The 56,218-nt window shown below is 66.4% G+C and carries 59 protein-coding genes and 1 pseudogene (2 of these 60 running past the window's edge); 31 read left to right on the forward strand and 29 right to left on the reverse strand.

Annotation, left to right across the window (positions count from 1 at the left end; translation table 11 throughout):
• The 5 genes from Aco04nite_RS25850 to Aco04nite_RS25865 form a co-directional block, all read left to right on the forward strand.
• Positions 1-210: the final stretch of an FAD-dependent oxidoreductase gene (locus Aco04nite_RS25850; protein ID WP_212999842.1), read on the forward strand. Its footprint begins 1,419 nt before the window's first position; 210 of the gene's 1,629 nt are visible here — the last part of the coding sequence; its start codon lies off the left edge, out of view; it ends in the stop codon at positions 208-210.
• A 553-nt stretch (positions 211-763) separates the two neighbouring features.
• Positions 764-895 carry a hypothetical protein gene (locus Aco04nite_RS49710; RefSeq protein ID WP_280519381.1) on the forward strand — a complete coding sequence of 44 codons (132 nt, stop codon included), beginning with the start codon at positions 764-766 and terminating at the stop codon, positions 893-895.
• An 88-nt stretch (positions 896-983) separates the two neighbouring features.
• On the forward strand, positions 984-1,373 hold the full coding sequence (locus Aco04nite_RS25855) for a hypothetical protein (protein WP_212999843.1): 390 nt from the start codon (positions 984-986) through the stop codon (positions 1,371-1,373).
• 688 nt (positions 1,374-2,061) lie between these two features.
• A complete protein-coding gene (locus Aco04nite_RS25860; protein WP_212999844.1) occupies positions 2,062-2,424 on the forward strand; it encodes an HPF/RaiA family ribosome-associated protein in 363 nt (120 codons plus the stop codon).
• Between the two features lie 198 nt (positions 2,425-2,622).
• On the forward strand, positions 2,623-3,462 hold the full coding sequence (locus Aco04nite_RS25865) for an MIP/aquaporin family protein (RefSeq protein WP_212999845.1): 840 nt from the start codon (positions 2,623-2,625) through the stop codon (positions 3,460-3,462).
• A 598-nt stretch (positions 3,463-4,060) separates the two neighbouring features.
• On the opposite strand, the gene Aco04nite_RS25870 is transcribed toward Aco04nite_RS25865, so the two are convergent.
• The gene (locus Aco04nite_RS25870) at positions 4,061-4,516 is read right to left on the reverse strand and encodes an integrase core domain-containing protein (protein ID WP_244876290.1); all 456 of its coding nucleotides are present in this window, start codon (positions 4,514-4,516) and stop codon (positions 4,061-4,063) included.
• A gap of 111 nt (positions 4,517-4,627) precedes the next feature.
• Positions 4,628-5,095, reverse strand: coding sequence for a helix-turn-helix domain-containing protein (locus tag Aco04nite_RS25875; RefSeq protein WP_212999847.1), 468 nt, complete (start codon positions 5,093-5,095; stop codon positions 4,628-4,630).
• Between the two features lie 122 nt (positions 5,096-5,217).
• Here Aco04nite_RS25875 and Aco04nite_RS25880 point away from each other — a divergent pair, with 122 nt between their 5' ends.
• Genes Aco04nite_RS25880 through Aco04nite_RS49715 form a run of 3 tightly spaced genes read left to right on the forward strand, consistent with a single transcriptional unit; the run spans position 5,218 to position 5,765 of the window.
• Positions 5,218-5,460, forward strand: a complete 243-nt coding sequence (locus Aco04nite_RS25880; protein WP_212999848.1) for a DUF2255 family protein — start codon at positions 5,218-5,220, stop codon at positions 5,458-5,460.
• Positions 5,369-5,587 carry a DUF2255 family protein gene (locus Aco04nite_RS50050; RefSeq protein WP_369076654.1) on the forward strand — a complete coding sequence of 73 codons (219 nt, stop codon included), beginning with the start codon at positions 5,369-5,371 and terminating at the stop codon, positions 5,585-5,587. Before Aco04nite_RS25880 ends, Aco04nite_RS50050 begins: the two co-directional genes overlap by 92 nt.
• Before the next feature lie 46 nt (positions 5,588-5,633).
• Entirely contained in the window at positions 5,634-5,765 is a 132-nt protein-coding gene (locus Aco04nite_RS49715) for a hypothetical protein (protein ID WP_280519382.1), read from the forward strand.
• Positions 5,766-5,882: 117 nt separating this feature from the next.
• Here the strand turns inward: Aco04nite_RS49715 and Aco04nite_RS25890 are convergent, their stop codons facing one another.
• From Aco04nite_RS25890 to Aco04nite_RS25900, 3 genes are all read right to left on the reverse strand, one after another.
• Positions 5,883-6,404 (reverse strand): carboxymuconolactone decarboxylase family protein, encoded by a 522-nt coding sequence (locus tag Aco04nite_RS25890; RefSeq protein WP_244876291.1) that lies wholly within the window; start codon positions 6,402-6,404, stop codon positions 5,883-5,885.
• 95 nt (positions 6,405-6,499) lie between these two features.
• Positions 6,500-7,750, reverse strand: coding sequence for a putative PEP-binding protein (locus Aco04nite_RS25895; RefSeq protein ID WP_212999851.1), 1,251 nt, complete (start codon positions 7,748-7,750; stop codon positions 6,500-6,502).
• On the reverse strand, positions 7,747-9,600 hold the full coding sequence (locus tag Aco04nite_RS25900; RefSeq protein ID WP_212999852.1) for an FAD/NAD(P)-binding protein: 1,854 nt from the start codon (positions 9,598-9,600) through the stop codon (positions 7,747-7,749). Before Aco04nite_RS25900 ends, Aco04nite_RS25895 begins: the two co-directional genes overlap by 4 nt.
• 264 nt (positions 9,601-9,864) lie before the next feature.
• Here Aco04nite_RS25900 and Aco04nite_RS25905 point away from each other — a divergent pair, with 264 nt between their 5' ends.
• Entirely contained in the window at positions 9,865-10,392 is a 528-nt protein-coding gene (locus tag Aco04nite_RS25905; RefSeq protein ID WP_212999853.1) for an OsmC family protein, read from the forward strand.
• Between the two features lie 537 nt (positions 10,393-10,929).
• Positions 10,930-11,841, forward strand: a complete 912-nt coding sequence (locus tag Aco04nite_RS25910) for a hypothetical protein (protein WP_212999854.1) — start codon at positions 10,930-10,932, stop codon at positions 11,839-11,841.
• Between the two features lie 67 nt (positions 11,842-11,908).
• On the opposite strand, the gene Aco04nite_RS25915 is transcribed toward Aco04nite_RS25910, so the two are convergent.
• Together Aco04nite_RS25915 and Aco04nite_RS25920 are read right to left on the reverse strand one after the other, a co-directional pair.
• Entirely contained in the window at positions 11,909-12,982 is a 1,074-nt protein-coding gene (locus Aco04nite_RS25915) for an LCP family protein (RefSeq protein ID WP_212999855.1), read from the reverse strand.
• Between the two features lie 3 nt (positions 12,983-12,985).
• Complete coding sequence (locus Aco04nite_RS25920; protein ID WP_280519383.1) at positions 12,986-13,786, reverse strand: polysaccharide deacetylase family protein; 801 nt, start codon at positions 13,784-13,786, stop codon at positions 12,986-12,988.
• A 249-nt stretch (positions 13,787-14,035) separates the two neighbouring features.
• Between Aco04nite_RS25920 and Aco04nite_RS25925 the strand changes: the two genes are divergently transcribed.
• The gene (locus Aco04nite_RS25925) at positions 14,036-14,446 is read left to right on the forward strand and encodes a DUF4345 domain-containing protein (RefSeq protein ID WP_212999857.1); all 411 of its coding nucleotides are present in this window, start codon (positions 14,036-14,038) and stop codon (positions 14,444-14,446) included.
• A 15-nt stretch (positions 14,447-14,461) separates the two neighbouring features.
• Here Aco04nite_RS25925 and Aco04nite_RS25930 read toward each other — a convergent pair whose 3' ends face one another.
• A complete protein-coding gene (locus tag Aco04nite_RS25930) occupies positions 14,462-15,064 on the reverse strand; it encodes a TetR/AcrR family transcriptional regulator (RefSeq protein WP_212999858.1) in 603 nt (200 codons plus the stop codon).
• A gap of 93 nt (positions 15,065-15,157) precedes the next feature.
• Here Aco04nite_RS25930 and Aco04nite_RS25935 point away from each other — a divergent pair, with 93 nt between their 5' ends.
• The 3 genes and pseudogenes from Aco04nite_RS25935 (at position 15,158) to Aco04nite_RS25945 (ending at position 19,567) form a co-directional block, all read left to right on the forward strand.
• Entirely contained in the window at positions 15,158-16,186 is a 1,029-nt protein-coding gene (locus Aco04nite_RS25935; protein WP_212999859.1) for an MBL fold metallo-hydrolase, read from the forward strand.
• Positions 16,187-17,548: 1,362 nt separating this feature from the next.
• Positions 17,549-18,100, forward strand: a pseudogene (locus tag Aco04nite_RS50055) (Ig-like domain-containing protein); the annotation flags it as partial.
• 42 nt (positions 18,101-18,142) lie between these two features.
• The gene (locus tag Aco04nite_RS25945) at positions 18,143-19,567 is read left to right on the forward strand and encodes a fibronectin type III domain-containing protein (RefSeq protein WP_212999861.1); all 1,425 of its coding nucleotides are present in this window, start codon (positions 18,143-18,145) and stop codon (positions 19,565-19,567) included.
• A 126-nt stretch (positions 19,568-19,693) separates the two neighbouring features.
• On the opposite strand, the gene Aco04nite_RS25950 is transcribed toward Aco04nite_RS25945, so the two are convergent.
• Positions 19,694-20,575, reverse strand: coding sequence for a helix-turn-helix transcriptional regulator (locus tag Aco04nite_RS25950; RefSeq protein WP_212999862.1), 882 nt, complete (start codon positions 20,573-20,575; stop codon positions 19,694-19,696).
• A 145-nt stretch (positions 20,576-20,720) separates the two neighbouring features.
• On the opposite strand from Aco04nite_RS25950, the gene Aco04nite_RS25955 reads away from it, so the two are divergent.
• The 4 genes from Aco04nite_RS25955 to Aco04nite_RS49720 all read left to right on the forward strand — a co-directional run bounded on the left by Aco04nite_RS25955 (position 20,721) and on the right by Aco04nite_RS49720 (position 22,851).
• The gene (locus Aco04nite_RS25955; RefSeq protein WP_212999863.1) at positions 20,721-21,059 is read left to right on the forward strand and encodes a carboxymuconolactone decarboxylase family protein; all 339 of its coding nucleotides are present in this window, start codon (positions 20,721-20,723) and stop codon (positions 21,057-21,059) included.
• A 3-nt stretch (positions 21,060-21,062) separates the two neighbouring features.
• A complete protein-coding gene (locus Aco04nite_RS25960) occupies positions 21,063-22,085 on the forward strand; it encodes a zinc-dependent alcohol dehydrogenase family protein (RefSeq protein ID WP_212999864.1) in 1,023 nt (340 codons plus the stop codon).
• Between the two features lie 18 nt (positions 22,086-22,103).
• Entirely contained in the window at positions 22,104-22,514 is a 411-nt protein-coding gene (locus tag Aco04nite_RS25965) for a (R)-mandelonitrile lyase (protein ID WP_212999865.1), read from the forward strand.
• A 100-nt stretch (positions 22,515-22,614) separates the two neighbouring features.
• Positions 22,615-22,851, forward strand: a complete 237-nt coding sequence (locus Aco04nite_RS49720) for a response regulator transcription factor (RefSeq protein ID WP_280519384.1) — start codon at positions 22,615-22,617, stop codon at positions 22,849-22,851.
• 18 nt (positions 22,852-22,869) lie between these two features.
• On the opposite strand, the gene Aco04nite_RS25975 is transcribed toward Aco04nite_RS49720, so the two are convergent.
• The gene (locus Aco04nite_RS25975; RefSeq protein ID WP_212999866.1) at positions 22,870-23,193 is read right to left on the reverse strand and encodes a winged helix-turn-helix transcriptional regulator; all 324 of its coding nucleotides are present in this window, start codon (positions 23,191-23,193) and stop codon (positions 22,870-22,872) included.
• Between the two features lie 177 nt (positions 23,194-23,370).
• On the opposite strand from Aco04nite_RS25975, the gene Aco04nite_RS25980 reads away from it, so the two are divergent.
• Positions 23,371-24,225, forward strand: coding sequence for an SDR family oxidoreductase (locus tag Aco04nite_RS25980; RefSeq protein WP_212999867.1), 855 nt, complete (start codon positions 23,371-23,373; stop codon positions 24,223-24,225).
• 198 nt (positions 24,226-24,423) lie between these two features.
• Here the strand turns inward: Aco04nite_RS25980 and Aco04nite_RS25985 are convergent, their stop codons facing one another.
• From Aco04nite_RS25985 to Aco04nite_RS26010, 6 genes are all read right to left on the reverse strand, one after another.
• Positions 24,424-25,029, reverse strand: coding sequence for a WXG100 family type VII secretion target (locus tag Aco04nite_RS25985; RefSeq protein WP_244876292.1), 606 nt, complete (start codon positions 25,027-25,029; stop codon positions 24,424-24,426).
• A gap of 101 nt (positions 25,030-25,130) precedes the next feature.
• Positions 25,131-25,445: a hypothetical protein gene (locus Aco04nite_RS25990; protein WP_212999869.1), complete on the reverse strand. Its 315-nt coding sequence runs from the start codon at positions 25,443-25,445 to the stop codon at positions 25,131-25,133.
• Position 25,446: 1 nt separating this feature from the next.
• On the reverse strand, positions 25,447-25,887 hold the full coding sequence (locus tag Aco04nite_RS25995; protein ID WP_212999870.1) for a YbaB/EbfC family nucleoid-associated protein: 441 nt from the start codon (positions 25,885-25,887) through the stop codon (positions 25,447-25,449).
• Positions 25,888-25,919: 32 nt separating this feature from the next.
• The gene (locus tag Aco04nite_RS26000; protein ID WP_212999871.1) at positions 25,920-26,714 is read right to left on the reverse strand and encodes a metallophosphoesterase family protein; all 795 of its coding nucleotides are present in this window, start codon (positions 26,712-26,714) and stop codon (positions 25,920-25,922) included.
• Between the two features lie 7 nt (positions 26,715-26,721).
• Complete coding sequence (locus Aco04nite_RS26005) at positions 26,722-27,048, reverse strand: hypothetical protein (RefSeq protein ID WP_212999872.1); 327 nt, start codon at positions 27,046-27,048, stop codon at positions 26,722-26,724.
• Positions 27,049-27,062: 14 nt separating this feature from the next.
• Positions 27,063-27,404, reverse strand: coding sequence for a hypothetical protein (locus Aco04nite_RS26010; protein WP_212999873.1), 342 nt, complete (start codon positions 27,402-27,404; stop codon positions 27,063-27,065).
• A gap of 515 nt (positions 27,405-27,919) precedes the next feature.
• Between Aco04nite_RS26010 and Aco04nite_RS26015 the strand changes: the two genes are divergently transcribed.
• From Aco04nite_RS26015 to Aco04nite_RS26030, 4 genes are all read left to right on the forward strand, one after another.
• Positions 27,920-28,453, forward strand: a complete 534-nt coding sequence (locus tag Aco04nite_RS26015) for a transposase (RefSeq protein ID WP_212999920.1) — start codon at positions 27,920-27,922, stop codon at positions 28,451-28,453.
• Positions 28,429-28,755, forward strand: a complete 327-nt coding sequence (locus Aco04nite_RS26020; protein ID WP_212999874.1) for an immunity protein CdiI family protein — start codon at positions 28,429-28,431, stop codon at positions 28,753-28,755. The genes Aco04nite_RS26015 and Aco04nite_RS26020 overlap by 25 nt, the downstream gene beginning before the upstream one ends.
• 115 nt (positions 28,756-28,870) lie before the next feature.
• Positions 28,871-29,428 (forward strand): hypothetical protein, encoded by a 558-nt coding sequence (locus tag Aco04nite_RS26025; protein ID WP_212999875.1) that lies wholly within the window; start codon positions 28,871-28,873, stop codon positions 29,426-29,428.
• Between the two features lie 22 nt (positions 29,429-29,450).
• The gene (locus tag Aco04nite_RS26030; RefSeq protein ID WP_212999876.1) at positions 29,451-30,008 is read left to right on the forward strand and encodes a hypothetical protein; all 558 of its coding nucleotides are present in this window, start codon (positions 29,451-29,453) and stop codon (positions 30,006-30,008) included.
• 42 nt (positions 30,009-30,050) lie between these two features.
• Here the strand turns inward: Aco04nite_RS26030 and Aco04nite_RS26035 are convergent, their stop codons facing one another.
• From Aco04nite_RS26035 to Aco04nite_RS26050, 4 genes are read right to left on the reverse strand one after another with little or no spacing between them, the layout of a single operon-like run.
• A complete protein-coding gene (locus Aco04nite_RS26035) occupies positions 30,051-31,271 on the reverse strand; it encodes a TIGR02679 family protein (protein WP_212999877.1) in 1,221 nt (406 codons plus the stop codon).
• Positions 31,268-35,317 (reverse strand): TIGR02680 family protein, encoded by a 4,050-nt coding sequence (locus tag Aco04nite_RS26040; protein WP_212999878.1) that lies wholly within the window; start codon positions 35,315-35,317, stop codon positions 31,268-31,270. Before Aco04nite_RS26040 ends, Aco04nite_RS26035 begins: the two co-directional genes overlap by 4 nt.
• Positions 35,317-36,537, reverse strand: a complete 1,221-nt coding sequence (locus Aco04nite_RS26045; RefSeq protein ID WP_212999879.1) for a TIGR02678 family protein — start codon at positions 36,535-36,537, stop codon at positions 35,317-35,319. The genes Aco04nite_RS26040 and Aco04nite_RS26045 overlap by 1 nt, the downstream gene beginning before the upstream one ends.
• Positions 36,530-38,032: a TIGR02677 family protein gene (locus tag Aco04nite_RS26050; protein WP_212999880.1), complete on the reverse strand. Its 1,503-nt coding sequence runs from the start codon at positions 38,030-38,032 to the stop codon at positions 36,530-36,532. The genes Aco04nite_RS26045 and Aco04nite_RS26050 overlap by 8 nt, the downstream gene beginning before the upstream one ends.
• A 51-nt stretch (positions 38,033-38,083) precedes the next feature.
• Between Aco04nite_RS26050 and Aco04nite_RS26055 the strand changes: the two genes are divergently transcribed.
• The 6 genes from Aco04nite_RS26055 (at position 38,084) to Aco04nite_RS26080 (ending at position 44,868) form a co-directional block, all read left to right on the forward strand.
• Positions 38,084-38,260 (forward strand): hypothetical protein, encoded by a 177-nt coding sequence (locus tag Aco04nite_RS26055; protein WP_212999881.1) that lies wholly within the window; start codon positions 38,084-38,086, stop codon positions 38,258-38,260.
• A 52-nt stretch (positions 38,261-38,312) separates the two neighbouring features.
• A complete protein-coding gene (pth2, locus tag Aco04nite_RS26060; RefSeq protein ID WP_244876294.1) occupies positions 38,313-38,666 on the forward strand; it encodes a peptidyl-tRNA hydrolase Pth2 in 354 nt (117 codons plus the stop codon).
• Positions 38,667-38,777: 111 nt separating this feature from the next.
• Complete coding sequence (locus Aco04nite_RS26065) at positions 38,778-38,993, forward strand: hypothetical protein (protein WP_212999882.1); 216 nt, start codon at positions 38,778-38,780, stop codon at positions 38,991-38,993.
• Positions 38,994-39,403: 410 nt separating this feature from the next.
• A complete protein-coding gene (locus Aco04nite_RS26070) occupies positions 39,404-41,485 on the forward strand; it encodes a family 43 glycosylhydrolase (protein WP_212999883.1) in 2,082 nt (693 codons plus the stop codon).
• 101 nt (positions 41,486-41,586) lie between these two features.
• Positions 41,587-43,023, forward strand: a complete 1,437-nt coding sequence (locus tag Aco04nite_RS26075) for a non-reducing end alpha-L-arabinofuranosidase family hydrolase (protein WP_438874941.1) — start codon at positions 41,587-41,589, stop codon at positions 43,021-43,023.
• Between the two features lie 21 nt (positions 43,024-43,044).
• A complete protein-coding gene (locus tag Aco04nite_RS26080) occupies positions 43,045-44,868 on the forward strand; it encodes a family 43 glycosylhydrolase (protein WP_212999885.1) in 1,824 nt (607 codons plus the stop codon).
• Positions 44,869-44,975: 107 nt separating this feature from the next.
• On the opposite strand, the gene Aco04nite_RS26085 is transcribed toward Aco04nite_RS26080, so the two are convergent.
• The 9 genes from Aco04nite_RS26085 to Aco04nite_RS26125 all read right to left on the reverse strand — a co-directional run bounded on the left by Aco04nite_RS26085 (position 44,976) and on the right by Aco04nite_RS26125 (position 52,784).
• The gene (locus tag Aco04nite_RS26085; protein WP_212999886.1) at positions 44,976-45,836 is read right to left on the reverse strand and encodes a hypothetical protein; all 861 of its coding nucleotides are present in this window, start codon (positions 45,834-45,836) and stop codon (positions 44,976-44,978) included.
• A gap of 173 nt (positions 45,837-46,009) precedes the next feature.
• Positions 46,010-46,627 (reverse strand): hypothetical protein, encoded by a 618-nt coding sequence (locus tag Aco04nite_RS26090; protein ID WP_244876295.1) that lies wholly within the window; start codon positions 46,625-46,627, stop codon positions 46,010-46,012.
• Between the two features lie 225 nt (positions 46,628-46,852).
• Positions 46,853-47,983, reverse strand: coding sequence for a hypothetical protein (locus Aco04nite_RS26095; RefSeq protein WP_212999887.1), 1,131 nt, complete (start codon positions 47,981-47,983; stop codon positions 46,853-46,855).
• A gap of 475 nt (positions 47,984-48,458) precedes the next feature.
• Positions 48,459-49,238, reverse strand: coding sequence for a HEPN domain-containing protein (locus Aco04nite_RS26100; protein ID WP_344646511.1), 780 nt, complete (start codon positions 49,236-49,238; stop codon positions 48,459-48,461).
• Between the two features lie 411 nt (positions 49,239-49,649).
• Positions 49,650-50,345 (reverse strand): hypothetical protein, encoded by a 696-nt coding sequence (locus Aco04nite_RS26105; RefSeq protein ID WP_212999889.1) that lies wholly within the window; start codon positions 50,343-50,345, stop codon positions 49,650-49,652.
• Positions 50,346-50,489: 144 nt separating this feature from the next.
• Positions 50,490-50,891, reverse strand: a complete 402-nt coding sequence (locus tag Aco04nite_RS26110; RefSeq protein WP_212999890.1) for a hypothetical protein — start codon at positions 50,889-50,891, stop codon at positions 50,490-50,492.
• Positions 50,892-51,069: 178 nt separating this feature from the next.
• On the reverse strand, positions 51,070-51,633 hold the full coding sequence (locus tag Aco04nite_RS26115; RefSeq protein ID WP_212999891.1) for a nitroreductase family protein: 564 nt from the start codon (positions 51,631-51,633) through the stop codon (positions 51,070-51,072).
• Positions 51,634-51,775: 142 nt separating this feature from the next.
• Positions 51,776-52,093 (reverse strand): hypothetical protein, encoded by a 318-nt coding sequence (locus Aco04nite_RS26120; protein ID WP_212999892.1) that lies wholly within the window; start codon positions 52,091-52,093, stop codon positions 51,776-51,778.
• Positions 52,094-52,241: 148 nt separating this feature from the next.
• Entirely contained in the window at positions 52,242-52,784 is a 543-nt protein-coding gene (locus Aco04nite_RS26125; RefSeq protein ID WP_244876296.1) for an SMI1/KNR4 family protein, read from the reverse strand.
• Between the two features lie 209 nt (positions 52,785-52,993).
• Between Aco04nite_RS26125 and Aco04nite_RS26130 the strand changes: the two genes are divergently transcribed.
• Positions 52,994-53,911 carry a tyrosine-type recombinase/integrase gene (locus tag Aco04nite_RS26130; RefSeq protein WP_212999893.1) on the forward strand — a complete coding sequence of 306 codons (918 nt, stop codon included), beginning with the start codon at positions 52,994-52,996 and terminating at the stop codon, positions 53,909-53,911.
• 283 nt (positions 53,912-54,194) lie between these two features.
• Positions 54,195-56,218: the 5' portion of a DUF4062 domain-containing protein gene (locus Aco04nite_RS26135; RefSeq protein ID WP_212999894.1), read on the forward strand. The gene runs 367 nt beyond the window's last position; only the first 2,024 of its 2,391 coding nucleotides appear in the window; the start codon lies at positions 54,195-54,197; the stop codon falls past the right edge of the window.

Below are 56,218 nucleotides of genomic sequence, written 5' to 3' on the forward strand. Positions count from 1 at the left end.
GGTTCAATCCACATTCCGGTCGACGAGCTGCGCACCCGGCTCGGTGAACTCCCTGCAGTCGACCTGATCGTCTACTGCCAGGTCGGCGTGCGGGGCCACACCGCCGCTGCTCTCCTCAACGGGCTCGGCCGCAACGCGGTCAACCTTGACGGCGGATACCGCACCTGGATCGCCGGTACCCACAGCGGACTCGAGAGAGAACCGTGCTGATCCGCCACGTTGAGATGGGCCTGCTCTATCGCATCGTGTAGATGGTCTTCTCCGTCTGATGACACCGGCGGCACCTGTGGGCCTGCGGAGCGCTGAACTCCATGTTCGTGTAGAACCACGGTCCCCAATCGTGCTCGGGCCGAGACTCCGTAGCACTGCATCGTTCGCAGCGGCGAACCTGCTCGCATCCTCCGGCAGCAACGTACGCGAACTCGGTCCAGCTGTGGCGAACCTTCTCGCTCAACTTTCCACATACGGTGCAGACCCGCTGACTCTCGCATCGACTGCCGGGAAGGAACCACTGCCCCGCATGCAGGCCGATTGAGCACAACATCCTCCTGAGGACGTTCATCTCGGCTCCCAAGTTTGGAAAACTCCCGTAGCCCCCATAGTGACGCTAAGACGCTGGCCGGGGATGTGGTCAGGGCCCAAAGGCCCGCAACGGTGAGGTCTATCGAACGGATACGGGGTGCCCTCCGGCCCTGCACTTGGGAGGAGCGGACGCGGTCTCCTGGAGGTGTCAACAAAGCAGGCACTCACGAGGAGGGCCACCATGCTGAAGCGCAACTTGATCGCGGCGGGCTACGCCGTCCTGCTGCCGTTGTCCAGCACGATCATCGTCGTTCTGGTCGCGGCCGGCGTCGAAGGAACCGTCTCCGGCATTCGCCGTCTCGCCCGGCGCTGACCAGGGCTGTCAGCTCGGCAGGCAGGGGCTAGGGAGGTGAACGATGATGACGACGCGTCAGTCCGGTAGTCCAGGATCTACCAGATGGATGGTGCCGGTGCTGCAGTCACCGATCAGTCACGTCCTGCCTCGGTCTGTGGTGCTGCTCCGCTATGTCTCGACAACCGGTGCCACCATCACTCTGCCTGTCCAAGCAGCGCAGGACAGCGAACGGTTCGTTGTCCTCGTGGGAAATGCCGGACGCAAACGCTGGTGGCGACACTTCCGGCGGGCCGCCTCCGCTGAGGTCTGGCTGGACGGCGAATCGCACCACGTCGTCGGCGAGGTCGTTGATGGCACCGGCGAGGCCGCCTCGTTCTATCGTCGTCGATTTCCCAGAACGGCCGGAGCGGAGCCTGCCGTATTCGTCGAGCTGCGCTGCGATTCCCGGACGCCCTCCGAGCTTCGCCGAGTTCGTTGTCCCAGCGTTGGCTCCTGACCGTCACAGCGGGAGAGTTCATCGGCTTCGCCGTACCCGCCGTCACCGGCACGCTCACGGCTCACGCCTCCGCCATGACCGCACTCGCGGCCATCCTGCAGCCGAGGCCGCACGCGGCACGAAGCGTGGCTTCGCTCAAGCCGCCGCGCTACGGCACGCTGCTGCGATCGGCGGCACGCCGCTGGATCTCGACCCCGCGGCCGCCACAGTCCTGGCGTACGCGATCGGAATGTCGCCCTCGGCCCGGCAAGCTGGATCGTGACCACGGCGCTCGAATGACTCGTCGGCCTCGCCGTCTTCCTGGGCTTCGCCATCGTTGCGGCAACCCGAACAGCCAGTCGCCGTCGTAGCGGCTATCAGGGTCATCGGCGGCCTGATCACGGCGGCCGTTACATCGTCAATCATCGGGCTCGGCCTGCGCCGACTACTTTGCGGAGCAACCAGGGCGCCGTCAGACAGCCTCGCATTCACCAGCCGAGCAGCGTCCGAGTCGGCCGCCTGCAGGCAGCCAGTCGGATCTGGGCCCCGGCCGCTGCGCACGGCAAGGAGTGCCGTCAGGTCCTGGTCATCGGCAGGTCCCGAGGGGCCGTATGGGTGCCGAACGGCCCTACATGTACTACTTCGGTTCGGCTGATCATGTAAATACGTCCGGATCGACGTGGGCCGGGCGGGACTGTGAGGAGGCGTCGTGACGCGCATCGAACAAGTCATCAGCCCGCAGGTGCACCTCCGCGGTGAAGTAACCCCAGAGGTTTCCGCCTACGCCGTCGCCAAGGTCATGGCAGTGCTGCACCACGCTCCTGGCCCCGTGCTTCGCGCTTCGTTGACCCTGGACGCGGCTGCGCCCGGCGACCGCGTGGACGCCCACGTGAACATCAACGGAGTCGGCGTTCACGTTCACGGTGTCGGTTCGACGATGCAGGAAGCGGCCGACCTCATGCAGGAGCGGCTCCGCTCGCGGCTGCATCATCTGCGCCGCCGGCCTCAGCAGGGCCCGCGGATACCTCCGCCGGAACTCGGTGAGCCGATCGGCGTGACCGGCGCAAGCTGACCGTGAAGAGTTTGTCTTCCCTGGCTGATCCGCCCCGGAGTGAAGGTCGCACTTCACCGGGATGGCCCTGCCCCTGGCGTGACTGCCGATGAACGGCTTTGGTCACGGCGGAACTGCGGCACAGAGCGGACGGACGGCCGCCGAGGTCGGGACCATGAGCTCTGCTCGGCGGCTGATCTTTCGGCGAAGCTCGTGATCATGAAGTTCATAAGTGACGGCGTGACGCGGCCGAGCGACGACGATGCCCGAGCCGCTCTGGCCGAGTTTGGTCTAACTACGGCGTTCATGACGATCGTCTTCAGCGCTGTGCGCTGGGGTATCGGCACCGTGACGCCCGCTGCTACCGCCGTCGAGCTGCGTGTCCGGGTCGTGGTCGTTTCGGCGCTGGTCGGTCTGGTCATCGTGGGATTTGCCAACTCCCGGGCGGGTCGTTTCAGCGGCGCACACATGAATCCGGCCATCACCTTGGGACTATTTGCTTTCGGAGCGGTGCCGGCCCGGCGGGTCGTGCTGTATCTGCCAGCCCAAGCGGTCGGGTCGATTCTGGCCGCTGTGGTCACCAGACTCTTGTGGGGGCCGGCGGTGGCCGAAGAGCCGGTCAGGTGGGCAGTCGTTCAGCCGGGACATGGCTGGCACGGGCTGTCCGTCGCCGTTGCCGAGGCAGTAACCCTCGGGATCATCGTCACGGTTATGTGCCGGGTGAAGATCCGTCGGCCCAGGTGGCCGTTGGCCTGGATCGTCGGAGTCCTCTTCGGTTTGCAAGGTGCGGTCCTGGGGACGCTCACGGGTGGGTCGGCCAACCCTGCCCGCCAGCTAGGACCCGCGCTTCTCTCCGGCGAGGCCCGCCTGCTCGCGGTCTACTTGCTCGCTCCAATAATTGGCGGTCTCCTCGCCGGGTGGATCGCGGATCATTTCGAATACGGACGCTGGTCTCGCGACGGTTACCGTTTCGGAACTCACTCGACCATCCGGCCGAAAATGCGGCATTCTGTGGTCGATGCACACATACCATCGAACGGGGTCGACGCATGGCCGTGATCTCGCGATATCATTTTCTCGGGAACGCGGAGGCGAAGCATTCTGCGTTTCACCGTGGGGGAAGTCGTGTGCTCTCATAGGTTGTCAAGTGGTCACTCGGGCTGAGTCACGGTGACATCTCGTGTGGGCCGTCTGCTCATTCTGGATATAGGTGAACCGCCCACAGCTGAAGCAGTCTGGATCCATCGCAGTCTTTACTGCGCATGGGCCGGCACCCGCCGCACTTGATTGGCCGTGGTCACAAGCCTGGTCACAGCATTGATCAACTTCGGCTGGATTGGGTGAAACCGGACGGCATTGCGATGCCATTCTGTCCGTTCTAGTGTACATTTAGACACAGGCTGACAGTGCTTAACCGAATTGCAACCGGACTGGGGGTCAAGGGGTCGCAGGTTCAAATCCTGTCAGCCCGACGATGTGATGTCTCGGGACATCAGAATAGCCCGGACCTACGTTTTCGTAGGTCCGGGTTTTTTGTTTGTGGGTGTGGGGCCGGGTGGTCGGCCGGTGGGCTGGTAGTCGCGGTCGGGGTTGATGGTCAGGGCGCGGAGGAGTTCGCCGGTGGCGGCGTGGGTGATCCTGACGTTGAGGTCTTGGATCAGCAGCAGGACGTAGGTTCCGGCGTAGGTTTGCCGATGCCGATGTGGCGTAATCGTCCGGCGAGTCGCAGGGTGACGGTGCCGGCTTTGCTGATTTTGTCGTGCCGGACCCGGTCGTGGGTGTCGTGGCTGCGGTCGGTGCTGGGGGTCGCTTTCGGGCGGTGGTGGTAGGCCGTGGCGGGGGTGGCCCGGTGGGGTAGGGATCGGTGGGGTCGGCGGTGGTTGTACTCGTCGCAGAAAACGTCGATCAGTGTCTGTAGTTGGGTGATCGTGACGGGTTGCGGTGTCTGGGCGCGGAGCCATTTTTTGAGGGTTTGCTGGAATCGTTCGACTTTCCCGCAGGTGGTGGGATGGTTCGGGCGGGAGTTTTTCTGCACGATGTTGAGGCGGTGCAGGTCGGTTTCGAGTTTGCTTCTGCCGCCGCGGCCGCCGGCGAATCTGACGGTGTAGACCATGCCGTTGTCGGTCAGCGTTGATGCTGGGATCCCATAGGTGGCAACGGTTTGCTGGAACGTGTGGGCCACTATCGGGCCGGTGATCCCGTGGTGGGCGCTGAGGTGCAGGGCTTAGCGGGAGTGGTCGTCGAGCCAGGTGATGATCTCGGTGTCGGGGCCGGGTGTGCCGTCGGGTGTGGTGAGGCGGTAGTGGGTGAAGTCGGATTGCCAGGTTTCGTTGGGCTGGTCGGCTTCGAACCGGATGTAGGAACTTTTCGGTCGTTTCGCCGGTTCGGGCGTCACTCGGCCGTGGCGGGTCAGGATCCGGTTGATCGTGGCCCTGGACAACACGGTCTGGTGGTGATGCTCGAGGTGCCAGGCGATGGTGTCGGCGCCGGCGTCCAGGCCGCTGTCGGCGAGGTGTTTGCGTAGCTGCAGGACCAGTTCCACGGTCGGTGCCGGGGTGGTGGTGGGCCGGGTCTTCGGGGCGCGTGAGCGGGCCTCGAACGCTACCTCGCCCTCGAGGGCGTAGCGGGTCATGAGACGGCTGATCCAGCCCTGGGAGACACCGTAGGTGCGGGCGGTCTCGGACTGTGACATGCCGGTCTGATCTTCCCCGGGTTCCGTGGAGTCGGCTGGTGAAAGGCGGGTAGGTGCTTGTCAGAAGGCACTGGCCTGCAGCTGGGAGGAAACGCTGTGGCACCCGAATCAACGATGGCATCGTGGACGGCCGCGAGCTGGCCGCCATCGGCCGCACCGAGAAACTCGAGCTCGCCACCCTGCGCGACAACGGCATGCTGCGCCCGTACGTGACGATCTGGGTCGTCCGCACCGGTGACGAGCTGTGTGTCCCCTCCGCGCGCGGCGTGCACGGTGGCTGGTACGTACGTACGCGCCCTGCGCCCGGAACCCGGGCGCCTCCGCGCCGGTGGCCTGGAAGGCGACGTCGTCTTCGCCGCGGCTGACGATGCGCATGCCGGCATTGACGCCGCCTACCGCGCCAAATACGACCGGTACGGGCCCGCCGTTGTGGGCTGCGTCGTGGGGGAGAAGGCGCACGGAGTCACCCATCCGCCTGCTTCCCGGAACTGAAATGAACTTCTCATGTCCACCGTTCCGAACCTGACGCTGAACAACGGTGTCGAGATTCCGGCGATCGGCCTCGGCGTGTTCCAGACCCGCGGACGAGACCCGCGATGCCGTCCAAGCAGCCCTGTCGACCGGTTACCGGCACATCGACACCGCCGCCGCGTACGGCAAACGAGCGTGAGGTCGGCGAGGTGATCGCCAAGTCGGGCCTCGACCGGTCCGAGGTCTTCATCGAGACCAAGATCTGGATCAGCGACTACGGGTACGACTCAACGGCATCTCGCACGGTGCTGACTTGTCACACGCCGTAGCCCTGCTCGACGATGCGCGAAGCCATCGGCAGGTAGTCCTCAGGTCGCTGTGGGGCGAACGTGCCCAGCCCGTCGACGTAGCGGTTGAACATGCAGAACGCCGCGGCGATCAGAACGGTGTCGTGGATCTCGACGTCGTCGGCGCCTTCAGCGCGGGCGGCGTCGATGAGTTCGGTGGTCACCGCCCGGCCGCTCCGCTGAACCGCACCGGCGATATGCAGCAGCGCCCGCAGCTTCGGCGACACCGGCGCGGAGTCCAGGTCGGCGCGCACCTTATCCACAAGGGACATGCCGGCGTTGAGCTGGACGGCCGCGAACGCCGAATGCGACGAGCAGCAGAAGGTGCATTCGTTGAGCCCGGACACATAGGCCGCGATCAGCTCCCGCTCGCCCGGCGGCAGGGAGTGCGGGGCGCGGAGCAATATTTCGGCAAGCATGTTGAGCGGCTGTGCGGTCTCCGGGCGGAACCGCATCGGGCCGGTGATCCCAGGGAACTCGTGCTCGTCCAAACCGAGGTCGATATGAGCCATACGCCCACCGTGGCACAAAGTGATCGGGCCCACATCTTCAGCCATGCGCAGTTCTCACACCGACCGGCGCGGGTTCAGGCGGCCTTCCCGACAGTGAGTGCCGGCGGGCCGGGGGATCGGAGGACGTGCGTGAGTTCCGAGACGCACATCATGTATCCGGTCGGCGCAGGAAGCCGCTCGATGTAGTGCTGGAGGTCGGCGCCGAGCGCGAATACCCGGGTCGGGGTGCCGGTCACGCGCGCGTCCTCGATGACCCGCCGCAGCCCGTCGAGGACGGCCGGGTGCCGGGTGCGGTAGGACTCGGCGACCAGGTGATTGCTGCGGTCGGCGGCGAGGTAGAACTGCACCAGGTCCTTGGTACCGACGAACAGTTCATCGGCGCCGGCGGCGCAGATGTCCGAGGTGGCGTGGACCGCGGCCGGCGTCTCGATGAACGCGGACAGGGGCGTCTCGGGCGACAGCCCGAGGTGCGGTCGCAGCTTAGCGAACTCCTCGGCGTCGGTGAGGAACGGCGCCGAGAGATGGACACGGGCGGCCTGGGTGCCGAGTCGTCCGCGCAGGGTGTCCAGCATGACGTGCAGCGCCTGGGGGTACGCGGCCGAGCGGAGCAGCCACCGGGTGCCGTGCAGGCCCATGTCGGGGTTGGGTTCCCGCGGCACCGTGGCTTCGCCGGTGATGTGGACGGCATCGTTGGAACGCAGGTCGAGCATTCGCAGTATCAGCCGCTGGCCCGGCAGCAGCGCTTCCGCGCATACCGCCAGCTGTTCGGCGATCGCCCGCCCGTAGGCGTTGACAGCGGCCCCGCCGCGCAGATCGTCGATGGGTCTGAGACCTGTGGCGAAGCACAGGAACTCCTCCCGGACGAAGAAGGACTCGACGACTGACGGCCGCGGAACACCCGAGTTGAGGCCGCGGATGTCCCGGAGGTCGGCGATCACGGCACAGGCCGAGCCGAGAACCTCCGGCGGCGGACCGACCGGGCTGGTGATCGCCACACCGGTTCCGGCTGCGGCTGCGCCGACGGTGACCGACTCTCGTTCCAGGTCGAGCGTCACCACGCCGGCGAGCTTGTCGAGGTCGGCCGGGTCGACGCGCAGGACCGGAATGCCCTTGGCGCGGCAGATGGACTGCATATGGCCGGTGCGCCCGCCAGTACTGCAGACGACCGCGCGGGCGGTCATGAGCGCGCCGTACAGCTCGGGGGTGATCGCCTGCGCTACGAGGATCGAACCCTCCACCGGCAGTGCGGTGCGATTGCACGGCCCGTCCACTACGGATTCGGTGCCCCGGGTGAGCAGGACGCCACGGATCTGTCGTTCAATCACGAGTACTCCGCCTCTTCATCATTCGCGATGCCCAGCTGTCGTCGCAGCTGGCGCGGGGTTACCGAGATGTCCGTCATTCTCCGCACCGCCGCCTGGTTGACGGCGATGCGGATCAGCCTGATGTCCTGTTCAGCAGTGGTGGCCGGGAAGCGGCGATCGGAGCTAGGGTGGTCGGCCAGCTGTGCATCGAGGCGCTCGCGCGCGGCCCGCGACCGTGCGGCGAGGCGCTTGACCTCCACAGCGACGGCCTGCTCAAACTCGTCGTGGGTCGTCTCGTCGACGGTGAACGAGCGGTGCAGTGCCGCCCCGCCGTCGTAACCCAGCTCGAGGCGCTCGACGACATGGGCGGCGACCACAATGGAATGGTTCTTGATCGCGGCGAGATTGAACGCGAAGGCGCCGGTGCGGCCGTTGCGCACGATCTCGTCACCCTCGCGCATCACCCCGATGGCGGAGAGCATCTCGTTCGGCTCGCCACCGGGCCGCAGTGGCGTACCCCAGCTGTTGATCTCGATGCCGCGACCGGTGCGCTCGTGGGGGGTGATGAGCTTCTTCGCCAGCAGATCCATCCACAGCGGGGAGTCGACGTGGGTGTAGTCGAACTCTCGCCCGAAGTTGCACACCACGAGGTCGGCTCGGATGACGCGGGTGGCGTCCTCGGTCGCCACGACGACGTCGAGTCGTCCCGACGTGGCCGGTGCGACTTTGCCGATCCTGCCGACGACGAGCTCGACCGAGCCCTGGCCGGACTCCATGGCATGCTCGACGATCGACGTCGTGTAGAGCACCGCGCCGACTCGCAGCGAGGCGATCTGCGTACTGAACTCCTGGAGCAACTGCCGGAGCTCGCCGGTCGGGATCTGCTCGATGACCCGGGGAAGGTAGGGCTCCCACGCCTTGGCCACGCGTTCCGTGACGATCATCCGGTCGATGTCGGGGTGGTCGGTGGTGACCGCGTCGCAGGCAGCCTCCCATTCGGCCTGGACGCGCGCCAGGAATTCCGTCCGGTCCTGGTACGGCTCGAACAGTGTGGCAGGTGCGGGGAGCCGGACCACGCCGTGCTCGTGGTGTTCAGGGTATGTCCGCGGCGTCGTTCCCGACTTGGAGACCAGGTGGACGGTGCCGGTGTGGCCCTGGCGCAGCAGCAGAGCCACCGAGTCATACGCGCTCAGCACCGTTCCGACGATCACCACCCTCGCACCGGCCGGGGTCGCGAGGAGCCGCCCCACACCGTCGGTCGAGTACGGGTGCCGGATGAACGCATCGTGGTCGAGCACCTCGGTTGCGAACGCCGGCTCTTTGAGCTCCATGCCGGTCGCGAGGATCACGTGATCGGCCGTCAGCGTCCGCGTCGGCGTCACCCCATCGGCGTCACCGTCGCTGGGGGACTGCCGGATCGACACCTCGACATGGTCGCCGCTGATGGCCAGGCTGACTGCCTCGCCTTCGGTCTCGACGAGCTCGACATCGGGGTACGCTTCCAGGCGCGCCTCGGCGATGCGATCGGTCAGGTAGTCGTGGTAGATCCGGCGCGGCGCCGGCCCGCTGTCGACGAACGTGAAGTCCGACCACGGCGCGGACCATCCGCTGCGGTCGGCCTCATGATTGGCCCAGCGCACGAAGTCGTTGACGTCTTCGCGGAACGCGGACATCCGGCCGGCCTGGATGTTGAACACGTGATCCCACGGGTTGCCGTCCCGGTGATACGCCACGCCCGCGTACCGGTAGTCCTGGCGGCGCTCGAGCAGGACGATCTCGAGGGGCTCACGGGCGAACTGGAGAAGCCGGATGGCCGTTGCCGTGCCGGCCAGTCCGGCGCCGACGATGAGAACCCGAGGACGACGACGCAAACCCTGCCTCCATGTGAGTCAACGGCAGGACGGGTTGACCAGCCTATGTGGATGATTTCATCATCCGGAGCTACGCGTGTGATCACTCTGTGGATCCACCGATTCTGACGGCCGGGAACGCGGCGGCGCCACTTCGTCAATGCGGAAGCCGCCGGCACCGGCGGCTACAGTCGTCGTGCCGGGCGGATCGACGGAACGTCGGCAGGTCTGGCATCGGCCATGATCATCGCGCGAAGGGGGACGGCGGGTATGGATCAGATGACGGTGGCTCTCGTTCAGAGCGGGCAGACGGCATCGGTCGCGAGCATTCGCGATCACGCGGTCGTGATGGACCGCCCGTCCTCGCACGGCGGATCGGACGCCGGCCCGATGGGTGGCGAGACGCTGCTCGCCGCGGTCGGCGGCTGCTTTATGAGTACCTTCTACGCCGCCGCCCAGGCCCGGTCCGTCCCGGTCGAGGGTGCGACCTCACGTGTCACGGGCGTGTTCGTGGCGAACCCCCGGCGGTTCGGTTCGATCCACATCGAGGTGTCCTGCGACTCGTGTCCGCCCGCTGACCTCGAGCACCTCGTCGAGGTCGCTGAACGCGGTTGCCTGGTGGCGGCGACCCTCAGGCAGGGGATGGCCGTGACCGCGTCGGTCACCGCGTCCGGTTCGCCCGGACAGCCGCGCGCTGCCGTGCCGAGCCCGCTCACACGCGTCGACCGGCCGACGCCGCCGGGGCCTGAGCGCCAAACGGCACAACGCCTGGCCACGCCCACCTTCGGGGGAACCGGGGCGATTACTTCCTGACTGCGCACCATGGAAGATGCACGGAAAGTTGCCCGCCGCTATCCGGCTTCGCTTTCCGGGGTGGTGACGGAGCAGCTGCCCGGCTGGAATTCCCGGGCGTACGTCCTCGACGGCGGTGCCGCCAGGGGTGGCGGGGGAGCTCGGGCGGCGGGAGCACGGTTCGGAACCGTGGCGCCCGTGGGCAATGACGAGGATCGGATCTCCTATTTCGTACGCGTGTACTCCGGCCATTTAATCCGGGGCTCGACCCGGCGACTACCGCCATGCCCAGTTGAACAGGTGGCGTTGAGCCACTATCCGTCTTCAGCCGGATCCCTCCCGACGAGCCTAGGCCCCTGGGAATGGTCGCAGGAGTCGAGCGCCGCGCATCGTTGTGGGCTTCTGGCTTGGTCGCCTTGGTAGATCGGTGTAGGCCTATTTCCTCGCCGAGTTGTTCGCCAAGTCGGCGCCGGGTGGACGGACGGCCGATACGTCTGGCCAGGACGGGCTGACTTGGGTGGGCGTCCGGGCCGCCACGACAACCATTACAGTCGCATCGTGAGCGCAGACCAGGGTCTTGTTCGGGTGTCCGACTCGTTCGGCGTACGCCGCGCCCGAATTGGATCGATTCTCGCCGATGATGGGACGATCTATCTCGTCAAATGGGATGATACCGACGAGGAAGAGCGCGTCCCACGAGCCGCCGACGTGCACGTCGCGACGAGGGGTTCGCTGCGTTTCCTAGCCCTGTCCGACGCTCGGCTGTTCCATGCCGTCTTCGCCCAGGAGCCTCTCGCGGTAATTCTCCACCTGCTGGCCGAGTCGTCGGCGCCGCTGAACGTACGAGAGATCCGGGAGCATCTGGTTGGGCTCGGGCTCCGGAACGAGACCTGGGCCCGGCACTGGCCCCGCGTGCTAGCGGTTCTGCCCAAGTGGCCGGGTGTTGTCCGACGACACAAGGGCGACACCCTGGCCTACGCCTGGGTGGGCGACGACCTGCCCGATCTTCCGTCGGACGCCGAGCCCGAGCCGGAACCGGAGCGGGCCACCCCTACGCCCGCGTCGAAGCCCGCACCCGCACCTGCGCCCGCCAAGCCGGTTGCGGCCGCCGCGACACCGGCCGAACCGGCGGTGCCGTCCCCTGAGCGCCTCCGCCGCCAGATGGGCGCCGCGCGGAGCCTCAGCGAGGTCGCGCGTCTGCTCACGCTCCCGAGGGAATTCGTGGCTGAGCTGTCACCGGAGGTGGTCGCCTCCGCTCTCCGTAGGGTCGCCGCTGAGGATCGGCTGGTCATGGGTTTGCTCGAGGCCCTGACCGCCTCCGGGCCGATCGGCGCGCTGACCGAGGAACTAGCGATCGCTCGGGCGGCGAACGCCGCACTCCAGAGCCGGGTCGACGAACTGGAGGAGTGGTGGACGGCCCTCGAGCAGAGCACCGATCCGAGCTCCCCGATCCGTCAGCCGGGTAGCTGACGAGCTCGACCGAGGCTGGCCGCCTGAGGGGAGCTACCAGGTCGGTCGCCGACGCACACGGGGTGATTCAGCGGCCGTGGCGTACGTCGTTGGGTGGGTTGTCGCGGACGTATTTGTCGAGGTTGTCCTCGCGGAGCGCGGCGAACAGCTCGCGGGAGCGGTCGGCGTCGGGGACCATCACCGAGCCCACGCCGGGAACGTCCCGGTTCTCCGCGATCGGCAGTGTCATGAAGGTCATGTCGTTCGCCCGCAGGCCACGCAGTGTGAAAGCCAGGCGTTGCACAGGCATGCGCCGGTCTACGGTGAGGGTGCTGGCCGCGGTGCGGACCAGGCGGTCCAGGTCGCGTGGGCTGGTGAGCATGTTCTGGTCGGCTACTTTCTCGGCCAGGGCCCGCAGGTACTGCTGATGGCGCTTGGACCTGTCGATGTCGTCGTTGGGCAGGCCGCGGCGCTGACGCACGTAGTACTCGGCCAGTTGGCCGTCGAGGTGCTGCTTTCCGGCGGCGAAGGCTACGCAGCGACGCGAGCGGCCCTGCGGGTCGGTGCATGGTGCCGACGGGTACGGACTGTGGTCGGGCAGGAAGCGGTACGTGTCGACGGTTGCCTTGTCGATGGTGACGTCGACGCCGCCGACCAGGTCGGTGAGTTTGCGGATGCCGGCGAAGTCCACGATCAGCGGCCAGTCGATCGTGATGCCGCCGTACTGGTTCAGGGTCTGCACGAGGCGTGGGGCGCCACCCCATGCGTACGCCGAGTTGATTTTGTTTCGGGGCCCGCGGCCGCCGCCGGCGGTGGCGATCGGCAGGTACGTGTCGCGGGGGATCGAGATCACATACGCCTTGTTCGTCGACTTCGGGATGTGGATGAGGATGACGACGTCGCTGCGACCGTCGCCCGGCTCACCCTTCGTGCGGCTGTCCGAGCCGATGATCAGCAGGTTCATCGGCCCGCGTACCTTCGGCGGCTCGGTCGTGGCGCCGGGGGAGGCCGGAGGTGCGGCAGGCAGCAGGTCGGCGCGCTCGACGGCGCCCTCGTATCGGTGCGAGAGCAGCTGGGTGCCGGCGACCGCGGCCGTCGATCCGACGACGAGCAGGGCCAGCACGACGACGAGCACGATTCGCAGACGACGAGACTTGGCCATCGCTTACACCCCCACGAAACGGTAGCCGCGGTCGATCAGAACGGGAAGGAACTTCCGCAACGCGCGTACGGTCTGGGACCGGTCGCCGCCGCCGTCGTGAGTGAGCACTATGGACCGGTTGCCGACCTGGTGCAGGACCTTCGAACGAATCTGGTCCCATCCCGCGTTGTCCCAGTCGCGGGGGTCGACGTCCCAGGCGATCGAGGTCTGCCCGAGTTCCGCGCACACCTTGAACGCGGTGGGTGACCAACTTCCGTACGGGGCCCGGAAGAGGTGGGGTATGTGCCCGGTCGTTGCGGCAACGGTGTCGATGGCGCGACCGATCTCGGTTCGTGCGCGTGCGGCGGGCATTCGGCTGACGTCCTTGTGCGACCAGGTGTGCGTACCTATGGTGTGTCCTTCGTCGATGATGGACTTGATCAAAGCAGGGTGATCGTGTGCCTGCTGCCCGATCACGAAGAATGTGGCCTTGATGTGTTGCTGGCGCAGGATTTTGAGCACCTGCGGCGTGTACGCCGGGTCCGGCCCGTCGTCAAAGGTGAGCGCCACGGCCTTCGACCCTTTCGGCACAGCAGCGGCCGGTACGACGTAGAGCGGCTTGGTCTGAATCGCTATGGGCGGCAGTGCGGTCGGCGTGGGTGACGGCGGCGGCACTGACGGCGCCGGCGAGGATGGCACTGTTGCCGGTTTCGCTGCCGGTCCGCCCGGCTTTGGCGGCGGCGGCCCGGCACAGGCACTGAGCAGGGCGAGGCCACCCAGAGTGAGAAGCGCCCGCCGGCCGCCGGACCAACTTTGTTGCGTCATTCCCTCCACCACCTCCGGCTCCGCTGGTGCAGCTGGTGCCGCAGGGATCGACGGCGGAGTGTTGGGGAGTCTTGTTGGGAGATGTCAGGAACTGGTGAGGCGTTCGGTGATGCCGGCCGGTGGACCTCAACTTGTCGGAGCGTACGGTCGAGTCCATCGTGCATGGCTTGACGAATGGTCTGGACGTGCGCAATCGGCCGCACGCCGTCGCGTACGCAATGCGGTCAGGGTTGATCGGATGAGGAACAGATGAGATTCAGCTCGGCGAACACCCTCCGGGTGCTGCTGGCCCTTCTGGGGTTTGTGCCCGTCGGCACCGGCTTGCTGGGGGTGATCGGCGGCCTGACGCTTGACCCGAGCGGCGACGACTCGAGCCTCTACTTCAACAGCGAGTACCGTTTCCTGAACGGCGTGTGGATCTGTGCGGGCATCGCGCTCTGGTGGTCGATCCGCCTGCCGGTGTCCCGGGCGGCCACCACCCGGTTCCTGCTCGTCGCCATGATCGTGGGCGGAGTGGCCCGGGCGGTGTCCGTGGCGGCCGAGGGATGGCCCGGTCCCGTTTTCACCACCGCCCTCGGTGTCGAACTGCTGGCGATCCCGGCATTGACTCTGTGGCATGCCCGGGAGTACTCGTTGCCGTCGGGCGGGTCCGCCTCGTGAGGTGATGCCGGAGGGTCACGAGCCGCCGCCGGTCAGAGGGCCGAAGGCAGCGAGCGTGAGTGACTCCTGGAGCGCGGCGATCCAGTCGTCGATCGGTTTGGCCGCGTCCATCGGGACGAAGGCCAGGGCCATTGCGGCGAACAGCGCGAACAGGGCGCGGCGGCGGCGCTGATCGGGGTCTGCTCCGGCCGGTGTGATCAGCCGGGCGAGGTCGCCGACGCTGCGACCCATGGACTGCGCCCCGGCTCCGAGCAGGTCGGGCTCGGCGAGGATGAGCGCGCGCCGGCGGGCTTCCAGGCTGCGGTCCTGCTCCGTCATCTCGCGCGCTGCCGTCGCGGCGGCACGCGACACCGCCGCGAGCGGGTCGAGTGGGCCGTCACCAGGATCGATGTGCCGCACCAGCCTCTGCAGAAGGGGGTCATGCCACAGGATCTCCGCTTTGCTGCCGAAGGTGCGGAACACGGTGCGTTCGGGGACCCCGGAGCGCTCGGCGATGTCGGCCATGGAGACCGCGGCGAATCCGGCTTCTTCTGACAACTCCAGCAGGGCCAGGCGTACGGCGGCCTGCTTGCGGGCCGCGTTGGTGGCCCGGCGTCCGGGGGAAGAGGCCTGCTCCATCCCGGCAGCCTAGCAATGTGGCAGGCCCTGCCACATTGCGCTACCGTCGCCTCAGGTGATTATGGCAGTGACTGCCAATTTAGCGGAGGCGTCATGACATCGACCAAGAAGTTTTCCCGGCGGCAGGTCATCGCCGGTGCCGTGGGCGCCGGCGTCGTCGCGGCGGGTGGCGGCGCTTACTACAGCTTCCTGGCACCGTCCGGCGACGTGCACGAGTACGCCGGACACCTGGTGAACGATCAGCGGGCGCTGCGGTCCGGCGAGGTTCGGGTCACGTTCCTCGGCGCGACAACGCTGCTCGTCGACGACGGGACCACTCAGCTGCTGTTCGACGCCTTCATCACCGACATCTCGTTGCGCACGGCGGTCTTCGGCGAGCTCAGCACCGACGAGGCGAAGGTGGACGCCACTCTGGCCCGGGTGGGCGCCGATCGGATCGAGGCAATGTTCACCACACACTCGCACTACGACCACGCACTCGACGTCGCCCACATCGCCCGGCGCACGGGCGCGATCCTGCACGGCTCGCCCTCCACGCTCAATATCGGCCGCGGCGGCGACCTCCCCGAGGCGCAGCTGCAGGCGTACCAAGTCGATCAACCGGTGAAAGCCGGCGCCTTCACCGTCACAGCCCTGGCCTCGAAGCACTCACCCGGCACCAAAGGCGGGGACGGCACCCCGATCACCGGCCCGCTGCGCCAACCCGCCAGGGCGGGCGACTTCTACGAGGGCGGCTCCTACGACCTCCTGGTCGAACACGGCGGCCATTCGCTGCTGGTCAAAGGTTCGGCGGGATACCGGCCCGGCGCGCTCGACAACGTCCGGGCCGACGCCATGTTCTGCGCGACGGCCGGCAGCATGGGCAAGGACGCGTCGTTCCGGGAGCAGTTCTACGAGCAGACGATCGCCAAGGTGCAGCCGAAACTGTTCGTTCCGCTGCACTGGAACGACTTCTTCCACCCCGTCACCGGCGACCTCGCTGCCAACATGAAGGCGATCGACGACGTCACGGCCGGCTGGAACTACCTCATCGACAAGTTCGAGAGCAGCCACTGCGAGTTCGCCCCGATGGAGGGCTACAGCAGTGTGATCCTGTTCGGTTCGACCGGCCGGGCGGCGTGAGGATGCGGTCGGTGGGGTTCTTGAGGCAAAATGTCTGACCATTAGCGTTTTTGAGACAGAAGGTGTTCGACCCCGCAGCGTAGACCTATGAAGAGCACTCTCCCCGCCTTGCTTCGGACGACGCGTGCCGCCACCGCGATGGCGCTGGTCGTCGGGGCTGCCGTTGTGGTGCCGGCGTCGCTTGCTGTCGCCGTCGGCGGTTCAGCACCGCTGGTTATTTCTGAGTTTCGGGTTCGTGGCCCGAGCGGAGCCAACGACGAGTTCATTGAAATCGCCAACATCGACGGCTCGCCGCATACCGTCGCCTCGTCGGGTGGCACAGGGTATGGCGTGGCTGCCTCCGATGGCGTAACACGTTGCACCATCCCTGACGGAACCGTGATCCCCGGCCGCGGGCATTATCTGTGCGTCAACAGTGGTGCCTATTCGCTGGCCGGCTACCCCGGCGGCAGTGGAAATGCCACCTATACCACGGATATTCCGGACAATGCAGGTATTGCGCTGTTCAACAATAATACCGGCGGGGGGAGTTACATTCTCGCTAATCGGCTGGACGCGGTGGGTAGCGCGACTGAGGCGAACACCCTCTACAAAGAGGGTACCGGCTATCCGGCGCTCACTCCTTTCAGTATCGATTACAGCTTCTATCGCAGCCTCTCCACCGGCACGATATCCGGCCAGAACCAGATCGACACTCCCACACCGGGCATTCCGAAAGATACCGACAATAACGCGACGGATCTCATTTTCGTCGACACCAACGGCACCTCGGCCGGTGCCGGCCAACGGCTTGGCGCCCCGGGGCCGGAAAACCTGAGCTCGCCGGTGTCCGGTGGCGGGCTTGCCGTGAGCCTGCTCAACGATTGTGTTTCGGAAGATGCCGCGCCAAATGTGGCCCGTGACACGACTTCTGATCCAGCGAACAACTCGACCTTCGGTACGGTCACGTATCGACGTACGGTCACGAACAACACCGGCGCGCCGGTCACTCTGTTGCGTCTTCGGGTCGCTGACATCCGGACGTTCCCGGCTCCCAGCACCTACGCTGATCTGCGGCCGCGGACCGCCACGGGCGGCACTGTCACTGTTGATCGCACGTCATGTGGTGGATCCAGCTCGGACGTGCCGGTCGCCGCCACAACCCTGCAGCAGCCGCCGTCGCAGCCGAATGGTGGCGGATTCAACTCGAGCCTGTTGGTCACCCTCGGCTCGTCACTTGCTCCTGGCGCGAGTGTCAACGTCAACATTCTGGCCGGGGTTCAGCAGACGGGAAGGAACGGAGTCCGTTTCATCACCGAGGCGCTTCCGAGCGCCGGTACCGGGACACCGGCACTGACGTGTGCCGGCGCCACGATCGCGGGCATGGGGGACAACTACTGCAATTTGACCCCTCCGACGATCTCCGCTCCGTCCGCTGGCGCGGTGCTGACGAACGGCACGGTGACGGTCAGCGGCACCGGTGGCACTACCGGCGCCACGGTGACGGCAACGATTGTTGGACCGGCTCCGGCTGTCACGGAATCGACGTGTACGAGCAGTGTGGGGTCTAACGGGACGTGGTCTTGCAGTCCTTCGTCGCCGTTGGCTGACGGGTCGTACTCGGTCAGCGTCAAACAGACCGACGCGTTGAGCCACACATCGCCGAGCTCGGCGTCGAGGTCGTTCGCGATTGATTCCACGGCACCGGCTGCGCCTGCTGTTTCGGTGCCGTCGGACGGTGCGGCGTTGTCCAACGGTGCGGTGACGGTCAGCGGTGATGGCGGGGAAAATGGTGCCACGGTGACGGCGACGATTGTCGGGCCGGATCCGGCTGTTACGCAGACGACGTGTACGAGTCCTGTGGGGCCTGGTGGGTCGTGGTCGTGCAGTCCTTTGTTGCCGTTGGCTGACGGGTCGTATTCGGTAACGGTCAAACAGGCTGATGCGGCGAGCAACGTTTCTTTGGGCTCGGCGCCGGTGTCGTTCACGGTCGACTCCGCGGCACCCCCGGCCGCACCCACCGGGGTCAGCATCGTCGCCGGTGATCAGCGCCTGGCCATCACCTTCACCCCGCCCACGTCCACCGGTTCGGCACCGATCACCTCGTACGACGTCAGCGTCGACGGCGGTGGCACCTGGTCCGCCCTGGCTACGTTCGCGGGCACCGGAGACACCCGGGTCGCGAGCCTCACCGACCTGCAGAACGGGGTCTCCTACGCCGTGCAGATCCGGGCGGTCAACAGCTTCGGCGCCGGGGTGCCCTCCGTGCCCGCCGTCGGCACACCGGTCGCACCGGTGCAGCCGCCGGCCACCACCCCGCCGGTGATCACCCTGCCGCCGGTCATCAGCGCCGTCTCACCGGCAACCGGCACGATGGCGGGCGGCACCACGGTGACCGTCACCGGCACCGGGCTCGGCGCTGTCCGATCCGTACGCATCGGCGCGGTGACCCTGGCATCGAACGACTACACGGTCAACCAGGCCGGTACCACGCTGACGTTCACCACGCCCAAGGTCGACGCGGCCGGCGCGGTCTCCCTGGTAGTCAGCGGCGACACCGGCAACGCCACCGCCGTCTACACCTACACGTCGCCACCCGTGGACGAGGACGTCACCGCACCCGGCGTACCCACCGCAGTCAGCACGACCATCGGCAACCAGCGGATGTTGCTGTTCTTCACCCCGCCCACCTTCACCGGTGGGGCGCCCATCACCGGGTACCAGGTCAGCTTTGACGGCGGCCGCACGTGGCGCTCCGCAGCCACCTCCGAAGGCGCCGGAGAAACCCGCTTCGCCACCCTCGAGGGACTACAGAACGGTGTCACCTACCGCGTGCAGATCCGGGCCCTCAACGCCCGCTATCCCAGCGAGGCCTCGGCGGCAGCAACCGGCGTACCGAACTCGCCGACACTGCCGCCGATCGTCCCGCCGGCGCCCCTGGTACCCATTCCGGCCAACCCGGACGCCTATCGCGGAAAGGTGAGATACACCAAGGCCCTCTACACGACGTTCAGCGGCGCCCTGGCCCGCCCCATCACCGCCCTCGGCACCCATCAACTCACCGTCCGGGAGGCCGCGACGGTGTCCAAGAAGGGTCTGTTCGGCTTCGACAGCGCCAAACTGACCACCACGGGTCGTGCCCAGGTCAAGCTACTGGCCTCGCACCTTCGCATCGCGAAGGCCGTGCGCTGCGAGGGCTACACCGACTACGCCGGCCAGGACGCCCACGAGCTCACCCTCAGCCGGGGACGCGCGCTCGCCGTCTGCAAAGCCCTCATCCAGTACGGGGCCAAAGTACGCATCGCCACCGTCGGCCATAAAGACGCCCGGCCGGTCATCATCGGCGGCACCGCCAAATCCCGTACCGCCAACCGCCGCGTCGTCGTCCAGGTCACCTCCTGACAACGGGCCGCATCGGAAACCCCTGAACCTGCGACGCAGGTTCAGGGGTTTTCCTTTTGGGTGTGAGGCGCGCACCGACTACCTCACGTCCGAGCCGGAGCAGGCGTACACCCCTGCCTGCCCTGCTCAGGGCCGGTCGGTGACCGCCGGGTGCTCGGCTCGGTGGTCCGGGGCCGCCCAGCTGGCCAGCAGCCGCAGCGCATTCGAGGCGGGGCTGCCCGGCTCCGCGCTGTACGCCGTGAGGGTCAGGCCCGGGTCGGCCGGCATCGGCATGGCCTCGAATCCGAGCTCGAGGCTCCCGACGAGGGGGTGCTGGAAGTGTTTGGTGCCGGTGTGGTGCAGGCGTACGTCGTGGGCGGCCCACCGGATGCGGAAGTCGTCGCTGCGGGTGGCGAGCTCGCCCACCAGATCGGTCAGCGCCTTGTCGTACGGGTCGCGGCCGGCTTCGGTGCGCAGCAACGCCACCGTGGTGTTCGCGGCGTCGTTCCAGCCGGGGTAGAACTGTTCGGCCCGCGCGTCGAGGAAGCAGAACCGGGCGAGGTTGACCGGCCGGCCCGCGGTGTCGAACGCGGGGGAGTAGAGCGCCTCGGCGAGACGGTTGGCGGCGAGGATGTCCAGGCGGCCGTTGCGGACGAACGCGGGGGCGTCGGTCATCGCGTCGAGCAGGTGCTGGGTGCCGGGGCGTACGTGCGGCTTGGCGGGACGGCGGCGGGTGCGTGCCGTGGAGCCGGCGGCGCGGGCCAGGTCGTACAGATGGGACCGCTCGGCCTCGTCGAGGCGCAACGCCCGGCACAGCGCGTCGAGGACGCTGTCGGAGACGCCGGCGAGGTTGCCGCGCTCGAGGCGGGTGTAGTAGTCGGGGCTGACCCCGGCGATCATCGCGACCTCGGCCCTGCGTAGCCCGGCGACCCGGCGGCTGCCGCCGAAGTCCGGCAGCCCGGCCTGCTCGGGGGTGATCCTGGCTCGGCGGGAGGTCAGGAACTCGCGAATATCGTCCCGGTTGTCCACGCCATCCACGTTACGACGTGGCCTGACGGCGAAGGGGGCCCTGTCATTACCCGTTTCGTCAAGCACTCCCTTGCATCCGGTCCGGTCGCTTTCCTGGAAACCGTGATCGCTCACTGGAGATCAGACGTCGTTGAGGAGACGCACCATGGCTGCTGAGAAGGAACCGTCAGGCGCGCAGAAGATGTTCGGTGACTTCGCACCCGCCCTGGTCGCGTACACCGACGACGTGTTGTTCGGGCAGGTCTGGGAACGCCCGGAGCTGTCGAAGCGCGACCGCAGCCTGATCACCGTCGCCGCGCTGCTCACCGCGGGCAACACCGAGCAGCTCACCTTCCACCTCGCGTTCGCCAAGCAGAACGGCCTCACCGAGACCGAGCTCAAGGACGCGATCACCCACCTGGCCTTCTACGCCGGCTGGCCCAGGGCGATGTCCGCCATGGCCGTCGCCAAACAGGTATTCGGCACCACTTCTGAGGAGAACTGAAAAGTGCGTCAGGCAGTCATGTACGCCCCGGGCGACGTCCGCGTGGAACAGCGCGACAAGCCCACCCTGCAGCACCCGACCGACGCGATCATCAAGGTGTCCGCCGCCTGCGTGTGCGGCTCCGACCTGTGGCCGTACCGCGGCATTCAGAAGGTCGACGAACCCACCCCGATGGGCCACGAGTACGTCGGCATCGTCGAAGAAGTCGGAACCGAGGTCACCACGATCCGGCCCGGGCAGTTCGTGGTCGGCTCGTTCATGGCCTCCGACAACACGTGTGAGATCTGCCTGGACGGCTATCAGAGCCGGTGCATCCACGTCGAACCGGTCGGCGCAGGCGGCGCTCAGGCGGAGTATCTGCGCGTTCCCCTGGCCGACGGCACCCTGGTGGCGACCCCGTCGCTGCCCGACGAGGACCTGATCCCGTCGCTGCTGGCGGCCTCCGACGTGCTCGGCACCGGCTGGTTCGGGGCGGTCGCCGCCGAGGTGGGCCCGGGCAAGACCGTCGTGGTCGTCGGTGACGGTGCAGTCGGCCTGCTCGCCGTCCTCGCCGCCAAGCAGCTCGGCGCCGAGCGGATCATCGCGATGAGCCGCCACGCCGACCGGCAGAAGCTGGCCCTGGAGTACGGCGCGACCGACATCGTCACCGAACGCGGCGACGAGGGCGTCGCGAAGATCAAGGAGATGACCGGTGGGTACGGCGCGCACTCGGTGATCGAGGCGGTCGGCACGCAGGAGTCGATGATGCAGGCCATCCGGTGCACCCGGCCCGGCGGGCACGTCGGCTACGTCGGTGTCGCACACGAAGTCGAGCTGCCCGGTCTGGAACTCTTCTTCGCCGAGGTGCACCTGCTGGGCGGCCCCGCCCCCGTGCGCCGGTTCCTGCCCGAACTGATCGACCTGATCCTGCGGCGCGAGATCGACCCGGGCAAGGTCTTCGACCTCGAACTGTCACTGGACGACGCCGCGCAGGGATACACCGCGATGGACGAGCGGCGCGCCGTCAAAGCCCTGCTGCGTCCCTGACATCACCAGGAGATCCTGATGGAACTCAAGCACGTCAACGCCACCGTCAAGACGACCGCCACCGCATTCACCGGCGACGTCTACATGACCCCGATCGTGAACGGCACCGGCCCGTCACGGATGACCGTCGCCCTCGTGCGCTTCACGCCCGGCGCCCGCACCAACTGGCACTCCCATGCCGTGGGGCAGACCCTGCACGTCACCGAGGGCGTCGCCCTGGTCGGCACGCGCGACGGCACCGTCGTACGCGCTCGCGCCGGTGACACCGTCATCTGCCCGCCCGGCGAGGACCATTGGCACGGCGCCACCGAGGACACCTTCATGAGCCACCTCGCCATGCTCGAGGCCGAGCCCGCCGGCGGTGACCCCACCACCTGGCTCGAACCGGTCACCGATGAGCAGTACAAGACCCCCCACCAGGCCATCTGAGTCCGCGGAGCCGGGGTTCAGCGTGCCGGGGCGGGGCGGGCCAGGACTTCGTTGAGGATGAGGTCGACTGTGCCGACGACGGGTCGCCGCGGGGGAGCGGGTGATCGACCCGGAACTGATCGCGGTCGCACTGGAGACCGGCAGCAGCCCGCTGACACCGCGGGAGACCGACGTGCTGCGCGCCGCCGGGCTCGGTATCTCGACCGACGAGATCGCGGCAGTGCTGTCACTGTCGCGGGCGACGGTCCGTAACTACCTCTCCAACGCCATCACCAAGGTCAACGCCCGCAACCGCATCGACGCGATCCGCATCTGCCGCGACGCCGGCTGGCTCTGACCAATATCGTCGTGCCCGTCAGGCGGTTTCGGGGAAGGCGTCCGGATTGAGCTCGCGGATCTGCGCGACGTGCTCCTCGGCCCAGGAACGCAGCATCGCCAGCGGCTCGTTCAGGGAGAGCCCCAGCGGGCTCAACCGGTAGTGGACCCGCGGCGGCACGGAATCCTCGACCCGCCGCTCGACGAGCTGGTCACGGACCAGACCTTTGAGCGTCGTCGAGAGCATCTTGTGGGAGACACCCGGCATGCCCCGGTTCAGTTCCGCGAAGCCTCGCTCCCCGGGGTGGCTCTCCGCCAGCAGCGTGATGACCATGGAGACCCATTTACCGCCGACGCGGTCCATCAGTATCCGGGTCGGACAGCCGGCTGAGAACAGGTTGCCTCGCTCCGACCGGGCCGTGGAGGTGGTTACCACCCCGTACCCCCCTTCCGTAGAAGTGCGTTCTTACGCCCCGCTCCTGTCGATCCTACGGTTACCAGGTAACCAATGTTTACCGACCGCGGGACGAGAGGCACAACCATGAGCATCGCCATCATCGGCGCCACGGGACGGCTCGGTGGCCACGCCGTCAACGCACTGCTGGCCAGGGGAACGAGCGCACGCGACATCCTCGCCCTCGGGCGTAACGAAGAACGGCTTGCCGAGCTGGGCGACCTCGGCCTGCGCACGGCAACCGTCGACCTGGACGACGTGGAGGCGACCACCGCCGTGCTGGCCGGTGTCGAGCGCCTGGTCCTCATCTCGATCGGCGGCATGACCGGAGGCGTCACACCACGCACCAACGCGGTCGCCGCCGCCGAGGCCGCAGGGGTGCGTCACCTCGTGTACACGTCCGTCCTTCAGGCACCCACGACGCGCCTGGGCATCGCCGCCGACCACCGGGCGACGGAGAAGGTCATCACCGGCTCCGGCATCCCGGCCACATTCCTGCGCAACGGCTGGTACACCGAGAACCTGCGCCCGGACTTCGACAGCGCCCGCAAGCGGGGCGTCATCGCGAACAGCATCGGCGACGGACGCATCGCCTCCGCACCGTGCCGCGACTACGGCGAAGCCATCGCCGCGGTCCTGACTACCCCCGGGCACGAAGGCCGCGCGTACGAGCTGTCCGGCGACACCGCCTGGTCGTTCCCCGAATTCGCCGAAGCCGCCTCGGACGTCCTCGGCAGCCCCGTGCGTTACGACGTCCTCACCAGAGAACAGGAACTCGAACACCTCATCGCATCGGGCCTCGACGAGCCCACCGCCGACCTCTTCAACAGCTCCTACGCCGACATCCGCAACGGCGCCATGTCCCTCACCAACGGCGACCTGGCCACACTGATCGGGCATACAACCCAACCGCTGGCGGACACCATGCGGACCTGGCACTGACATCCGGGACTGTTGAACGAACGGCTCTGTCTCACTTGCGGTGTTGACGGAAAGTGATCGCCTTCGTTGTAATCGCATGAGCGATATCGATGTGCTGGTGAACCCCTAAAGCTCTGTGTAGGCGTAAGCACGCTTTCCGTCACCTTGAGGTGAACCCCTCGGCGGTATCCGTTCATTACAGCGGAAGGATGTAGCCGCTCAGCCTTGCATTAGCGCGGTCAGGTTTTGCAGGCTGCTGATCAGCGCGCCGGTGTAGCCGAAGATGCGTGCACACCACTTCGCGACCGCCGAGATGATTTGTGCGGTGACCACCGGAATGGTCACGATTGCGAGCGCCTCTGCGGCCCACACGATCACCCGCGCCACCAGGTCGCAGATCAGATCACGGACGATGTCGCGGGTGAACTGAACCAGGTTTCCCGCAGCCTGGGTGGCCGCTGACATGGTGTCGGCCAATACCGCCAGGGCGCCGAGACCATCTACGTTGTTGGTCATCATCGACTGGTACGAATCGGCGGCGCTCCCGCCCCAGTCGGGAAGGTCGGCAGCGAGGTGCGACTGGAGGTCCTCGGCCATAGCTTGGAGCGAACCGGCCATGTTGGCCCACGTCTGCGCATGCGCCGTGACCTTGTCGGGGATTCCTGCCAGCTTGTCGAGCAGCTCACGCAGCGGTTCGAAATGCTCCATCACCCAGCCCAGCCCGTTGGCGAGCAGAGCGCTGAACGGGTCGATGACGGTCGCGGCGGCATCACCGACCAGCGAGCCGCCTGCCAGGACGCCGTCTACCCAGCTCCCGCTCTCCACGGACTGGTGGAGGCCCTGAAAGCCGTCGGCGAGCGAGATACCGGTGTACGCGGTCCGGGTGGTCGTTGACGTGGCCACCAGGGAGGAATTCGACACCATAGTCAGCCCAGCCCGCCAGCGGCGCGGATCCCGCTCTGCGCATTGCCGTCGGCGGCGTCGTAGTCGCGGCCGGTTGCGTCGAGTGCCTCAGCCAGTAGCTCAAGGTTCTCTTCCACGTACGTGTAGAGCTGGTCCTGACCGTTGTGCCTGCGCTCCAGGATCGCCGAGATCCACCCGCACAACAGACCGTATGCCGCGTCGTCTTGGGAGATTGCGCTGCTGGCACCCTTGATCGCCGTGAGCTGATCGCGTACCGCGCGGACGTTGGCGGCATGCCGCAATAGCTGAGAGGAGTCAACTTGGAAGGCGTCCGACATGTCAGTGTCTCGGCCCATCAGGGTCGTCCTCATCAGCCCGTCGGTTGTCGTCCGGTTGCTCCAGCGCGTCGCGCATCCGGTCGGCGGTGGTACGCGCCGAGAGCGAATCGGGCCCCATTGTTTCGACCGCGATATCATGCGCCCGGTCGGCGGCCTCGGTCCGCGCCTCGCGCAGCGCGCTCATCACCGCTCTTGCCACAGTCGCCGGCTCGAAATGGTGGATGCGGTCAGTGAGCTCCAGGTCGACCAGCACTCCTGCAGAATCGATGGTGACCCCGGCCAGGCCGTTCCGGTCCCGTGCCGTGACGCGTAGCCGCCCCATCTGTTCGCTCATGATGGCCGCCTGTGTCGCTGTCCGGTCGACATTCTCCTGCCACGAGCGCAGGTACTCGCGGGAGGCGTCAGGATCCAAGAACGCCTGAGTGTCGGAAACATCGGGCATGAGCCGGAGTGTAACAACGACCGATACCATGTTCACGTCGTAAGAACGACCACTCGTGCGTCGACGTTGACGATGTGTCCGTCGCCGAGGGTAGCCACTGGCTCGTCCCAGTGCATGTGACCGCAGAGCGTCAGAGCTGGCGCTCGTCGTTCCAGCGTGGTGCGCAGGGAGGCTCGACCGAGTTGGCCCGCCCGATCTCCGGTTGGTCCCTCGTGCAGGAGCAGCACATCCGGGGGTGGTGTGGTGAGCTTCCCGAGGAGAGTCAGGAAATCTCGCTCTGTACGCCGCAGTGCACGACCGGGGTCGCCGACGATTCCTGAGATCCCCGCGACTGTGATGCCCCCGAAGCTGCGACGCGCACCGTCAAGCAGCGCTATGTCCGAGCCGAGCTCCGCCACTTGCTCCGCGTTCACCTCGTCGTGGTTTCCTGCTACCCCCGCCACCATGGAGCATCCCGCTGCGGCGAAGGCGAGCCACACGTCGAAGACCGTGCCGGAAGCGCCGCGCCGGTCGGCGCCGGGCGCCGAAAACAGGTCGCCGGTGATGAGGACGCCGACGCGGTCGGGTTCCGGTAACAGCCCGCTCTCTGCCCAGACTGCCAGGTAGTCAGCGATCGCGATGCCGAGGAGTCCCGCGTCTCCGCCCAGCGGCGGTGAGGCTATGCCTTGCAGGTCTCCCGTCGCGAGGACGGCATCGCATCCGGCCGGGAGCTTGTCGACCCTCAGGCGCTCAACGGTGAGGTGGACGTTCTGGGGGAAGCTGCCGGGGCCTGCCGCCCGGTAGGGAACCGTCGCCAGTCGCTCGGGTCGGGTGTCGACCAGTCGCATCGGTTCGCTACTCCACAACGCTGCGGTAAAGGAACCGCCAATGCGGGAGAGCCGCGAGTTTGGACCGTAACTCGTCGGGTCGGTCGAACTTGTCGAGGAACAGCAGATAGCGGTATTCCGGGAAGTCGGGCTCCTGGAAGTATTCGACGTCGCCGTCGCGCAGGTCGTTTGACTGGAGCCGGAGCTTGCCGGTGCCGGTTCGCGGGCGTGCCGCGAAGTAGCTGCCGCGATAGTCGCTCTCATGCTGAACCCACTGCACCCCGAGGGTCGCCGCGAGTTGGGCGGGCTGATCGCCGAGGCTGGGTTCGCCGTATCCGTACACGTCGTAGATCACTGTGTGCTTCCCGTTCAGAACCAGATCTTGATGGTCGGCTTTCGGCTGGCGGCCTCTTCAATACTACGAAAGATCATGACGTGAACCTCGCGACCGGTCTCTGCCGACGCATCGTCGGTTATGCCGTCAAGCCCGAGCCGGTCCAGGTCGCGCTCGCTCAGCGGACCGGTCGACACCCCGTCGCCGCGGAACTGTACGCCGTTCTCGTGCGCGGCCTGGTTGATCGAGTCGCCGCTGATCGCGATGTCGTAGTCGCTGACCCGGCCCTCGTCGAACGGTGCCCCACTGTCCGCGCTGCGACCGGTGACCGAACTACCCTGAAATCCCATGTCCAAGTCGGGATAGAGCTCGCGCATGCGGTCCCGGAATCGGCTCGAGAATTCTCGAAAATGCCCGAAGTCTCGGAACCCGTACGGCACGCCCTGAGGCTGTCCTGACGACGGCGAGCGTGACCCCGAAGGCGACGACGGGCCGCCGCCCGCGGCTGATGGCCGGCCCTGCTGAAACGCATCGCGGGCATGACCCTCACCCTGTTCTACACTGCTCGGTCGGCCACCGCGGTTCCGGCGGCCCCGGCCGCCGGAGGGCGGTCCGTCGCCATCGCCGCCACCGTGACCGCGAGATCTTGGAGCCAACGCTTGCCTCCGTCGAAGTCGGTAGGACATTACTGTTCCGCATCGCATTTGATGGAGGCGGTAGAGCTTGTCACGCATCTTCCAGAGCTGATGTCCTAAAGCTCCAGCGTGGTCAGGCGTTACGGTGCATCTCGCTACAGCTGAAGTTTGGCTGGATCTCTTGGGAGGCGTTCTGAGCAGCATAACCTCGCCGGACAGCCATCCCGTTGCCTCCCACGTTGCGTCGTGACCGGCTGATGTTCCCCGGTTTCGGTGGAGTTGGTTTGTTGGTCTTCTATGCTCGGCGTTCCTTGAGGAGACCTTTGCCGAGAAGTTATCCACCCGAGTTTCGAAGCAAGGTTCTCGATCTGCTGGAGGCCGGTAGGACGGTGGCTCAGCTGGGCAACGATCTGAATATCAGCGATCAGACGATCTACCCCTGGCGCCGCCAGGAGGCCATCGACACCGGCCAGCGGCCTGGTGTGACCTCTACCGACCATGCCGAGCTGACAGCTGCCCGGCGCCGGATCGCGGAGCTGGAGCCCGAACTGGAGATCCACCGCCGCGCCACCGGTCTGCTCGAGGCGGTGGTGCCCCCAAAAGCCCGGTCCACGGCCATCCAGACGATGACCGCTGAAGGTCTCACCATCGAGGCCTGCTGCCGCGTGCTCGAGGTCTCCGTCTCCGGCTACTTCGCTTGGCGCAGCCGGCCACCGTCACAGCGTTCACTGCGCCACGCCTGGCTGACCGAACGGAGCGAATCCAGTTGGACACTGACGTCATCCGAGTGATGCCCGGCTACCAGTCCTACCCGACCTGGCAGCCGGGTGCTGATGAGTACAACGTCGAACCCGGGAAGCTACCTATCTCCGCCGAGCTGGCCGAGGAGCTGAACACCTGGGGCGACGACTACGACGCAACCCTCGTTATCGATGACCCCGCCTCGTCCGGTTTTCCCGATGACGCGTCGGAGAACGCGTTCGCTGAGCGAGGGGCGCAGCTCGCGCGGCGTCTGGCGAGGGAGCTGGCCGGTCGCTACCGAGTCGAGTACCACGACATCCGCACGGGACAGCGTGACACGATCACTGGCTGAGGACGACCCGCGTCGGCTGGAGCGACGGAAGAATGAGGACTCGATCATGGATACGCTGAGTCGTCGCGTGGAACCTCGAGGAGGTCGTGGACCGCGTTCTGCTCGGATTGGGCCGATGACACCTGATGAATCCGTGCGCGCCACCGCGGCGCGCCTCGACGCCGTTGATTGGCAGCGTCACGGTCACCGCACCTGGTCGAAGGCGAAGTTGATGCTGGAGTATTTCCGGCGTGTCGCCCAGTGGTCGGACGCCTATGGTTGTGACGAACCTGTGCCCTTCTTCGACCTTGCGAACTACGTCGACCCGAACGTGCGGGCTGATCCCGAGGTGATCCAGGAGACGGTGCGTCGCGCGGCTGAAGGCGGCTGGAACGCTGAGCAGGTGGTGCCGTTCGTCTTGAACTGGGCGGCGGTGCGTGCCACGCTGGGCTTCGTTTTTCCGGAAGGCTTGGAAGACCCTTTCGAGCCGCTGCTGCTGCTTTTCGAACGGGACGGCGGATTTCATACCTCGAACGGGTACGCCGAGATGGAGTTCCTCTCCGTTCCCATAGCCAAGTGGCGTGAGCGGGCTTCGCGGCCGCCGCTGCCGAGTCTCGATCCGGCTGCGCTGGACGAGATCGACCGGGCGGGGTCGATGAGGCAGTTCGGCTACGTCATGGGCCCTGAAGGCTGAGCCCACGAACGATTTTGGGTCGATGACAACCGATGAATCTGTTCAGGCCGCTGCTGTCCGGCTGAGCTCTGTCGACTGGCAGCGCCACGGGTATCGCACCTGGTCGAAGGGTAAGTTGATGCTGGAGTACTTCCGGCGTGCAGCCCAGTGGGCAGAGGCTTATCAGTGTGATACCCGGGTGCCTTTCTTTGATATCGCCGCATGTGTGAATCCGGCCGTTCGGGCCGATCAGCAAGTGGTGGATCAGGTGCTGGCGGAGGTGGGTAAGGGCGGGTGGAACGTCAAGCAGGTCACGCCCTTCATCCTGCATTGGGCGGCGCTGCGGCCTACGCTCGGCGACGAGTTGCCGCAGGGTCTGGACGATCCGTTCGAGCCGTTGATGCTGCTTTTCGAGCGTGATGGCGGATTTCATACCGAGAACGGCTCGGTCGAGCTTGAGTACGCCTCCGTGCCGATGCGGGATTGGCGAGCCCGGGCCGCACGGCCACCGATGGCCAGTTTCGAGCCTGCGGACCTTGATGAGATCGACCGGGCCTCGTCCCTCAGATACTCCGGCAAGGTGATGGGGCCTGACGACTGAGCCTGTGGGGAAGCGGGGCGCGGTCGTCGAACAGCTGGTTTTTCAAGCCTGCAGGTCGGGGAGGAGGCTCTCGATGAGGGCTTCCTCGTGGATGGAGATGCCGAGGTCGGTCATTGCCTTGGTCAGGGCCGGGTCCCACGGGGAAGCGGCGGGACGGCCTGTGAGTGGCTGGCGGGGAATGCCGTTTGAGGCTGCCTGTTCGACGGCCGCGCGGTAACTGGCTGCCTTGAACTGCCAGGGGTGGGCGGGATAGCGGGTCAGGATGCGGTTGGCGATGGTGAGGCCGGGCCAGTCGAAGTCGCCGTGGTAGGCGAGTTGGACCCCCTCTGATGTGGTTATCGCGTCGAGGAGGGCCAGGGTGACCGTGGTCGGGTTGCCCATTGTGCAGATCATCGGGGCGTCGATTCTGTTGTCCAGGGCGGCTTCGACGATGCGCGGGTTCTCGCAGACGTAGATGGTCTGGGGTAGCAGGTGCAGCGGGGCGAGGCGGCGGATCTCTCGTAGGGTCAGGTGGGTTTCCGCGCCCAGGTCGGCGCGTTCGTGGAGCCAGGGGACGTTGTAGGGGCGTAGGCCATAGGTGAGGACGGTGGTGGCGATCGTGTCGCCGGCGACGCCTGCGGCATCCCATAAGGCGCGCCGTTCGGGTGCGCTGGGCGGGATGTCGGCGCTGCCGTTCAGGGCGAGGGCCAGGCCGCGCAGAACCAGGCGGTTCAAGAGTGTGTCGTCGTCGAGGCCGTGGGCGGTGCCGGTGACGGTCTGGGCGAGTTCTCCGCGGGACCAGGTGCGGGCGTGGGCGCCGATGGTCAGGCCGAGGGTAGTGGTGGCCTGGTTGACTGCGGTGATGCCGTGACGCCCGACCCGGGCGAGCCATTCCGGGACCCATTCGTGTCCGTCCAGGCCGGCGGCGAGTACGGCGGTGTTCGCGTCCTCCCGAAATGACGCTCGGCGTTCGCGTTCTGCCGAGGCTTCCGCGCGACGGTCCTGGACCGGGCCGATGACGGCTTCGACCACGTCGAGGAGGCCTGTTTCCGCTGCGCTGGCGCGAAGTTGCTGGTCCAGGTGGGCCAGGTCGACGGTGTGGGTGGTGCCGACCACGCGGTTGAGGAGCCGGCTGACGGCTTCGCGCTGGTCGGCGTCGAGGCCGGTCAGGGTGAGGCGGCCGCGGGCGGCACGGCCGTTGCGGGTCAGGCGGGTGCGGGCGGCGGCCCAGAGCGGGCGTAGGGCAGGGGATTTCAGGTAGGTGAGGGTGCTGTCCGGGATCATGTGGTCAGCACCGTGCGGCGGTGGCCGTCCCAGCGGAAGTGGAGGGTGGCGACGCCCGGCTGGGTGGGGTCGCGCAGGCATTCGTAGATGGCCAGGGCGGGGACTTCGGGGAAGCAGCCCCACAATCGTTCGCTGGTCAGTACGGCGTCCAGGTCGAGGTCGACGAGCAGGCCGAGGAGTCTGCCGTGGGTGGGTTCGTCGACTTTGGCGAAGGCGTCGTCGAGCAGGATGAGCCGCGGTGCCGGGGGATGGCTTTCGCCGACCGAGGTGAAGTGGGCGGCCGCGGCGGCGAACAGCACCAGGTAGGACACCACGCGCTGTTCGCCCTGCGACATGGCGGTGCGGGCGGACAGGGTGCGTTCGCGATCGGGGCGGGCGTGGTCGGTGACCCTGACGGTGAACGAGAACCAGCTTCGGTAGTCCAGCGCCGCTCGTAGGTGCACGGTGTAGCCGGCGGTCGGGTCGGAGCGGCGGGCGTCCTCGACGCGGCGGGCCAGGGCCTCGCGGAGGCGGTCGTTGTTGTCGCGGGTGCGCAGCTCGAGGGGTGTGCGGAGCAGGCTCACGGCGTTGCGGGTGTCGGCGTCGGAGTCGTCGCGCAGCGCCCAGACCAGGCGGGCGCCCAGGCCGTGGGAGGTGCGGACCTCGGCGAGGGTGGTGTTCATGGCGGCGACCAGGTTCTCCGCCGAGCGGATCTGGCGGGACAGAGCGTCGCCGAGTTCGCCGAGCAGGAAACGTTCGAAGGCGTGGTGTTCGCGTTCGGCGACGGCGGAGCGTTTCTGGTCGAGTTCCGCGCCGAGCCGGTGGGTGGCCGCAGCGAGGGGGTGCTGGCCGATGTCGTCGGTGATCTCGACGACCTTCACCCCGTCGCGGTCCTCCCAGACCAGGTCGAAGCCGCCGGGGAGCCGGCCACGGACGTCGGTGTAGCGCTGGTGCAGGCCGTTCTCCCCGAGGTCCTGCTGGGGGCGCCCGAGCGCGTCGCGGAGTCTGGCGGCGAGCTCGTCGAGGTGCCGGATCCGCTCGGGTGGCGTACCCGTCGCGACCTCGATGTTCAGGTCGGCCGGGAGGTCGAGTGCGGGGCGGACGCCGGGCAGGGTGAGGACCCGGGGCAGGGCGGAGCCGGCGTGCAGGGCTGCCTGCTCGTGTTCGGTGAGCCGGAGCCGGTCCTGGTCGCGGATCTCCGCGGTTCGGACCCGGTGGTCCCGGCTGTGCTCGTAGTCGCGGCGGGCGGCGGGAAGCTGCTGGTCCGCGGCGCGTACCCGTGCCTCGGTCTCGGTTTCCTGCCGCAGGATCTCGGCGGGTTCGGCGCCGAGGGAGCGTTCGAGGACCGCGAGTTCCTGCTCGGCGGAAAGATGATCTTCAGCGGCGACGGATGCGAGGTCGGCGGACTCGGCCGTCCGGGTGACGGCTGCGCGGTGCTCACCCAGCAGGTTTCGGTACGGGCTGAGCTGCGCGACGAACTGCCCGGTGGCACGACTCTGCCGGGGCAGGTCGGTGGCGAGCTGCCGCAGTTGCTGGTCCACGAGCGTGAGCTCGGCCCGGTCGGTCGGCAGCAGGTGCGCGGCCGCCGCGGACTCGGTGGCGGCTCGGCGCTGGTCAGCGAGCACGCGTAGCTCCCGTGCCCGGCGCCGGGCGTCCGCGACCTGTTTGACGAGTCGTTGCACCGCCTTGTCGGCCTCGTCACGGCGGGTCCAGCTCTGCCGCAGGTCGAGACCGTCGGGCACCGTACGCAGCGCCCCGGTCAGCTCCCGCCGCTGCTGCTCGACAGCGTCGATCTGTGTGCCGAACGCAGTGAGTTGTCCGGACAACTCGTCGATGCGGGCGTCCAGTTCGGCCAGCCGCCGCCGGCGCAGGGCCTCCCGGTTGGTGGCGCCCACATATTCGGCCTCCGGTTTGCTCCACGCGCCGTGGGCGACGCCGAGGCGCCACCGGCCGTCCGCGGCGATCCAGCTCGGGGCCGTGCTGTCCGCGCCCCAGCCGATTCCGGCCAGCAGGGCGGCGACCGGCTCGGCGCCGGGAACGACCACGAGCACGTCGCGCAGGGAGGCCCCGGACACGGCCGGCTCCGTACGCAGCACGATCTCGCCGGTCGCCGGGTCCAGCACCGAGCCGTCCGCGGCGACCACGGCGTCGAGTAGGCCGTTGGACTCCAGGGCGGCCTCCATCCCGGCCCGGCTGCGCTGGTCGAGGTGCTCGGCGAAGTCGACGTGCCGGAACAGCGGCGTTCCGGTGACGCCGCCTGGGACGTGGAACCTGGATCGGGGTGGTGACGGGTCGGTGAGGGAGTGCCAGTGACGGTGCTCCGCGCGTACTGAGTCAAGCTCTGCTCGGGTCTTGTTCTGTTCCTCGCGCAGGGCGTCCCGGCGAGCCTCGGCCTCGGATCGCAGGGGTTCCGCGGCAGCCTCGGCAGCCTGTCGCAGCGTCGCCGGGGTCTCCGCAGGCATCGGGTCCTCGACGGCCACGGCGTGCCGGGCGGCGGACAGGTCGGCGCCGGCCAGTACCGGCAGGGTGAACCAGTGATGGACGGCGGTGGCGAACCGGCTGCTGGTCGTGACGAGGCCGGCCGTAACCTCGCCGAGGCGGACCTGGGCCGCTGCCTGCTGACCGTCGAGCAGGTCGCGTTCGTCCTCGGTGCGTGCCGCCGTCGCTGCGGCCGCTGTCGCCTCGTCGATCATCGTGGCGACGTCGGCGACCGCTGACCGGCGGCTGCGGACCGCGTTCTCCGCGGCGGCCAGGTGCGTGCGATGGTCGTGGAACTCCTGCTCGGCCAGGGCGTGGTGGACGATCTCCAGGGAGGCGTCGTCGACGGCGCCCTGATAGCGCAGCTCCGGCACGGTGCCGACGTGAGCGATGTCGAGCCCGGCGCCGGTGGCGAGGTCCCGCAGCTGACGGTGACCGTCACGCAGCTGGGTGACGGCGGACGCGAGCCGGCCGGTCTCGGCCCGCAACCTCTCGACCAGCGCGTTCAGCGATCGCCGGTCCGCGGCCGCCGCAGCGGTGGCGGACCGGGCCGCGGCCTGCAACGCCTGCACCGCCAGGCGGCGCTGACCCAGTTCCTGAACGGCCCGATAGCCGGCGCTCTCCCGCAGTGCCCGAAGCTCGGCCGTGGCCTGCCGTTGAGCCTGGTCCCAGCGGCGTACCTCGGCGAGTGCCTGTTCCTCGGCGTCGAGCGCCCGCGTGACCTGCCGTTCGGCCTCGCCCGCCCGCCGCCGCTGACCCCGCAGCCGGGACAGGGCCTCGTCGACCGCGTGGACACGGCGGCGCAACTCGCCGCGCAGGTAACCCCGGTACGCCGTCATGAGCTCGGCGAGAGCGCCGTGGGTGGCCTCCAACCGGCCCAGGTCGGTACGCACCGTCTCCAGGTCGTCGAGGTTGTGCGCCACCGAATCGAGGACCTCATCGTCGACCGGGGGCAGCGCCTCACTGAGCTCGGTGGTGAGCTGACCGGCCTCGATCCGGTCACCGATGGTGGGGCGCCGCAGCCGGTAGAGCAGGTGGACGAGGTTGCGGTACCGGCCGGCGTCGGTGATGCCGAAGACCTCCCGGCCCACCCGTGCCCGATAGTCACGGGCACTGCCGACCAGCGCGTTCTCGCCCAGACTTTCCCGGAGCCGGTCGATCGGCACCGGCTGGCTGTTCTCGATCAGGTGAACGTCCACGCCGACCCGGGCCGCGGTGATGAAGTACGACAGCCGGGCCTCGGCCGTCGACGACGACCATTTGACGATCGCTCCCAGCGTCAGGAAATGCTCGGTGTCCTGCTCGTCGGTGCGGCGCAACTCCAGCCACAGGAAGCCCTGCCGGTTCACGCCGATCGCGCCCTCGCTCATCAACCAGCGGAACGTGGTCCGCCCGCCACCGGCGGCGTCCAGGCGCTTCGTGTCGCCGTCGAGCAGGAACGGCAACATCATTTCGAGGGCCTTCGACTTGCCCGCGCCGTTCTTGCCGCGCAGCAGCAACCGGCCGCCCTCGAAATGAAAGACCTGGTCGTCGTACTGCCAGACATTACTGATCCCGGCGCGATGCAGATGGAAACGGTACGGGTGCATCAGCGCACCTTCTCCGCCGGCGCATACCGGGCCGCGGCGGCCAGCAGCACGAGGTCGCCGTCCGGCGCTGTCCCCCGGACATGGCGGGCGTCCACGGCACGTTCCGCGGCTGCCAAGGACTCCTCGGGTTCGACGTCGGCGACCGTCGGCGCCGATCGGGCCATCAGGTCCATGCTGACCAGCAACGCGACGACCGCCTCCCGCAACAGCACCGGATCGGTGACGTACTGCCCTGCCCACCTCCGGGCGTGGCGTTCAGCGAGCCCGGCCAGGATGTCGTCCAGCAGATCCTTCGGGACCGGTACGCCGACCACGAGCGCACCGGGATCCGGGCGCAGCCGCTCGGTCAGGGCACCGATCGTGAGCAGCGCGGCCTGCGCGACGGTGCCGTTGCCGGGGAACGACACATCGCTCAGGGAGTCGTCCGGATCCAGCAGGGCAGCCCCCTCGGCCCGCAGCTCCGCCTGCAAACCCAGATAATCGAGGTACGAGCGTTCGTCGCGGCGCTGTTCGCGGCGCAGCCACACCCGATCGGCGCCGGTCAGATCGTCGACGTAGAGCACCGGCTCCTCGCACAACCGCCGCCGCACCCGATGCCGTGAACCGCCCTGACCCGGCCCGGCGGCGTGGGCGACGAACTCCGCGGGTGTGGCGGTGCGCCCGGGCGGCGTGGCCATCAGGTGCGCGACGATGTCCCTCTCGACCGTCAGCAGCGCCTCGGCCTGATCATCGTCGGCGTATCCGGTCACGCTGCCCTGCTCCTCACGCAGCGCTGACCACGCCACCATCTGGCGCAGCGCGGCACCGAGGGCCCGTCGCTCGGCGGGGCGCTGCGCGTCACCCAGTTCGATGCCGGCCTCGACGGCGGCTGCCCGGATGTCTGCGACGAGCTGGGACAGCAGCACCTGCTCGGGACAGGTGAGCAGCACTGCGGTGGTCAGGGCGAGGTATGCGTACATCCGTGGGGTGAACTGCCCGGTCGGACGTTGCAGGGGCCTGCCCCGACCCTGGCCGAGGCCTGGTTTGAAGAGTCGGGCGAAACCGGCCTCCACCACGAGCCGGTAGCCCAGGAACGTGCCGAACCAGGTCCGCAACCACTCGGCGTGCCGGCGGACCAGGGCGAACTCGTCGCTGTTGGGCAGCAGGAGCGGCTCGGCCAGCAGCGCCCGGATCGCCCGGCGGCGCTCCGCCTCCAGTGCGATGTCGTGGTCGTCAGTCAACGCTCGGCTCCCACCGGGTGATCGCAATGTCGATGTCCTGCGTGGTGAGGTCGCCGGTCGCCGACCGCAGCGTGAGCTCGTGGCGTGGCTTGCTGATCAGTTCACACCGCATCGAGAGGTCCAGATTGGCGGTGACCGCGTCGCCTCGTTCCGGATCGCCGGCGCCCAGGGCCTGGGCCATCAACTCCAGCAGCAGCCGGATCGCGGGCTCGGACAGCAGCACGTCACCCAGGTTCGCCGCCGCGGACAGCAGTTCGGCGGCCGCCGCTGAGCGTTGCCGCTGCTCCTGCGCGGCCCGGTCGATGAGCGCCTGCCGCTGGGTGCTGCGGTCGGCGATCCCCGACACCCGGCCGCGTGCCGCCCGGACACCTCGATCGCGCAACGACACCGGCACCTCGACCGCGGGGGCGGGCCACCAGCTCGTGGTCGCCGGCACCACGACCTGGGCGTCGGCGGCGATGCCGAGATGCCGCGCCGGGTACAGCCCGAACGCCGAGGTGAACAGGTCAGCGGCGGTGTCCTCGTCGGCTGCGTCGAGCCAGGACGCGAGCCGCAGCAGCTCCCGGCGCCGGGACGCGCCCTGACCCACCGAACGGATCATCCGTTTGGCGTTCGCCAGCAGCGACTGCAAGGCCCGCATCGTCGCGTCACGCAGCTGGGACACCTCACTGCGTCGGCCGTCGACGTCGCTGAACCAGGCCCGCAGCCCCATCCAGTCGGCCAGGTCGTGACCGCGGCTGTGCTGCACGGCGACACCGAGGTCAGCGGCTGCCCCGGCCAGGCCACCCTCCCGCAGCACTGTCATGAGCGCTGGAAGGTGTGGCCACAACCGCTCCAGGTGTCGCTCGATGCGGGGTGTGAGCAGCACGATCTCCTCGGTGATCGACTCGATGTAGTCCAGCAGGAGATCCTTGAACCCCGAGTACTCGGCGCTGTCCAGGTCATAACGGGCGAGCACCTGACCGAGGAACGCGTAGAAGTCGCGAACCGAGTCCCGGAACGTCCAGAACTGGGCGAACACCGTGGCGACCCGCTCCCTGGCGGTGCCCGCGTCGATGCCGCCCGGCTGTTCGAGACGGTCCGCGAGATCGGTCAGGCCCTGGCTGATCAGACCCAGCAGTTCCCGGCTGATCTCCCGCGCGGCGTCGGCGCTGGACTGCACCTCGTCGGCCTGCCGCTGCACCCGCTCACCCAGCGGCGTCAGCTGGTAACGCGACCTCGTGCGCTGATACTCCTCGATGCTCTTCACGCGGACCGTGTGGGAGCTGGGGAGCAGGTTGCCCCAGGTGACAAGCCTGTTGAGCCGGCTCACCGCGGTGTCGAGGGTGATCTCGAGGTTGCCGGCGGCGAGTTCCTCGACGACCTGCTGGGCGGAGAGATCGGTCATCAGAGAATGGGTGAACAGACGCATGATCACGAGATATGAAGCTCGCTCGGGCACGGTCAGGTAGGTGAAGGCGTCAAAGCGGCCCAGGTCCTCCTCCGCCTCGCCCACGCTCCGAGAATAGGCGACCACCACCGGCCACGGTAGAACAGGGAGTTCCTGATGCGGACCGCCGGAATGTTCATCGAACTCGGCCAGACCCGTCACCCGGAACCGGCGCCGCGCATCGCCGATCACATCGGCGCGGAACCGATCGACGACGCGGGCCTGGTGACGCGGTACCTCGACCACGGCTACGTGCTGATCGACATGATGGACGCCGAGTACCTCGCGTTCTGACTGGAGGCCTCTAACCGAACGGTCGCCAATGGGTTCCGGCTACGCTGCGGCGGTGGAACGTGGGACGAAGCTGGTGGTCGTGGTGCGGGCCGACCTGGCGATGGGTAAAGGGAAGATCGCGGCGCAGGTGGCGCATGCGGCGGTGACTGCGGCGCTGCTCGAGCAGGAGACGGCTGCTTTCGCTGCGTGGTGGCGGGCCGGGCAGCCGAAGGTGGTGCTGCGGATCGGCAGCGAGGCCGCCCTCACCGAGATCGGCGAGCGGGCGAAGGCTGCCGGTCTGCCGGTGCACGCCATCCGGGATGCGGGCCGCACTCAGGTTTCCGCCGGCACGATGACGTGCTGCGCGATCGGGCCCGGTGACACTGAGCAGATCGATCGGGTCACGGGGGCCTTGGCTCTGTTGTGAGGCCTGCAGGGCTTTCCCTCTGTGCGTGGATCCGAGCTTCCGTGCCGATCTGCGAGATGATCGACCCTGAAGACTGATCCTGCGGGGGAGCGGGGCGCGGTCGTCGAACAATTGGTGGTCCTGCTTCCTCTGTTGCGTGGTGAAGGATGGTTCCTTACCCCGTTCAACACGTCGGTGAGCGAGGCCGGGGAGGTCGTACTGCTTTTCCGGCCCGACGACAGGGATCTGGGTCAGGCGCTGGTGCAGCGTCTTTCGGAACTTGCTCCCGGCCTTGCCGTCGTGGTGAAGCTCAGCGCGGCCGCCCGGCACGTGATCTTCCGGCTGTGAGCTGCGAAGGAGCGGCCCTTGTCGCGACTTCCGTCAGGCAGCAGTGCTTTCCGAGGTTTCTGCAATTGCCCGGCCGTGAATTGAAATGATCACTGTTTCGAAACTTCCGGCGGATGATGGGCGAGCGCGTCCATCCCGGAAATGTGCCCTGAAAAAATCTTCGGCGTAAAAGTGTTACGCCGCGATCGGTTTCCGAGTCCGCGATAAACGTGCCGGACTGACTTCGTGAATTGCCGTGACGCCCCCTTGAGCTGCTCGAAACAATCTGGCAATATTGGCGAATCTGAATGGGTAGTACCCGTCTCTTTCGTCCCCCTTCCCTCGGCATGGAGTGGATCTAGACGTTTGCCGTGCGATGTGAACGCTCACATCACCGCGCCGGGGCCGCCGCCCGATGAATGGAGTGCACGATGAATGCCAACGATGAGGGTCCGCCGACAGCTCCGCGGCGACGAGGCCTGGTGCATGCCGTCCTTGCCCTGATGACCGTGCTGGCCGGGGGGATCGTCGTCGCGGGCACCGCGACGGAGGCCGGCGCGGCCACGATCGACACCGGTGCGTCGTACGTGCTGGTCAACCGCAACAGCGGCAAAGCCCTGGACGTCTACAACCTGGCCACCACCGACGGGGCGCGGATCACCCAGTGGGCCCGCAACGACGGCGCCCAGCAGCAGTGGCAGTTCGTCGACTCCGGCGGCGGTTTCTACCGGTTGAAGTCGAAGCTGTCCGGCAAGGTCCTCGACGTCGCGAACCGGTCGACCGCCGACGGCGCGGCGGTCGTGCAGTGGACCGACAACAACGGCACCAACCAGCAGTTCAGTGTGCAGGACGTCGACGGTTACATCCAGCTGATCAACCGCAACAGCGGCAAGGCCCTCGAGGTTCAGGGTGCCTCCACCGCCGACGGCGGCAACATCGTGCAGTACGCCGACTGGAACGGCACCAACCAGCAATGGCAACTGGTCCCGGTCGGTGGCACCACACCCACCACACCGCCCAGTGGCACGTTCACCAATCCGGTGATGTGGCAGGACTTCGCCGACGGCGACATCATCCGCGTCGGGGACGTCTACTACTACTCGGCGTCGACCATGCACTACTCCCCGGGCGCCCCGATCCTGCGCTCCTACGACCTGGTCAACTGGGAGTACGCAGGACACTCCGTACCCCGGCTCGACTTCGACTCCAACGCCTACGACCTCAACGGAGGCCGGGCGTACGTCAAGGGCATCTGGGCGTCCGCTTTCAACTACCGGCCCAGCACCAGCACCTACTACTGGCTGGGCTGCACCGAGTTCAACCGCACCTACGTCTACACCTCGGCCTCGGCGGGCAGCGGATGGGCCAAGAAGGCCCGGATCAACAAGTGCTACTACGACGCCGGGCTGCTGTTCGACAACGACACCCCCTACGTCGCGTACGGCAACGGCACCATCAGCGTGGCCCAGTTGTCCTCCGACCTCACCTCCGAGGTGCGCTCGCAGACCGTCTACCAGACCCCGTCGAACATCGGCACCCTCGAGGGCTCACGGATGTACAGGCGCGGCAACTACTACTACATCTGGCTCACCCGCCCGGCGAACGGTCAGTACGTGCTGCGCTCGACGAGCCCGTGGGGACCGTACGAACAGCGTCAGGTCCTGCTCGACCTGCCCGGACCGATCAGCGGTGGCGGGGTACCCCATCAGGGTGGTCTCGTCCAGACGCAGAACGGTGAGTGGTGGTACATGGCCTTCACCGACGCCTACCCCGGCGGCCGGATGCCGACGCTGGCCCCGATCACCTGGAGCGGCGACGGCTGGCCGGTCCTGCAGACCGTCAACGGCCGATGGAGCACCACCTACCCCCGCCCCAACCTGCCCTCGCACCCGCTGACCCCGATGACCGGCACCGACACCTTCACCGGATCCGCCCTGGGCCCGCAGTGGGAGTGGAACCACAACCCGGACAACAGCAAATGGACAGCCGGCAGCGGCCTGCACCTGTCGACCGCGACCGTCACCAACGACCTCTACACCGCCCGCAACACCCTCACCCACCGCATCCAGGGACCGACGTCGACCGCCACGGTCGAGCTCGACTACAGCAGCATGCGCGACGGCGACCGCACCGGCCTGGCCATGCTGCGCGACTCCTCGGCCTGGATCGGCGTCAAACGCGACAACGGCACCACCCGGGTGACCATGGTCAACGGCCTCACCATGGACGCCAGCTGGAACACCACCGGCACCGGGAACGAAACGGCCGGAGCCACCGTCTCCGGAGGCCGGATCTGGCTGCGGGCCGCCGCCGACATCCGGCCCGGGTCCGGCCGGCAGGCCACGTTCTCGTACAGCACCGACGGCGTCACCTTCACCACCCTCGGCCCGGCGTTCACCCTCACCAACGCCTGGCAGTTCTTCATGGGCTACCGCTTCGGGATCTTCGACTACGCCACCCAGGCCCTCGGCGGCGCCGTCACCGTCCGCAGCTTCGCCCTGACCACCCCCTGACCGCATCCACCCGTCCCCGACAAGGAGTCCCCGTGCATCCCGAGACCCTCAGCAGCCCCGCACCCCGGCGGCGCCGCTGGCACGCAGCCGCCGCCGCCGTGATCACCACCCTGGCGGGCGGACTGTTCGCCATCGCCCAGGCGCCCGCCGCCTCGGCCGCGACCATCGACACCAGCGCTTCGTACGTGCTGGTCAACCGCAACAGCGGCAAAGCCCTGGACGTCTACAACCTGGCCACCACCGACGGCGCGCGGATCACCCAGTGGGCCCGCAACGACGGCGCCCAGCAGCAGTGGCAGTTCGTCGACTCCGGCGGCGGCTACTACCGGTTGAAGTCGAAGCTGTCCGGCAAGGTCCTCGACGTCTACAACCTGTCCACCGCCGACGGTGCCGCCGTGGTGCAGTGGACCGACAACAACACCACCAACCAGCAGTTCAGCGTGCAGGACGTCGACGGCTACATCCAGCTGATCAACCGCAACAGCGGTAAGGCCCTCGAGGTCCAGGGTGCCTCCACCGCCGACGGCGGCAACATCGTGCAGTACGCCGACTGGAACGGCACCAACCAGCAATGGCAGCTCGCCCTGGTCGGCGGCACCAGCCCCACGACACCACCGCCGAGCGGCTCCTGCACCCTGCCGTCGAGCTACCGGTGGTCCTCGACCGGCGCCCTGGCGAACCCCAAGTCCGGGTGGGTGTCACTCAAGGACTTCACCACCGCTCCCTACAACGGCAAACAACTCGTGTACGCCACCACGCACGACTACGGGACGTCGTGGGGGTCGATGAACTTCAGCCTCGTCAACGGTTTCTCCGAGCTCGGCTCGGCAACCCAGACCGCGATGACCTCGGGTACGGTCGCGCCGTCGCTGTTCTACTTCGCGCCGAAGAACATCTGGGTGCTGACCTACCAGTGGGGCTCGTGGCCGTTCATCTACCGGACCTCCAGCGACCCCACCAACGCCAACGGATGGTCCGCACCGCAGGCGTTGTTCACCGGCAGCATCACCGGATCGGGCACCGGACCCATCGACCAGACCATCATCGGTGACAGCCAGAACATGTACCTGTTCTTCGCCGGCGACAACGGCAAGATCTACCGGGCCAGCATGCCGATCGGGAACTTCCCCGGCAACTTCGGCACCTCGTACACCACGATCATGAGTGACACGACCAACAACCTGTTCGAAGCACCCCAGGTCTACAAGGTCCAAGGGCAGAACCAATACCTCATGATCGTCGAGGCGATCGGCGCCAACGGGCGCTACTTCCGGTCCTTCACCGCCACCAGCCTCGGCGGTTCGTGGACGCCGCAGGCAGCCACCGAGAACAACCCGTTCGCCGGCAAGGCCAACAGCGGCGCCACCTGGACCAACGACATCAGCCACGGCGAACTGATCCGCACCAACGCCGACCAGACCATGACCGTCGACCCCTGCAACCTGCAACTGCTCTACCAGGGCCGCAACCCCAACTCCGACGGCGTCGACTACGGCCTGCTGCCGTACCGGCCCGGGCTGCTGACCAGGCAGCGCTGAGCCATGCCGACACTTCCTGCGATGCCCACCCGGCCACGGCGCGCGATCACCGTGATCGCCGCTCTGCTGCTCGCGATCACCATGGCCCCCGCCCTCGGCCAGCCCGCCAAGGCCGACAACCCCATCGTGCAGACCATCTACACCGCCGATCCGGCACCGCTGGTCTACAACGGCCGTGTCTACCTCTACACCGGGCACGACGAGGACAACTCCACCTACTTCACCATGAAGGAGTGGCGGGTCTGGTCGTCCGCGGACATGGTCAACTGGACCGATCACGGCTCCCCGCTGAACCTCGCCAGCTTCAGCTGGGCCAGCAGCAACGCCTGGGCCGGTCAGACCGTCCACCGCAACGGCAAGTTCTACTGGTACGTCCCGATGACCGTCCGCGCCACCGGTCAGATGGGCATCGGCGTGGCCGTCTCGAACAGCCCCACCGGGCCGTTCACCGACGCGATCGGCCGGCCCCTGGTCAGCAACGGCCAGATCGACCCCACCGTGTTCGTCGACGACGACGGCCAGGCCTACCTCTACTGGGGCAACCCCGACCTCTGGTACGTCAAACTCAACGCCGACATGACCTCGTACGCCGGCAGCCCCGCCAAGATCCCGCTGACCACCGCCGGCTTCGGCACCCGTACCGGCGACGCCAACCGGCCGACCCTGTTCGAAGAAGGCCCCTGGGTCTACCAGCGCAACGGCCTGTACTACCTCGTCTACGCCGCGAAATGCTGCTCGGAATTCATCGCCTACTCCACCGCACCCGGCCCGCTCGGCCCGTGGACCTACCGCGGCACGGTCATGTCGACGCAGGGGAGCAGCTTCACCAACCACCCCGGCATCATCGACTTCGCGGGGAACTCGTACTTCTTCTACCACAACGGCGCCCTGCCCGGCGGCGGCGGATACACCCGCTCGGTCGCCGTGGAAAGGTTCTCCTACAACGCCGACGGCACCATCCCCACGATGACGATGACCACCACCGGCGCGCCGCAGGTCGGCACCCTCGACCCGTTCGTACGCCAGGAGGCCGAGACGATCGCCTGGGAGAGCGGCGTCGAGACGGAGGTCTCGTCCGAGGGCGGGATGAACGTCGCCAACATCGAGAGCGGCGACTACGTCAAGGTCAAAGGCGTCGCCTTCGGCAGCGGGGCCACAGCGTTCACGGCCCGGGTCGCGTCGGCCACCAGCGGCGGGCGCATCGAGGTACGCACCGGCAGCCCGACCGGCGCACTGGCGGGCACCTGCACCGTTCCCGGCACCGGGGGCTGGCAGAGCTGGACCTCGGTCACCTGCCCGGTCAGCGGGCTCACCGGCACCCAGGACCTGTACCTGCGGTTCACCGGAGGCAGCGGCTTCCTGCTCAACGTGAACTGGTGGCAGTTCACCGGCGGAGCCACCAGCTTGAACCTGCTCACCAATCCCGGCGCGGAGGACGGCACCACCGGGTGGCTGGTGAACGGCAGCGGCACACTCACGGCCGCCACCGACGTCGTACGCGGCGGCACGCGCTCGCTCGCCATCACCGGGCGTACGGGCGCATGGAACGGCCCCGGCCAGGACGTGACGTCCCGCTTGACCAACGGCAAGACCTACACCACCAGCGTCTGGGTACGCACACCGAGCGGCACCCCCGCCGCGAAGGCCACCCTGGCCCTGACCGTCAACGGCACCACCAGTTATCTCCAGCTCACCCCGACCGCGACGGTCAGCGCGTCGGGCTGGACGCAGGTCTCCGGCACAGCGACCGTGTCGTGGAGCGGAACGTTGTCCAAGGCGGTCTTCTACGTCGAGACCGCCGCCGGAACCGACAACCTCTACCTCGACGACGCCACCCTCCAATAACCACCGGCCACTGCGGGGACGGGTACGCCCACGGGCAACCCGTCCCCGCAATGCTGCGATCCCTGCACCGGAGTCACATGTCCGTACGCGGTCTGTGTGATGGACCGTCAGAAGTCGCCGCTCCCGTTGAGCAGGGCCAGGAGATCTGGTGCCGGGTCCAGCGCGACGGTCACGTTGGCGACAACGAACACGGCCGTGAGCACCGCGGCCACCACCGCGACGGCGCCGAACCAGCCCAGGACCCCTCGCGTCCGGCGGTCGGCCCTCGCCGCCCGGGCGAAGCGCCGCCACAGAACGACCGCCAGGCCGGCGAAGGCGACCATCGTGCCGGCGGCGACCACGGCCAGCACGGTGTGATACCGGGCGAACTCGCCCACCATGTCGTCCAGCGCGGGCGGCGTGTAGCCACCCGTCAGGTGTGACCCGGTGAGCTGAGCCCTGGCCTGTTCCAGGACACCGGCCAGGACCGGATCGGGTGCGGCGCCGTCGACCAGGAACGGGAACAGCGCGGGGAACGGCACCGCCGTGGTGTTGATGTTGGCGTCCAACACCACCAGCGCGAACAACGCCGCAATCGGAAGGGCGACGCCAGCCGACACGAGCGCGGCCGTGCGTCCCGCGCCGCGCCGATCAGTGCGCAGGAACGCACGCCACAGCATGACGGTCAGCGCGACGAGCACGATCAGCATCAGCGCGGCGATCCCGATCTTGATCAGGTGCCACCGGAACCAGTAGTCGACCAGCCGCTGCACCGCCGGCGGCTGGCCCGGGTCCCGCGATCGCCAGTAGTCGACCAGCGCCGGGCGGAACGCCGCCTCCATCCCGCCCCGCTCGCCCAGCGCGCGGTCCCCGGCCAGCCGCGGCGGGCCGAGGACGAACGCGATCACGAGCGCCGGCACCATCGCGATGAGCGCGATCGGTGCTGCTGGTCGAGCGCGGGCTCGCGGCGGGGTCGTCATAGTCGTCATAACCTGCTCCTCATTCCGAACGGACGCGGTCACGCTATGCGGGACCGGCCGACGCGAGCCAGGTGTCCAGCACGACTCTTGAGGTATGGCCAGGTATACCCGTTACCACCGGTCCACGATGCCGGACTGGCGTTCTCATCCAGCCGCGATCCGGTCTGGCACCCGACGGCACGTCAGCCGGCCCTTCGCAGAAACGCCGCATCATCGAAGCCCAGGGAGCGCATTTTGTCGGGAGAGAAGACGGCCATGATCTCGTCGGCGGGAATGAAAGAGGTCGAACTGTCGGACAGCTGCGGCATCCCTGCGACGAACCAAACTGCTGCGGCGGGGAAGTCCAGGCGAACAGCGACAGGCACATCGATCGAGTACGCCGCGCCGGCGACGCTGTCATCCGCACGCCTGCCGGGCCCGATTCGAAACCGCTCCCACCAGCACTCGGCGCCCCGGACCGGCGATCCCAGACACGAGGACCAGGCACGTACACCCTCACCATCCGGACCGACCCGCTCCGGGCCCTCGTCGCCCGAGGCGGGGCGGTATCCGATCGGTTCGTCGAGCACCTCGACGCCGTACGGATAGAACGTGTCGGTCCAGGTCACGGTCACCGGCCCCCGATCGGTGCCGAGTTCGACGCCCATGACAGCGTGATGCCAATCGCCGAAGTCCCACGGGGCCGGTTCAGGGCCGAAGTTGTGGACGTCCCAGTAATCCACCCTCATCAACCGCCGACCCCGCAGGCCACGCAGCGTGCCCTCGAAACGGCCTCGTGCATGATTGATGTCCGTACTCACTCCGGCGATGATCCACCGGTCGCAGCACCTGCCGCATCTCGATTACGTCGGCCCAGAACGCTGGTCAGACGCACGGATTTGCCGCCGACCGCGCGGCGGTCTGCGGTGAGCCGTCACGCGGCGTGACGCACGTCGGAGGCGGCCACGCACGCTCATGCCGAGGAGAGGGCGCTTAATCAACTGAGCGAAAGCCATACTAAGACATCGTTTCGTCGAATGATCAGCCTAAGCCAACCACCATTTCTGCAGTGCCACGCGTGTCAAGTATTCAAACACATGTAGCAGCATTGGCGTATCTCTCGCGAGCCACGCAGATCCCCCAATCTGTGACGAGAGGCCCAGCGGGACCTCTAGCGGCACTCCTTCCTCAAGCACATGGGGCGGCTGGCACATCGGATATGGGAATGGCTTACCCGCATGCAAGGCAAGTGATCGGTATCGGTACACAAGCACTAGGTGATCATGCATCCTTACCCAGTCGACCTTGCCATATTCGCTTGGCCGAATTTCGGGTGGTCCCGGCATGAATTCGGCGAGAAACTGTAGAAATTTTGCTCCCACCTTGACTGTGGGGCCGAGGAGATCGGCAATAGCATCGCGTTGTTTTGGATCCACCGATTCCAGTACCGCACCCATCTCGGGCCAGGAAAGCCTTAGCCTTTCAATGTTCAGAGCAGGTATATTCGATCGATTTTCTGCAGCGACCTCTATCGCGCTGACCAACAGGATCCAAGCCATGCTTGGATCAGAGTCAGAGATCCACAGTGCCTGCTGATAGAGGCGTGCGGCGCGTACAACGGCCGTTGCCTTTCGGGCAGTCAATGCACGATATGCTGCCAAGTACGGCTGCGCCTCGGCGAGGTTGACATCGCCTGCCGCGTGCGGGAGCACCGAACCTTGCATGCTCGGCGGCGGCAGGTACGGCTTGGCATGATGCCATTCAAAGTGGCGACCCAACGGATCAGACGCGATGTCCCAGCGTCGAATTTCACCGCCAGACTGGCATCGAATGCCAAGAGCGAGACTCAGAAGGGCCGCCAGCTCGTCGTATATGTCGCCGCCGTGGTAAGCCTTGTCCCGAGTCTTCGATCCTAGGTCGTCGGCGTTCAACCCATGCGGATCATCGAGCGCCACTCCGTATGCCATTCGCAAAACTATTCCGAGTTGTGGAGCGTGCCCGAAGAAGTTAGAGAATGTGATTAGTGCCGAGTAGGGTCCAGCCTCCACATTCTCCCCTGTAGGATGCGCATCGGTATACATCGCAATCTCTACAAACCGGCCGACACTGACTTCCCGAGGCGTATCCCAGTTGCGCCAAGACAACGGGGCATTGACGTCAAGTGCGCGGTTCGTCATGAGCTTCAGCCTAGCGAGGCATGGAAGCTCGCGCCGCCGCCCTCGGGTGGACGACCCTGGACCCAGACCGTCACGTAGGCGCGGGCAATCGACCAAGGCGCAGACCAACGTGGCCACGGTAATGATCCAGCACAACGCTCACGGTACGCGAGGGGTTCGGCGGCCGGTGCCTACTGGCAATCAAGACCTCAGCCAACGAGGTGGGGAGTTGGGGCGTCGGATCTACCGCCCATAGGCTGCCCCATACCTTCATGACGACAGAACTCGCGACACTTGACGGGCCGCCGACATCGACTTGGCCCGTCGACCGTGCGACGTCAAAACGGTACTCTACAGCCGCCGTGGCGGCCGACCCCATGCGCCTCCGCTAATCACGAGCTTAACATGCATCCTTCAAGCAATCGCTAGAGAGATGTTCTCGGGAGCCGGGTCCGCTTTAGCGGCATGAACGCTTATCGACAGCAACCGTGGAGTCTCATAGCTCTGTTGGCTTGACGCCTAAAACGAGCCGCGGTGCGCCTGGAGTCCAACCCGGCTTTGGTGCGCCAATATGATCGGCGGCGGAATCAGCCGTAAGCCGAGCCAGGGCGCTCAAGAAGCGCACGCAAGCTTCAGCGTCGCGTAGCCTCAGCCCTGGCGGACCTAACGTATTCGTATCCCGAACTGCAGAAAGAACGACCATCTTTCGATGTCCTGATATGCCTTTACCTCTTCGGCTGAAATCGGCATGACCATGCGCTACAGCGTGACGAACCTCTAGCCATTGACTAAGTACGTCGCAGGCATGATCAGACGTAACCTGAAAGGGGGATGAACCGCGGCCCCCTGTCTGACTCCACCGCCAATCTGGTGTTGGATCGAATCCGAACCACTTCAGCAAGTCGCGCGTTTCACTTTTGCCGGGCGTGGAATAGCGATTAAGCGACAGTTCGAATTGGCGATCCCAGTGGTCAATTGCTTTGGTGGTCAGATGCAGGAAATTTGGAAGAGTCGAGGTCGTGTTGACAGCCGTGTTCGCGACCATCAATTCAGACTTCACCGCATCGCGCAGCGCCTTCGCGATGTCTTGCACAAATGCTTGCCACCCAGCGATTGCCATGACGACAATGCCTCGATTTACGGAAATCTCTCGCGTACGTAATCCTCGCTTTGGCGCCTGTCCGCCGGAGGCGCCAGCGGCACGATGAACCTCCGCAAGATTCAAGCAGTGAACTCTTGACTTTTCAAAATTAGCTACGGCAGCCTGTATGTCCATACGAGGTTAGCCTTTCAGTTCGACAACGCCGCGCCAGTCCCTCCAGGCTGACCTTAATGGATCGCGGTGCAACCCTCTCGCGTGTCAGAACTTTAAGTGCGCCGGATTCTGAACGTCGAAGCTTACTCATCTGCCGCCGACCGCGCGTCGGTCGGCGGCGAGCCGTCACGCGGCGTGACGCACGTCGGGAAACGGCCCGACGCACGCTCGTGCCGATGCGAGCGCGATTCTGGTCTTCCGCAGCCGACCCGACCACTCCGCCGATCGAACTCGACCTGCTTCGGGCGCGCGATCCTACTTGCGTACTTGCGGCGCCGGCACGGGCGATGTCAGACGGAGTGAAACACCATGGGCGTCGTGGCATGCAAACCCTAGGTTCCGGCAAGATCTCTGCCGTACCACAGTCAGCTGTCAGTCCGCCCCGTTTCCCTCAGGATCCGCGACGAATGCCAGGAAGTCAGCTGCCAGCGGTGTCGTGGCAGCAGCCCAGAGCCCAGCCTCAGACATCACTCCGCTGAGTGACTGCGCAATCAAGCCAGCGTTGCCCAGTGCTGCGGCGTACCGGTCGATGAGGTCCTTTCGACTGGCAAGCTCTGGCATTCCGGCTTCGATGATCACTGCCTTGCCGCCCATCATCACGTTCGGCCTGGTGATGTGGAACCGCGTGAACCATCCGGGAGGATCGGAGAGCAGCTTCAGCAGCCGCACGTGGGTTGGCGTGAACCGATCGAGCATGTCGAAGAACAGCTGCTGAGTGTCGTCGTCCGGCGCGTCCGGCAGAACGGAGTTCACCACCGCGTTGCGTAGAAGTTCCAGCTTCCCTGCGCGCGACGTTCGGTCGGCGATCTGCGATGCGGTAGTTACCGCGTCCATGAACGTGTCCTGGTCGAGGAGGTGATCGAAGTCCCCGATCTGGTCCTCGAGACGGTGCACTTTCTCGGCCAGATCATTCAGCCATCGTGTCCGCCGATCGGTCAGACGCCGGCCAGCCGCTTCCTGGAACGCGATCTGCAAAGGACCGCCGACGCCCGGCACGGCCGCGATTCCCATCTCGACGACCTTGGTGATGCCCTGCCGCCGGTCTGTGTCCTCCGGATAGTTGTCCATGGCCAGCCATCATGCCGGACAGGCACCGGCGGCGGCCATCGGCTTTCCGGCCCCAGCAGGATAACGTTGCCGTAAGTCACGATCATGCCGATGATAGTGCGTGTCCAAACAGGAGTATGCCTCGGTTCTGCACACCAGAAACGCTTAACCTAATTCGGGAAGATCTCTAGAGTAACCGCATTCATCATGCACCCAGAAATCGAGATATGCAGCGCGGTCACCTGGTGCGTCCTGGACGCTGAGCCATTCAAATGCTGCCTGCTTCATATGCCTGACGGCCTCGATATCTTGCTCCGAAGATCCCCTTCCGGGGGCGTCCATCTCATCGGTCAGCGCGCCCCAGATAAGGTTGAGGCCAACCGTTACCTCGGATAGCGGTCCGCTTTTGGGGGCCTTGACCATAGCTCGCACAGCCAAAGCCTGAAACTCGACACCCGCGTCATAGGTCGGCAAGCCTGCGCCGGCGTCGAGCACTAGGCGTGCCTGGTCTGCCGCCGCCGCCAAGAACTCCTCAAGGCTCTCCTGCAGCCGCCTTTGAGCTGTCACGGTAACCACCGTACGGCAAGTCGGATCCGGTAGAACGCCGATTCTTACCAGCGAGACGACGCCCTCATCTGCCGCGATCCGGTCGCTACGTCGCGTAGCGATGCGCTGCGGTGACCAGCTCACGGACATGCCGAGTTGCGTGCACGTGGTCTCGTCGTTGCCTACGGGTAGGCGGTCATTATTCTGTCCAGAGCAGCTCTCCGGCAGGACGTCGAATGCGGGCCGGATCGAGGGGCCGGCGCGCAGACGAGCCAGTGCCGTCCGGCACCCGGCCGAATGCCGACATGGTCGTGATCTCCCAGTGGTCCGGTACGCCGAACTCGTTCTCCAGGGCTTTGCGGTCGAAAGCGCGGAATTGACGGGCGAACAGTCCGAGGGCCTGCGCTTGGACTGTCATGTGGGCGACCGCTTGCCCTAGGTCGTACTGCGCGAATTCTGAATATTCCCAATCGGTGCCTTCGACATACCGATGGGACAGATTCGCTACAAGGACGCTGGCTGAGGGGGCCCAGCGGGCCGAACTGGCGGCGAGGTGGCGCACAAGCCGGGGGTGCGCGTCGTCGCCGCGACGACTCACGATGAACGCCCAAGGTTGAGAATTACCGGCGGATGGAGCCCACCGCGCTGCTTCCACGAGTAGCTCGGTGTGGTCCGCGTCCAACTCGAATATCGGGTCGAACATCGTGGGGCTCCACCGTGCGGCAAGCAGGGGATGTAACCCCGGCACGATCTCGTCTTTCATGCCGACAGCCTGCCACAGGGGCCGTGAGCGACGGAGATCGTCGGCAACACCTCGTCGGAGTTCGAGGTGATCGGCGATGCGGATGGGTACCGACCGTAGAAGGAATCCGGATCTGCCGCGGATAGGGCGGCGGCGCGGCGGACTAAATCGTGACTCTGTGGTTGATCGGTCGATGCGCTGGCCCGGTGTACTCCGTCAGAACGAACCGCCTGTTGTCGGCAGGCGGATGCACGGTCACGGTGATCGTGCTTTCATCGTCGAACCTCAGGATGAAGACGGGATCCATGTCGCACAGGAAGGCGAATCCATCGCGTTCTTCTTGGTCGTCGCTGATCAAGCAGCCCTCGGCGGCCCAGCCGGTATCGGCGGCGGCAATGACCACCGCGATCTCAACGCTGGCGAGCAAGGTTACAGAGTTCGCCCACCAGTCCAGGTGGCACCGGCTTTCGACGCGATCCATTGGCCTCATCATCTCGCAGCAACTAAGCATATCGTCGTTCAGGTGGCACTCGCGAGGCTTGATCACGTGCCCTCTTCTGCCGCAATCCGCGCACAGGTCGCCTGGAGTAGGTCACGCACCGTGGGTGACAACCCCGCCCGACTGCCGCTCAGTCGTAGTCGCTCTCCAGCCGCAACGCTTGGACGAAGCTGACGAAATCCGGCGCCAGTACGGTGATCCGGTAGCCAACCTCCTGATCGACGTGGACAACGCGCGGTTCGCCCTCCGGGCCGCAGTCCAGGTAGTCAAACGCGATCATGTCGTGGCCGGCCGAAGGACAATCAGCGAAGTACACGCCGATTTCCGGATAGCCCCACTCCTCGACAAGGAACCGGCTACCCGATCGCCCAGCCAGGGAGCATTCTTTCTCGCGGTCGATCCCCATGATCGCGGTGAGGGCGACGTGGTCTTCGGCCCAGGTCGTTCTGCTCGGTGCCGGACAGCACGTGTTTCGTGGCATTCCGCCGTTACGCATCCGCATCAAAGCCGGATACGAGGCCGGCAACCTAAACTCGAGCTCTGCCTCAACCGACGCGACCAGTTCATCGGTGGGGTACCCGCCACTGTAGGTCTCCCCGGCATACGCACTGTCTTCCCAGAACCCGCCCAGATCCAGATCGGGAAACACCTGTCTGAGCTGCTCGTTGGTCACGCTTCCGCCCTTCGTCAACCGCAAGTCGGGCACCGGAGAAACCCCGAGCACCAGCAGGCGGTGGCACCCCGCGCCGCGGGTATCCGATCACGTCGCACAATGGTAGGAACTCCAGGGCCAGTTGCCGTCAAGCGGCGAGGTCCGGAACATCCTCATTTGCCGCTCTGGGCGTGCTGGCGTTCATCGTCGCTGGTGACGCACGGTGGTGTATGGCTGCCTCTCCCATCTCCGTGTCCGATGTCGTCTCTTCCGATCAACTCGTCGTGCGGGCCGCAGCGTCGGCCTTCCTGGGCCGCTACCGCGGCCAGACTCGTGTGCATACCGACTCCGACCTGCGCGTCTTTCTCCGCTGGTGCACCGACCAGGACCTTAACCCGCTGACCGCGCGCCGGGTTGATGTCGAGCGGTATGTGCGCTGGCTGCAGGAGGTACGCCGCTACCAGCCCTCGACGGTCTCTCGGCGGCTGTCGGTCGTGGTCGGCTTCTACCGGGTCTGCGTCATTGACGCCATCCTCGAACACTCCCCAGCCGACTACGTCCGCCGCCCCACCGTCCCGGCCGAATCACCAACCCTCGGCCTGGGACACCTGCAGTTCGAGGCCCCGATCACCACCGCCCGGCAGTCCACCAACCCGAACGACTTCGCCTTGATCGCGCTACTGGGCTTGCGCAGGCTACGGATCTTCGAAGCCTGCGGTGCCAGCATCACCGACCTGGGCGAGGAACACGGCCACCGCGTGCTGCGCGTCCACGGCAAGGGCGGCAAGATCGTCCTCGCCCCACTGCCACCCGCAGTGGCCCGAGCCATCGACCGGGCCGTCGGCGAACGCCTCAACGGGCCGATCCTGCGTAACACCATCGGCGCCCGGATGGACCGGCACGCCGCGACCCGCCGACTCAAGCACCTCGCCGCCACCGCCGGCATCCGGATGCCGAGAATGCACCCACACATGCTGAGCCACACTTTCGTGACCACCATGCTCGACGCCGGCGTCAGCCTCCGCGACGTCCAGATCGCCGCCCGGCACGCCGATCCCAAGACCACCATGCGCTACGACCGAGCCCGCAAGAACCTCGACCGACACCCCAACTACATCCTCGCCGCCTACATGGCCTCCGGCACATAACAGCGAGCGACGGACCAGAACGAGCGACTCTGCCGATGAGAGTGCGCCGCTGGCTGAACAAGGCGCTGCCATACCCTCCCGGGCGCACTGCTGTTCACGTCGGGCGAGCGGGGACTCGCACCGAACATGAACCCAAGTACCAACAATGCAATATGACTGCGGAGCTCGATACTGCGCACCTCCACGCTAAGGTGGCAAATGGCCGGTGCCATTAATGCGGCAGCAAGGCGAGTACCAGCACCAACTCACATGTTTAGCGTCAAGTCGACGCTTGGAGGATCAGATGTCCGAACTTTCCCGCAGCATGATGGTTTTTGTTGCTTCGCCGAGCGACGTAGCCGAGGAACGCGCCGTAGTGCGTCGTGCTGCGGATGCTGTAAACACTCTAATGGGCGACAGCGTGGGCGTAACATTGCAAGTGCGAGGCTGGGAGGAAGTTCAGCCGGACTACGGTCGACCGCAAGGGCTTATCAATCCGCTCGTGGAAAGGTGCGATATTTTCGTTGGGATTATGAGCCGTCGTTGGGGTAGTCCGAGTGGAACTCACACTTCGGGATTCGAGGAGGAATTCGAAGGCGCGTTGACTCGTCGTGTCACCGATGGCCAGTTGACTATTGGAATGTTCTTCAAAAAGGTCGGTCCAGAGTTCTTGGCTGACCCAGGGCCCGAACTGTCGAAAGTTCAAGCCTTCAAGAAGAAACTCCAGGACGAGCGGATTGTCCTATATCACGATTTCAACAGTGCGGAAGAGTTGGAATCCGCGCTCCTTAAGTTTTTTATGCGACAGCTCGTAACGGTTCGACAGATCGCAGGATCGCAGGCGCCTGAAGGGGCCGAGGTGGATACAGCGCCGGCTCCCACTCATACTGGCGCGGAATTTGACGATGCGAAGGCCCAACTCGGTGAGGTTCTGTCCAGCTTTAACAACCTTGTGGCAGGTCGGGTTGCAGGTTCGCTAGACGCGGACCGCTTATTGCTTTTCTCATTGTCAATCAACCGGGAGAAGGGGCTAATTCCAGCACATGCAGCCAATCGCCTTTATAAGAGGCGCGCAGAGCTAGCGCTCGCGGGTGGGGAGCGTAAGGCGTGGATGCGCAGCTTCGCCGCGGATGCGTCTAACTCGCGAAACACGGGTTGGGGTCGCACTATTCCCGGCTGGTATTTTATTAGGCCAAATACTGACGATCAGATCGACATTTTTGGCGAGAGCATTATGGAGGTAGCGATTGAAGGGAATGCTGCCGTTGCAAGTGGTGCCATTTTGTTGCTAGAGAACCTAAAGCTAAGGCCGGAATCTCTATGGATTCGTCGCCCAACTGGTGCAGCGTCTCCGTCCTCGCCTAAGCAGGATGTCGACGTATCAGAAGATCACCTAAAGATCGTGGGAAACTGGCAGAGGTTGATTGGAAGTGGAGGAATGGGCGACGGCATCGCGTCCTATCTTTTCACGATGGCAGAGACCGGTGATTCCACCTTCCTGCATACGCTCCAAGAACACTTCGTTGATCCAGACGTGAAGCTAGTGATCGCCGCGCTACTCGACTCCCTCGAAGGTCATTTTGACCCGCTGGTTGGCTTAATCGCCTTGCGATACCGGACGCCCGATTGGCTGCTGTCATCGCTTCTTCAGAAAATCTCCAGCCTGTCAACAGAGTCATTGGAGACGCTGACCTCGATATCGGCTGCCAGTACGCCCCTTCGCGTTGAAGCTTTCAGGGAAATAATCCGTCGTGGCGCCCTCAATTCATCAACTTTGCAGTCCGTTCTCAAAGTGGGCGAGGCTGACATTCAGGCAGGCATTCTCGATGCCCTGAGGCAACTCGAGTATCCGGCAATCGAGCTACTGGGTAAAATTGATGAAAAAGAGGTCAATGCTGACCTGAGATTCCTCCTAATGGCCTTGTCGAACAGTGTAGAATCGTTGCGTATGCAGATCAACACGCCCATTTCCGGATTTGACGCATGGGAGGCGTTAGCGTGGAAATTGGGTAATGAGTTTCGATCAGAGGCACGTGAACTGCTTGATACCGATGCTGCGCAGCTGACTGAACCCCTTGCCGGATTAGAAGGGGTGGAAAAAGTGAACGGCGTTCTCGAGTATCTCAAGGCTCGTGCTCGACGGGCGGCCATCAGCGTACTTGCCTCCCTGCCGCCGGAACATCGCGAGGAAGGCGACGTCGACCGCGTTCGAAACGAAATTGCGCGAGAATTTTGGCTGACTCATTTGGACGCGGTCGCCGCCCTGGCTGTGATGGGCGACTCGTCTGACATCGACCTAATTCTTGCGTTCGCCAAGGATATCTACCC

Source organism: Winogradskya consettensis, from assembly GCF_018332715.1.
Lineage (GTDB): Bacteria > Actinomycetota > Actinomycetes > Mycobacteriales > Micromonosporaceae > Actinoplanes > Actinoplanes consettensis.

Coding starts and splice junctions, on each gene's coding strand:
- Aco04nite_RS49710 (WP_280519381.1), top strand. CDS start 764: ATGCTGAAGCGCAACTTGATCGCGGCGGGCTACGCCGTCCTGCTGCCG.
- Aco04nite_RS25855 (WP_212999843.1), top strand. CDS start 984: ATGGTGCCGGTGCTGCAGTCACCGATCAGTCACGTCCTGCCTCGGTCT.
- Aco04nite_RS25865 (WP_212999845.1), top strand. CDS start 2,623: ATGAAGTTCATAAGTGACGGCGTGACGCGGCCGAGCGACGACGATGCC.
- Aco04nite_RS25870 (WP_244876290.1), bottom strand. CDS start 4,516: ATGGTCTACACCGTCAGATTCGCCGGCGGCCGCGGCGGCAGAAGCAAA.
- Aco04nite_RS25875 (WP_212999847.1), bottom strand. CDS start 5,095: ATGTCACAGTCCGAGACCGCCCGCACCTACGGTGTCTCCCAGGGCTGG.
- Aco04nite_RS25915 (WP_212999855.1), bottom strand. CDS start 12,982: ATGGCCAAGTCTCGTCGTCTGCGAATCGTGCTCGTCGTCGTGCTGGCC.
- Aco04nite_RS25920 (WP_280519383.1), bottom strand. CDS start 13,786: ATGACGCAACAAAGTTGGTCCGGCGGCCGGCGGGCGCTTCTCACTCTG.
- Aco04nite_RS25925 (WP_212999857.1), top strand. CDS start 14,036: ATGAGATTCAGCTCGGCGAACACCCTCCGGGTGCTGCTGGCCCTTCTG.
- Aco04nite_RS25930 (WP_212999858.1), bottom strand. CDS start 15,064: ATGGAGCAGGCCTCTTCCCCCGGACGCCGGGCCACCAACGCGGCCCGC.
- Aco04nite_RS25935 (WP_212999859.1), top strand. CDS start 15,158: ATGACATCGACCAAGAAGTTTTCCCGGCGGCAGGTCATCGCCGGTGCC.
- Aco04nite_RS25955 (WP_212999863.1), top strand. CDS start 20,721: ATGGCTGCTGAGAAGGAACCGTCAGGCGCGCAGAAGATGTTCGGTGAC.
- Aco04nite_RS25965 (WP_212999865.1), top strand. CDS start 22,104: ATGGAACTCAAGCACGTCAACGCCACCGTCAAGACGACCGCCACCGCA.
- Aco04nite_RS25975 (WP_212999866.1), bottom strand. CDS start 23,193: ATGGACCGCGTCGGCGGTAAATGGGTCTCCATGGTCATCACGCTGCTG.
- Aco04nite_RS25980 (WP_212999867.1), top strand. CDS start 23,371: ATGAGCATCGCCATCATCGGCGCCACGGGACGGCTCGGTGGCCACGCC.
- Aco04nite_RS25990 (WP_212999869.1), bottom strand. CDS start 25,445: ATGTCGGACGCCTTCCAAGTTGACTCCTCTCAGCTATTGCGGCATGCC.
- Aco04nite_RS25995 (WP_212999870.1), bottom strand. CDS start 25,887: ATGCCCGATGTTTCCGACACTCAGGCGTTCTTGGATCCTGACGCCTCC.
- Aco04nite_RS26000 (WP_212999871.1), bottom strand. CDS start 26,714: ATGCGACTGGTCGACACCCGACCCGAGCGACTGGCGACGGTTCCCTAC.
- Aco04nite_RS26010 (WP_212999873.1), bottom strand. CDS start 27,404: ATGCGCGAGCTCTATCCCGACTTGGACATGGGATTTCAGGGTAGTTCG.
- Aco04nite_RS26015 (WP_212999920.1), top strand. CDS start 27,920: ATGTTCCCCGGTTTCGGTGGAGTTGGTTTGTTGGTCTTCTATGCTCGG.
- Aco04nite_RS26025 (WP_212999875.1), top strand. CDS start 28,871: ATGACACCTGATGAATCCGTGCGCGCCACCGCGGCGCGCCTCGACGCC.
- Aco04nite_RS26030 (WP_212999876.1), top strand. CDS start 29,451: ATGACAACCGATGAATCTGTTCAGGCCGCTGCTGTCCGGCTGAGCTCT.
- Aco04nite_RS26035 (WP_212999877.1), bottom strand. CDS start 31,271: ATGATCCCGGACAGCACCCTCACCTACCTGAAATCCCCTGCCCTACGC.
- Aco04nite_RS26040 (WP_212999878.1), bottom strand. CDS start 35,317: ATGCACCCGTACCGTTTCCATCTGCATCGCGCCGGGATCAGTAATGTC.
- Aco04nite_RS26055 (WP_212999881.1), top strand. CDS start 38,084: ATGCGGACCGCCGGAATGTTCATCGAACTCGGCCAGACCCGTCACCCG.
- Aco04nite_RS26070 (WP_212999883.1), top strand. CDS start 39,404: ATGAATGCCAACGATGAGGGTCCGCCGACAGCTCCGCGGCGACGAGGC.
- Aco04nite_RS26080 (WP_212999885.1), top strand. CDS start 43,045: ATGCCCACCCGGCCACGGCGCGCGATCACCGTGATCGCCGCTCTGCTG.
- Aco04nite_RS26085 (WP_212999886.1), bottom strand. CDS start 45,836: ATGACGACTATGACGACCCCGCCGCGAGCCCGCGCTCGACCAGCAGCA.
- Aco04nite_RS26095 (WP_212999887.1), bottom strand. CDS start 47,983: ATGACGAACCGCGCACTTGACGTCAATGCCCCGTTGTCTTGGCGCAAC.
- Aco04nite_RS26100 (WP_344646511.1), bottom strand. CDS start 49,238: ATGGACATACAGGCTGCCGTAGCTAATTTTGAAAAGTCAAGAGTTCAC.
- Aco04nite_RS26105 (WP_212999889.1), bottom strand. CDS start 50,345: ATGGACAACTATCCGGAGGACACAGACCGGCGGCAGGGCATCACCAAG.
- Aco04nite_RS26115 (WP_212999891.1), bottom strand. CDS start 51,633: ATGAAAGACGAGATCGTGCCGGGGTTACATCCCCTGCTTGCCGCACGG.
- Aco04nite_RS26120 (WP_212999892.1), bottom strand. CDS start 52,093: ATGGATCGCGTCGAAAGCCGGTGCCACCTGGACTGGTGGGCGAACTCT.
- Aco04nite_RS26130 (WP_212999893.1), top strand. CDS start 52,994: ATGGCTGCCTCTCCCATCTCCGTGTCCGATGTCGTCTCTTCCGATCAA.